The organism is Mucilaginibacter sp. SG564 (assembly GCF_013149275.1).
Lineage (GTDB): Bacteria > Bacteroidota > Bacteroidia > Sphingobacteriales > Sphingobacteriaceae > Mucilaginibacter.
In genome coordinates this window covers 749731-806281 of the sequence record NZ_JABGNA010000001.1, presented here as the reverse complement: position 1 = coordinate 806281, position 56551 = coordinate 749731, and the positions used below count along the sequence as shown (strand labels likewise).

The following is a 56551-nucleotide window of genomic DNA, read 5'->3' as shown; positions in this document are numbered from 1 at the left end:
CATTACAGATCTCATCCAGGAAGCTTTGAGTAAGCAGGGTGATATCATCCTTACGCTCAACCAGCGGCGGCACGTGTATCAATATTACGCTCAGTCGGTGGTAAAGGTCCATCCTGAAATTGCCTGCCTCTATTTCTTTAAGCAGATCCTTGTTAGTAGCCGCAACTACCCGCACATCAACATCTATTTCTTTTTCGCCGCCTACACGAGTGATCTTATTTTCCTGCAAGGCACGTAAAACCTTGGCTTGGGCCGATTGGCTCATATCGCCGATCTCATCCAGGAAAAGCGTACCGCCGCTGGCCGATTCAAATTTACCGATACGCTGTTTAATAGCCGAGGTAAATGAACCCTTCTCGTGACCAAAAAGCTCACTTTCAATCAACTCTGACGGAATAGCCGCGCAATTGACTTCAATAAGAGAAGAGGAGGAACGATTAGATTTTTCATGCAGCCAACGAGCCACCAATTCTTTACCGCTACCATTTGCACCAGTGATCAAAACACGGGCATCGGTAGGGGCTACACGGTCAATAGTTTCTTTTATTTTAACAATAGCCTGGGAGTTACCCAGAATTTCGCGAACTTTTGAAACCTTGCGTTTTAATACCTTGGCTTCAACAACCAGGCTTCCTCGGTCAAGGGCGTTACGTACGGTGATCAGCAGGCGGTTAAGATCTGGTGGTTTTGATATAAAATCAAACGCGCCCTTTTTGCTGGCTTCTATAGCTGTTTCAACTGTGCCATGACCAGATATCATGATAAAAGGCAGATCGGGTTTTATGGCCAAACCCTCGGTAAGTACCTCCATGCCATCCATGCGATTCATTTTGATGTCGCACAGTACCAGGTCGTAATCATTTTTTTCAATCAGTTGCAGTCCGTCAACGCCATTGTCAACGTCTTCAACATCATAATCCTCATATTCCAATATCTCGCGTAGCGTATTGCGGATCGCCCGCTCATCATCAATGATTAAAATTTTAGCCATATCTTTTATTAAATGTAAATCAGGTAGTTTTTTAAGTCCGAAGTCTTAAGCATTAAGTCATCAATTGAAGATTATTTTCGAATAGACATCAGACTTAGAACTCAGTACCTGGGACTTTATTTAGCTTGCTAATATATAAGATTTTGTATAGAAAAATAAACACTTGAGCTTGTAACAAAAATAACCCCTTCCTGTTTGCAGGAAAGGGTTATATAATTCAGCAGCAAATCTGTAAGCCGGGTTCTGTATTGCTTAAAAAGCAATTTCTATCATTTATCTGGCCCTGCCATTGCTGACAGGTTTAAACAACCTACCCATCCCGGAGTAGTGCCCGAAGGCATTGCGGAAGCGAGCAACTCCACTTCCGGGACCTATTTGGTTTTTCAACTCCTGAGGTTTACCATCATTTCCGGTCACCCGGAAACGTCGTGAGCTCTTACCTCACGGTTTCACCCTTACCCAATCCCGATAGCTATCGGGACGTGGCGGTTTGTTTTCTGTTGCACTTGCTGTCGCCGGCTGCCGGCGCCTTCCCGTTAGGAAGCAGGATGCTCTGTGTTGCCCGGACTTTCCTCCGTCCCGATAAATCGGGACAGCGATAGAACGTTTTGCAGGGGTAAAGGTACGGATTTTTTGGGGAAGGGGCGCCCTCTAAATCTACCCCAAAGTAGGAGACTTTAAAAAAATGCCTAAAGCCCTCTCCAAAGGAAAGGACTGGGTGGGGCTTTCTTGTAATCTTTAATTAAACCCCATAAACAATAGTTAAATTTTATTTTTTAATTATTTTTGATGTATACCAAAACCTTTTACACCTATGAAAAAGAATACCTACCGAATTTTACCTCTTTTCTTTTGCCTTAGTTTGGCTTCTTGTGCTACTTATCAGCGGAGCGATCTGTTTTTTGGAAGGGATATCCCCGATGGAGGACAGGTTAGCGAACAACAATGGAAAGCTTTTAGCGACAGTGTGATCAGTCATTTTTTTCCGGAAGGGTATACCGAATGGAACGCCGATGGGCGCTGGAAGGATACCAAAACAAAAGTAACCATAACCGAACCTACTAAAGTGGCTACTTTTTTTGGAAAACCAAGCAAGCAGCGTAATGCCGCGCTGGATAGCATAGCTCAGTTGTACATCAGTAAGTTCAGGCAGCAAAGCGTGCTGAGATCTGACAGTAAAACCAACGTGCAATTTATTAGTAAAACGCAGTAATAAAAAGAGGGGTGTCACCCTGAGCCCCGTCGAAGGGTAGAGCGCAGAGGCCCACCCACCATGCTTCGACGGAGCTCAGCATGGCACCCTTTATTGTCCCGCAGTCGCTCGGCTCCTGCCGACAGGTGTTGAGAAGACATAAATTTATACCGAACGTTGTCATTTCGATGAGCAGAAGCTGAGGCCTGGGCGGGAGGGCGAAGAGAAATCTTGTACGATTTGCTTATCTCAGCGTATAAGATTTTTCGCTGCGCTCAAGAGATAGTTTCTCCTCGTACCTCGTCGAAATGACAACTTTTTCTTCTTCCCAACACCTGTGGGCTCCTGCCGAGCGACTGCTAAGTGATTTACTTACAATTTTTTAAATCAGCCTCAATCTGTTGCAGATTAATCAAACCTGACTTATTACCAAAGGAGTTGGTTATATAGGTTAATACCTTGGCTACCTCAATGGGCGACAGATCGGCTACAGCAGGCATTTCACCTTCAAACTCACGACCAGCTACTGTTAATTTTCCTTTAAGGCCATTTTTTAGATAACAAGCTAATGATGAACGATTAGTTTTCAGAAACACAGAATCGGTAAGTGGTGGGATCAGCGACTGCAAACCTTCGCCTTTTTCGCCATGGCAGTTTTGGCAATGCGCCAAATATATAACGCTGCCGCCAGAGTAATAGCGGCTAAATTCAACCTGATCCTCACTCTGGCACGAGGCCACCACTGCCATAATAAATAATAGGACTATGCCCGTAAAAAATGCTAATTTCATTTAGCGTTAACTTGGTCGGGTTCGGTTTTTAGTGTTTTAATATCGGCAATTAATTTGGTCACCTGTGCGGGATCGGTACCATCATAGGTACCACGAAGGCGTTTTTGCTTATCAACTAAAACAAAGTAACCATCATGTATATATTCGCCCTGTGGTTTTTTTTCCTGTACCGATACCAGGTAATTTTTAGCTATCTGGTAAGTTTCTTCTTTAGTACCGTGTAAAAGCCACCAGGTATTGCCGCTGATGCCCATTTTATCGGCATATTTTTTTAACACTGGCACAGTATCATATTTAGGGTCGATGGTATGGGATATGATCCTGAAATTATCATCGGCCTTAAACTCTTTGTACACGTTGAGCATATTGCGGTGCATTACCGGGCAGATAGAAGGACAGGTGGTAAAAAAGAAATCGGCTACATATATTTTGCCGTCCAAACTTTTATCGCTTATAGTATCGGCATACTGGTTCACAAATTTAAATGCCGGGATGGTTGAATAAGTTGTATCGGTAACCTGCTTGCCATCAACCGTTTTGGTAACCGGTTCACGATTGCCCAAAATAGGAAGTTTAGCAGTATTATTAGTACTACCTTGTTTACAGGCGCTATAAAGCGCGATTACAATAAATGCACAGACGATATTTTTCATTTTTTAGTGGTTGTATTCAGGTATTTATTTGAACTGGTAACGGCCATGTTTATTTGCGAATCAATAATGGTGATCTTCTTTTTTTGATCGGTCAGATAATCGATGATCTCCTGGTGGGATTTACCTTTATTTTCTGCATCAAATTTGTGCATCCAATCGCTCATAGCGTCATCCGCATCATCAACCAGTTTTAAATAAGCTTTGGCTGAGTCGATATTTACTGTAGTTGGTGCATTTTTGATGATACTATCCAGGATCATTTTATTTTTCATCAGCTGCTCGTCGCTGGCCATAACCTTATCATGTGTAGCTATAACGCTATCCAGCAGTAATTTTTCCTGTTTTTTACCGTCTCCGCAACCCCACAAAGCCAAGGCTGTTAAAGTAATCAAACTAAATTTTTTCATAGGACTTTTTCAATGGAAGTATATACTGGCAAATATGGCAAATAAACGGGTTAAATTTTGTTAACTACCGATCTTAAATAATAGGTATAGTCAGTAATAGGTAAACTTTCTGCACCCGCAAATTTCAACTGCTGGCCCACCTGGCCCTGGTATGCGTACCATGATTAATTACGTGTGTTAATATATCCGCCAGTGAATCTTCCCAATTATCACCTCTAAAATTCTGATATTTAATTATTTTGTTAAGATCGGCATCGGTTAGTTGGTTTAAATAGATTATCCATTGGTCATGACATTCCGGAACAAGCTGTACGCACTCTTCAATAGTATAATCAAACCATGCATTAGCATATTTGGGTGGTAAGTTGTGGCAACGATCAAACCAAACCTGCTCGGCTGTTAGCAGGTGTGCAAACAGTTGTAATGCTTTTTGGGGCACTTGCCTGTCAATAATTGCTTTCAGTATCAGATCATTAGCAAAGCGGTTATAATTGAACAGTTTAATAAAGTGTGCTTTCATGAGGAGATAAGTGAATAATAGAACAAGTATCAGGCATAAATGACAAAACTCAAAATAGGTCTTTTATCTATTTTTTCCGATTAACTTTACAACAGAAGATTTGCAAAACTTATTCTTTAAAATAACTACCTGTTTCACAATAATTTACTAACTTTAAGTAAAACGTACTTTTCAATTAACCGCAATTCATCGCGGTTTAATAATATGATAATATAACTGTTACAATTAGGTTATACCTGTAGCTTAACTTTAGTTATATATTAAAAAGCATAGTTATGAAATTCATCACGGTTTTTTCAAGATTGGTAAGCAGTGTTCGTGAATGGATGATCCGCAAAAGCATGAGATCATCTTTTATCCACTAAATTGTCCGTTAAGCTTTTCTTTCATAAAATAATCGCAATTTTGGGCTTTGCTTAGCTCAATTTAATGGAACTAACTGATCTGGATACACCACTCCGCCAACAACTCTTTGGCCCCGACTTTATTTGGGGCGTTTCAACTGCCGCATTTCAGATAGAAGGCTCGCACGATGCCGATGGCAAGGGCGAATCGGTATGGGATGCTTTTACCACAAAAAAAGGCAAGATACTTAATGCCGACCACGCTCGTACCGCCTGCGATTTTTATAATCGGTACGAGGAAGATATCGATCTCATCAAACAGCTCAATATCCCCAACTTCCGGTTTTCGATATCCTGGTCGCGCCTTTTACCCAACGGCACAGGCGAGATAAACCAGGCCGGTATTGATTATTATAACCGGGTTATTGATTATTGCATCAAAAAAGGAGTAGAGCCCTGGGTTACTATTTACCATTGGGATCTGCCACAGATACTGGAACAAAAAGGCGGGTGGACAAATAGGGAGGTTATCAGCTGGTTCAGCGAGTTTACAAACCTGTGCGTCCAAAGCTTTGGCGACCGGGTAAAACACTGGATGGTGATGAATGAACCAGTTGTTTTTACAGGCGCGGGATATTTTTTCGGCATACATGCTCCGGGCCGCAGCGGCATCAGGAATTTTATCCCGGCTATACACCACGTGGTGCTTAGTATTACCGCTGGAGCAAGGATATTACGCCAGTTACTGCCCGAAGCGCAGATAGGCACCACCTTTTCCTGCTCGCAAATTACCCCCGCCAGCGATAAACCAAAGGATGTAGCCGCCGCAGTAAGAGCAGACGCGCTGATCAACCGGTTGTTTATTGAACCTATTTTAGGTATGGGCTATCCTGTTAAGGAATTACCGGTACTGAAGAGTATCCAAAAATATATTCTGCCAGGCGATGAGGATAACATGCATTTTGATTTCGACTTTATAGGCATCCAGAACTATACCCGCGAGGTTGTTAAATATTCGTTTTTTACGCCTTATATCAACGCCAAAATGATAAAGGCAGAAGATCGGAAAGTTGATGAGCTTACCGCTATGCGCTGGGAAGTTTTTCCACCGTCTATCTATCATATGATTAAAAAGTTTGATGCTTACCCCGGTATCAAAAGTATTATCATTACCGAAAACGGCGCCGCTTTCCCGGATATGGTAAATGAAGGTAAAGTAGATGACCCGCAGCGTCTGCGCTATCTGCAAAACTATATACGCCAGGTACTCCAGGCAAAAAATGAAGGCTGCAAAGTAAACGGCTATTTTATCTGGACACTGACCGACAATTTTGAATGGGCCGAAGGCTATCATCCCCGTTTCGGGCTCATCTATGTTGATCATAATACCCAACAACGTATTGTTAAGGAGTCGGGAAAATGGTACGGGGAATTTTTAAAGGAAACTGTCTGAATCAGAATTTTCAGAATAATAACCAGTCAATTCTGTTAATTCCTAAATTCTGAAAATTCTGATTCTGACAATATTTATTTAAACGCATCTTCCCCGGTAATATCCATACCGGTTATCAGCAGGTGAATATCGTGGGTACCTTCGTAAGTGATCACTGATTCCAGGTTCATCATGTGTCTCATGATAGAATACTCACCGGTTATGCCCATGCCACCTAATATCTGGCGGGCTTCGCGGGCTATGTTAATGGCGGTTTCTACGCTGTTACGTTTGGCCATGGATATTTGAGCAGGAGTTGCCCGACCTTCGTTTTTGAGTACCCCCAAACGCCAAACCAATAACTGAGCCTTGGTGATCTCTGTGATCATTTCGGCCAGTTTCTTTTGTTGTAGTTGGAAGCCGGCGATAGGTCGGCCAAATTGCACACGTTCTTTAGAATAGCGCAGGGCTGTATCATAACAATCCATAGCCGCGCCAAGCGCTCCCCAGGCAATACCGTAACGGGCCTGGTTAAGGCAACCCAGCGGACCTTTTAAGCCAGCCACATTTGGTAACACGTTTTCCTTAGGAATTTTCACATGGTCAAAAACCAGCTCGCCTGTAGCTGATGCTCTTAGCGACCATTTATTATGGGTAGTTGGAGTGGTAAACCCTTCCATGCCGCGTTCTACAATCACTCCGCGAACCTTGCCGCTCTCGTCTTTAGCCCAAACAACGGCAATATCAGCGAATGGGGCATTGGAGATCCACATTTTGGCACCATTTAAAATATAGTGATCCCCGGCATCTTTGATATTGGTAGTCATACCGCCCGGATTTGAGCCATGATCAGGTTCTGTAAGACCGAAACAGCCTATCATTTCACCAGATGCCAGTTTGGGCAGATATTTTTTGCGCTGTTCCTCGGAGCCATAAGCATAAATAGGATACATCACTAATGAACCCTGAACAGATGAGGTAGAACGGATACCCGAGTCACCACGTTCAATTTCTTGCATAATAATGCCGTAGGCCATATAATCCAAACCTGCACCACCATATTCAACAGGGATAGTTGGGCCGAAGGCGCCTATCTCGGCAAGGCCTTTTATGAGTTGATTGGGGAACTCGGCTTTTTGGGCGTAATCCTCAATAATGGGGCTTAATTCTTTCTTTACCCAATCGCGCACGGATGAACGGATGAGCTTATGTTCTTCGGTTAACAATTCATCTAATTGATAATAATCAGGCGCTTCGTACAGATCTGTTTTAGCCATAATGTTATAGTTGGTGGGCAAATATAGATGATTTGAGGTGGAGTTGGTGAAGCCTAAATCGCTGTTTTTGAATACCAGAAGCCACTTTATTTCAAAAACTATGTTTAGATTGTTTAAACCTACTTTTTGAAAATTATATTTTTTCAAAAAAAACTTTGAACCAGTCTTTTCTACTAAAATTTAACAGTCCAAAGGCATAAAGAGACTTGCTGAATCAAAAAATCAATTACTTTTGGAGTATGATAAATATAGCCTTGCAGGGTGCAGAGTTTTTTGCCTATCATGGGTTTTATCCCGAGGAGCAAAAAATAGGATGCCGTTTTCTGGTAGATATCGCGGTAGGTTTTGAACCGGCAACCGACCTGAAGGACGGGTTACATAATACGGTTGACTATGAAAAAGTGTATACCATAGCCTGCGAGGAGATGAAGATCCCCAGTAAGCTGATTGAAACGGTAGGGCAGGCGATCACTAATCGTATTCAGAGTAAATACCCCTTTGTTAAGACCATTGAAGTGACGATAAAAAAATTAAATCCCCCGTTGACAGGACGTGTAGCCCAGTCGAGCGTTACGATTAATTATCCACCAACAACATGAATTATAATATCATAACACCACCTGTAATTGATGCCATTACGGCCATTGTTGGTGCCGACGCGGTTATTGTGCAGCATGACGATCTTGAAAAATACAGTCACGATGAAACCGAGGACCTGGTTTATTACCCAGAAGTAGTTGCCAAGCCCCAAACCCCGGAAGAAGTGGCTGCCTTGTTGAAACTATGCAATAAGCACCGCATCCCGGTTACCCCCCGCGGGGCCGGCACAGGTTTAAGTGGCGGCGCATTACCGGTTAAAGGTGGGTTGCTGATAGCGATGGAGCGTTTTAATAAAGTACTGGATATTGATGAGCAAAACCTGCAAGCTACTTTAGAACCAGGTGTAATTACCGAGGAATTTATGAACCAGGTAGCGGCCAAAGGCTTGCTTTATCCGGTTGATCCGGCCAGTAAAGGAAGCTGTTTTATTGGTGGTAACGTATCGCATGGATCGGGTGGGCCGCGGGTAGTTAAGTATGGAACCATACGCGAATATGTATTGAATTTACAGGTAGTATTGGCATCCGGTGAGATCATCTGGACGGGAGCCAACACGCTTAAATATGCCTCGGGTTATAATTTAACTCAGTTGATGATAGGCTCGGAAGGCACCTTAGGTATTGTTACTAAAATTGTGGTTAAACTGATACCCTTACCAACCATTGATGCGCTGATGCTGGCATCGTTTCCAACTAACGAAGCGGCCTGTGCAGCTGTATCAGCTATATTCAGGGCGGGTATTGTGCCATCAGCGCTGGAGTTTATGGAACGCAGGGGAGTAGAGTGGGTAAAAGAATATGACGGTATCGCTTTTGATCTTAAGGATGATGTTCAGGCTTTTTTATTGATAGAAGTTGACGGCAACAATCAAGACGTGATATTTGCCGACTGCGAAAAGATCAACGCCGTTTTAGAGAATTACGACTGTAACGATGTGTTGTTTGCGGACTCATCGGCCCAAAAAGAAGAAATTTGGCGCCTTCGCCGTACCATGGCTGTATCGGTAAAATCAAACTCTATTTATAAAGAAGAAGATACGGTAGTACCCCGGGCCGCATTACCGCAACTCATAAAAGGCATCAAAGAAGTTGGTGCCAAATATGGCTTTGAATCTGTTTGTTATGGCCATGCCGGTGATGGCAACCTGCACGTAAACATCATCAAAGCCAAGATGAGTGATAACGACTGGAATAACAAACTCAAATTTGGCATCCGTGAAATTTTTGAGCTAACCGTATCATTAGGCGGCACACTTTCCGGCGAACATGGCATTGGCCTTGTTCAAAAAGAATTTATGCCAATAAAATACTCCGATGTACATTTCGCTTTATGGAAAGGCATCAAAAAAGTATTCGATCCTAACGGGATACTAAACCCGGGGAAAATATTTTAAAACAAATGTGCAGATAATGAAAACAATGTAAACCGACATTTGCATATTTACATATCTGCACATCTACTAATTCGTATTCAAAATCAGCCTTGGCTCATCATACTCAATCATACTGCGCCGCTCATTAACAGGTATAGATACTGACTTATTAGCGCTATAATCATAGCTAATACAAATGGTTTTGCCGGTAGTTACAATTTCTTCACCATGCTCGGTTATCTTAACCAGTACGTGCATTACATCAAAACTACTATTACCTATACGGACGGTACGTACATAACAGGCTATCTGGTCATTAATGGTGATGGGTTTCAGGTAATTGATCTCTGACCTCCCCAGGATAATACCTGCATGATTCCAATCCCAGTTGATGATCTCTTTCCAGTAATTGCTTCTGGCTATTTCAAAATAGGTTAAATACACCGCGTTGTTTACATGTCCGAAGGCATCTATATCTGAAAAACGGATGGGGATGGCCGTTTTATACTTGTAATCTGAAAGTTTTTCGCTCATTTAGGTCATTTTGTCTGTATAGAATCAATTTAAAGTGACAAGTTGTCGCTTATTTATCGATTTTATCACTTGGTACAACACTTGATTAATAGCTTACGAAGTTAACAAAAACAAAAACTTAAAGGAGACATTAAAAATGACACTTGTAAAATTCAACAACGGATTAAAAAATAACGCGGTAAACCCATTCTTTAATGATGTATTAGATTCTTTATTGAACGACTCATACATCGGTAATAAATTAGTTGCCCGCGTGCCTGCGGTAAACATTGCCGAAACTGAAAACGAATTTCAGATTGACCTGGCAGCACCCGGTTTAAAGAAAGAAGATTTCAAGATCAATCTGGATAAAAATGTATTGACCGTTTCTTCTGAAAAGAAAAGCGAAAGCGTAGAAGAAGGTAAAAAATTCAGCAAACGCGAATATAGCTACAGCTCTTTCAACAGATCGTTCACATTACCAGAAAGCGCCGATCATTCAAAAATCGAAGCTGATTATACCGACGGTGTATTAAAGCTTACCATAACCAAAAAAGAAGAAGCTAAATTTCAATCAAGAGAAATAGCTATCAAATAATAAAAGATTGTTTTCATAAAGTAGTTAGTTTGGTTTTTTAAAGAGGTCGCTCCGCAAGGGGCGGCCTTTTTTATTCTCGGATTACAACCAAAAGCGCTAAAAATAAACTCTTGCTCAATGTCGAATTGCTAAAATTATTAGTATTTTTGATTTAATATGAATGTAGAGCGGATAACAGAGAAGTTGAATATATTGGCGGATGCCGCAAAATATGATGTATCGTGCGCATCAAGTGGTAGTAAACGCAAAAATGAAAACAAAGGACTTGGAAATGCGAGTAACGGTATATGTCACAGCTACACGGAGGATGGGCGATGTGTATCGTTATTGAAAATACTGCTTACCAATCATTGTATTTTTGATTGCGCCTATTGTGTATCCCGTAAAAACAATGATGTTAAACGTGCAGCCTTCACCGTGCAGGAGGTGGTTGACCTCACCATAAATTTTTATAGGCGCAATTACATTGAAGGCTTGTTTTTAAGCTCCGGCATTTTTAAGGATGCCGATTATACTATGGAACGCCTGGTTAGGGTGGCCAAAAAGTTACGCACTGAACACAATTTTAACGGCTATATACATCTCAAATCTATCCCGGGAGCCAGTGATGAATTGATGCGGGAGGCAGGCCTGTACGCTGATAGGTTGAGTGTGAATCTGGAAATGCCTACTGAAAGTGGATTGAAACTGTTAGCTCCGGACAAAAACCGACAGGACATGATCAACCCGATGAATTTTCTAAAAAAAGAGATCATTCAACGGGCCGAAGAAAAAAAGCTCTTTAAAAACGCACCGGCGTTTGCCCCGGCAGGACAAAGTACGCAAGTAATTATTGGTGCCACACCAGAGAACGATCAGCAAATACTTCAATCAGCTGATTATTTTTATCAGAATTTCAATTTAAAACGAGTGTATTATTCCGGCTATGTTCCGGTACTGACCGACAAACGCCTGCCAGCGTTAAATACAGCGGTACCCATGGTGCGCGAAAACCGGCTTTACCAGGCCGATTGGCTGATGAGGTTTTATGGTTTTCATGTAAACGAAATTGTAAATAAAGATCAACCCTTACTTGATCTGGATATTGATCCTAAGCTGGGCTGGGCCATCCGAAATATGCAGATTTTCCCCGTCGATATTAATAAGGCCGATCTGCAATTGATACTACGTGTACCGGGCATCGGAATACAGTCGGCACAAAAAATTGTGAGCGCGCGCAAATTTGCCAGAGTGAGCTGGGAGCAACTTAAAAAAATAGGAGTGGCCATTAATCGCGCCCGGTATTTTATTATTTGTAAAAGCAACGAATTTGAACGCCGCGATTTAACCGGCAATAATATTAAACAATTTATCCTTGCCGAATCAAAAAGCAAGTACATCAAAAACACGCAAACCCAACTTAACTTGTTTTGATCATGTATACATTGGTTTACGATGGCACATTCGAAGGCTTACTCACTGCGGTATTTGAAATATACGAGCGTAAACTATTCCACGTAAAATTAATAAAAGGAGAATGGCGCGCCAGTGCGTTATTTGAAGAGGTATTAGAGATTATCACAGACGAGAACCGTGCTAACAGGGTATTACGAGGGCTACGGAAAAGATTATCAGTTGCTTGTGTACAACGACTTTATATTGCCCACATGGCCGAAATGGAGAATGAAGAAAACGCGATTGTTGGCTTTATTCGCTATGCCTTTGACGCTGATAGAAATATTGAAGAAGATTATGGAAATAAATACGTGATGCGTATTTCAGAGATCATCAAAATGGTTCGTCGTGAAAAACATCGGATGGAGGCGTTTGTGCGCTTCCAAAAACTAAAAGACGAAACATTTTACTCGGCTGTAGAACCCGATTTTAACGTTCTGCCATTGCTGATCAGGCATTTCAAGGACCGATACGCCGATCAGAAGTGGATGATCTATGATATTAAAAGACGGTATGGGATTTATTATGATTTGCACGATACCCAATATATCTCGCTTGATTTTTCAGAAACAAGCAAGCCGACCGATACTATAACGATTGTGAGCCACGATGAACTCATGTATCAGAGCCTTTGGAAAAATTATTTTAGCAGCACAAACATCGTTTCCAGGAAAAATACAAAGCTCCATTTAAGGCATATTCCTAAAAGATATTGGCGCCATTTAACAGAAAAATTTTAGACTTTTTTCATTTTACGCATTTTCTGAAACATAAAAACTATGCATTTCACGAGTTTTTGTGAATAAGCGAATTGTTTATAAGCACGGCTATTTTTCAACTATCCATAAATAATGAATTGAAAAACAAGCTTTAATCAATGTTTATAACTACACTTTCAATGTTAATAACGTGTTAATAAAAAACAAATAAAATCCTTGCAGAATCAGCAGGATGTCCCGATATTGAAATCATCAAGAACGACGTACATTGACAGCCTTTCAGGATTACAGAAGTTGAATCGGGTTAGCCTTCGGGAGAACTAAAGAACAAGGGAAGTGCCTGAGTTACATGAAAAAATGATAAGACGAAAGTTTTTGAAAAAGGATTGTGATTAAAAGAGGTATTGGGGAAATGCAGGAACTTCACGGAGAACCGCAACTGAACCAATGATATTGAAGGAGTCGACAGCTCGAAAGAGCGACGGACAAGATCATATCGGTAATGATGCACAAAACTTGGTGCTACTGGGAAGCTATGGCAGAACAGTGGTCAGGAAACGGGAGCTCAATTCGAAAGAAAAGACTCCCGTTTTCATTTTTACCAGATTTTGCAATTCCTTTCATTTATTTGCTTTCGTAGCAGCAACCGGTAATAACCAATACTAAACTTACTACATTAGCCAATGTGCGGATGTTATGCAAAAAGTTCCAGGGCCCCTCAAACATTGCCCGGTATACCGATAATTCTTTTGGCGATGCGGTCTCAGCATTAAGCCTTGCCAAGGCATCATTCAAGGGCACGTTTCCAAACATAGTAACGCCAAACACACCGATAGCGTAAACCAGAGCAGCAACAACTAACAGGATAAAGCGCGTATTCATTCCCGGGCTATAATTAAGATAAGCACTCAGGGGCAGCAACAATAACGTCCCCATAAAGCTGGCCATAAAAAGCGGATTTATTATTTGCACGTTGATGGAGTTCATAGCAGCGATATATTCGCGATCGGCGAGTTTACCCAGTCCTAAGTTAACAGAGCAGGTATAACCGTAAAACAGACCCGCGATTAAAGCAGTGACTGTTGCTGTGATGATTAAAATCAGGGTTGTCATATTCATCTTGATCATGATTTATTTTCTTAAAGTTTTAATGTATTCAATTACAGAGCTTATCTGGCCCGCAGTCAGTTTTTTTCCCCAGTTGGGCATAAAACCACGGCCATTACTAATGGTGTAGAGCAATTCGTTGTTATCTAATTTACTTAACCGCAAATTCGCAGCACCCCAGCGTCCTCTTGTGCCATCGTTACCATGACATGTAGCACATTTTTTTTCAAACAGGGGCTTGCCGGTTAAGGGGGAATTTTGAGCATAAGCAATTTGATTCCAGCACAGAAGCGCAATGATGATCAATGTGGTAAACCATTGTTTTATTTTGCTATTGTTATTAAAAGTTGATGATTTCATGGCGTTTTATTTTTTGATAAAGTTGCGGCGATATCAAAAAATAAAATAGAACAAAACCGACAAGGGGGGAGTTTTGAGTCTTAATCCCAAGTTTCCAATCAAAATAAATTCGAAATCCAACATCCGAATTCCGAAATACAAAATGGAAACTAAAAACAGATTCCTTAAATTAGTCGGATATGAATAAAGATGGTAAGAACGGGACTATAGGAAGTAATAAAATATTTGTTTTAGATACCTCGGTGATCCTTTACGATCACAACGCATTCCAGAATTTCCAGGAGCATGATGTAGCCATACCTATTCAGGTTTTGGAAGAACTGGATAACAAAAAAAACGGTAACGACACCCGTAATTTTGAAGCCCGAAGCTTTATCCGCCTTATGGATGATCTGTCTCGTAATAAGATGGTAAATGAGTGGATACCATTAAATGGCAAAAGCAAAGGCAGTTTCAAAGTAGCGATGGACATTAAAACCACTGCTATTGATGCTGAAGAAGTTTTTGGCTCCGACAAAACAGACCACCGCATTCTGAATGCGGCCTTAGGCTTGCAGGAAGAGAATCCTGGTAAAAAAGTGGTGCTGGTATCAAAAGATATATGCCTGCGTCTGAAAGCAAAAGCGCTTAATCTGCACGCAGAAGATTATGAAACCGGCAAGATTAAAAACCTGGATGAATTGTATACCGGGCAAACTGATGTAAACAAGGTTACCGAGAAACTGATAACCCAGTTAAACAAGCACGAAAATCTGCCAGCCGAAAGTTTGCATATTACATCGTACACCAATAATCATTTCTATATATTAAAAAGCAAAAATAGCGATGTACCTGGTTTTTATAATACCCAAACCAGGCAGCTGGAAAAAGTTATAGAGCAACCGGTATTTAATATATTACCCCGCAATATTGAGCAGGCCTTTGCCATTCATGCCTTGTTACATCCCGATATTAAACTGGTAACTATCCAGGGCAATGCCGGCACAGGTAAAACTTTACTGGCATTGGCCAGCGCGCTGGAGCAAAGAAAATATTATCGTCAAATTTTTGTTACAAGGCCGATTGTGCCTTTAAGTAATAAGGATATCGGTTTCTTACCCGGTGATATCAAATCAAAGATCGACCCATACATGGCGCCAATCTGGGATAATTTGAAGTTTATCAAAGATCAGTTTGGGGACGATGAAAAGATGCAGGCCAAAATAGATGAACTGGTAACTAACGACAAAATATCCATAGCCCCGCTGGCTTTTATCCGCGGACGTACATTGAGTAAGATATTCTTTATTGTGGATGAAGCCCAGAACCTTACGCCGCATGAGGTAAAAACCATTATATCACGCGCCGGCGAAAACAGCAAATTTGTTTTTACAGGAGATATTTACCAGATAGACACCCCATACCTGGATGCAGAAAGTAACGGATTGTCATACCTGATAGATAAAGCCAAAGGACATCCGCTGTACGCGCATATCACCTTGCAAAAAGGTGAGCGGAGCGAACTGGCCAATCTGGCAAATGAATTGTTGTAATTTTTAGTATCAAGTAGCTAGTATCAAGTATCATGATTTTTGAATTCGTTAAGAAGCAAATGCAGCTGTCGTGATACTTGATACTAGCTACTTGATACTAACTAAAAAGATATGAAAATCTCAAAATACCTCCATTCATGCCTTGTATTTGAGCTCGATGGTTATAAAATTTTATTTGATCCAGGCGATATTTCTTTTATTGAAGGCTTGGTAACACCCGAAATGTTTGCCGATGTTAATACTGTAGTGATTACCCATATCCATCCGGATCATTTTGTAATAGATATTTTACAAAGGATTTTAAATATTTCCGGGGCCAAGGTAGTCACCAATAGTCAGGTTGGTGAGCAATTAAACAGGGTCGGAATAAAATATTTGCTCCTGGAAGAGGGTATTGAGCACTTTGGCCCCTTCAAATTGGAGGCATTTCCGGTACAACATGCCCTGATCATGGATAACCCTTTACCTCAAATGACAGGCTTTGTGATCAACGATAGGGTGCTGCACCCGGTCGATTCCATGGAAGATAATCTGTTGAAATTCAAAGGAATAGAATTGCTAATTATGGTAACCATGGCGCCATTTGCCAGTGAAGTAATGATCTCCGCCTTTGCCGATAAGTTGCATCCCCGCCAGATATTACCCGTTCATGATGGTTATTCCAAAACTTTCTTCATTCAGAAAAGATATGCTGCTTACGTGAAACATTTTGACAAACTGGGCATAAAGTTTAACGAAGTATACCAAATAGGCGATAGCATCAACATCTGATTTGGGATTTGAGATGGTCTATTTCGGAGCTATGAGACTTTAGCGACAATTCAATTATCTTATTATCAAATAATTATAACAAACTCAAAGTGCAAAAAATTGGGCATAAAAAAAGCCCCTACCTTTTACGGTAGAGGCCCTATGGAACCAACCTCCTGCTAAGCTGGCCCACATTAACCTTATCACAATGCTAAGGTGAAGATAAATAATGAAGAAAACATGAACTTCTGTTTTATGCTTGGTGTAAATTTTACATCTTAGCAAAAACAAGATCGCTCACATGCAAAAGCCCGATAGTCTGATATTCGACATGGACGGAACCCTTTGGGATGCCGTTGACACCTACGCCAACTCCTGGAACCTGGTTTTCGAAAAAATGAGCATCCAACGTACCCTCGGCCGTGATGACCTGATGCAGCTGATGGGCATGGAAGGCAAAAAACTAACCAAGGTACTTATGCCCGAGTTTGATGATAACAGGGCACAGAGCATCTATATGGATGTAAATGAAACCCGCAGACAGATACTGCCCACCAGTGGCGGCGTTATGTACGATGGAGTGACCGAGGGTATCAAACAACTGGCCGCCAAATACAAAATCTTTATACTGAGTAATTGCGCTGTAGGGATTATTCCTTTGTTTATCAGCTGGGCTAAAATTGAAAATGACATTACCGATTTTATAGCTTATGGGCAAAATAATATGCCCAAGCATCATAACATGCAGTTGCTGATTGATAAACACCAGCTAAAGCACCCGGTTTATATAGGAGACACTAATGGTGACGCTGAGCAGACACGCATGGCCGGGATACCATTTATATTTGTGAGCTATGGTTTTGGAAAAACAGATGACTATGAATTGAAGTTTGATGATTTTGCATCATTAACAAAATATTATATGAGTTTGTGAGTTTTTAAAGCGTTAGCCAAATTTCTTCTACCCCTAAAGCATACTCCAATGGTAAAACGTGGACTCTCTCTGTTATTATTTTTGCTTATCTCAGATTTATCATTTGCTCAAAAAGTACAACTGGACGCCGAACGCTGGATAACCAAAGATCTGGGCCACCTTTACTTCATCGACAAAAAAGTATATTATAATTTTGTAGGCAATGCCGGCATTAAAGATCATTATGCTATTGTGAACGATACACTGATCCTGTCAGACATCTTCAGAAGCAGTGCCGACAATTTCAAGAAGCAACGGCGGACCGATTTTAAGTTCCTGATTAGACACGCCGACTATAATCGTATATATTTAAAAGCCGTTGAGCCAAATGCTATTGAACTGGCAGGTACCATTACTTACGAATTCTTCAACTTCAAAAACAGTTACGATAAAAACGTAAAATTTGCCAAGGTCTATTTCCTATCATCCACATGTTTTGGCGACTGTCCGCAGCTGGGTATCGAGATATGGCCCAATGGCGATTACCATTTAAAAGCCGGTGAACATGCTGCTCCATACAAAGGTGATTATACCGGCAAACTAAGTCCGAGTCAGCTGGATACATTGAATTATTGGCTTAAGCACAGCGAGCTAAAAAAAATGAACGACTGGCAACAAGGCAACCAAGTAGTCGATGCGCCAAACTATTACTTTGCCATTGACTTTGTTGACAGTAAAAAGAAACTTAGCATCAACACTAACGAACCACCCATGAACATTATCGATCTGATCAATTTCATGCTATCGTCTTACAAAAACTTAAAACTCACACCTGCAGGTAATAATTGATGAGGATCAAGAGATAAGAGTCGGGAGTCAAGATGAGGGCTTTGCTTTTCTTATTAAAATCCGGTCTAAGCTCAATCCAGTGTTATAGCTTTCTTGATTCTCGGTTCTTTATTCTCACCATTGATTATTAGTTTTATTTTGTAGTTTAGATAAAAATATATCTATATGAAAGGCCGTACCAAAGCAATTATTTTAATAGTGATATTAGTATTGATCGCCGGGTTTACTTACCAGCGCTATTTCTTTGTTTTTGGCGAAGGCGCAAAGGCAGGCACCATGAACTACTTTGTAAAAAAGGGGTACCTGTTTAAAACCTATGAGGGCCGACTGATACAAAGCGGCATAAAAACACCACAAAGTGGGGGCAATATCTCCTCAAACGAATTTATGTTTTCTGTTACCGACGAGAAAGTTGCGCAGAAGCTAAGCAGCAGCGCTGGTTCTTACCTCGAATTACATTACAAGGAATATTTGCACGCTTTGCCATGGCGCGGCGTAAGTGTATTTGTTGTGGATAGTATTATTTCAGAAAAACCAGTAGTTGGTCAATAAATAAACGGATCAGTCCCGTTTATTTATCAGGCATTCACCTCCGCGTCGCGTAATGCTTTGATGGTGTCATGGGCAACCCTTAAACTTTCCAGTTGCTTTTTAAGGATGAACACGACTTGTTGATCTTCCCATATCAGCTCTTTATCATCCAGTGCCGCCCGGTATGCTTTTTTGGCAATATCTTCGGTACGTTCACAATCACTTAATATACTACGCCTGTCTTTGCTTGAAAAAGCGGACTTAACATCTATCCAGGTATTATTTAGTTTCCCGGATAGGGTAGTACCATCGGTAGGGTCGCCTCCCAATACTTGGATATAATCTCGCAACTCGGAAACATTGCTTTTACTTTGATCCATGTATTCTTTAAAGAGCAAGTTTAATCCTGTTTCTTTAGTACTTTCATTAGCTTTTTCATAACCCGCGATGCGATCATTATTTATTTTAATCAGATCGTTAAGAGCCGATATCTGATGCTGTATATGTTGTAAAACCCCCATGATTATTATATTTATAACTAATAAACATGGCAAATGAATTAATGTTTTTTTAATTGAGGTAAATATACCTGTTTCAGTATCTGGTGGTATTCAAATTTAGAGTAAGGTTTTTTTGCTGGTAAAAACCAATAGTATCAAATTGCGTTAAAGAAGCTATCATAAATATAAGTGATTAAAACAATTTGAGCCCAATAAGCATTTATTAACCATTTGATATGAAAACGCGCGACAATTTTGGGCTTCAGTTGATCAACACTTGAAAAAACATTTGTTTAAGATGACTAAATCACATAAAAAACAGCAAACCATTTTTAAAACATTGCCCAAAACACCAACGGGCATTAACGGACTTGATGAAATAACAGACGGTGGTTTACCCGCTGGCCGGCCTACGCTTATTTGCGGAGAAGCCGGCTGCGGTAAAACATTGATGTCGCTTGAATTTATAGTTCGCGGGGTTACACTCTTTAATGAACCTGGGGTTTTTATGGCTTTCGAAGAAAAAACCGACGAATTAGCTATGAACGTAGCCTCCCTGGGTTTTGATCTGTACAAACTACAGGAAGAGAAAAAAGTAAAACTCGACCATGTACATATCGATCGCAGCGAGATAGAAGAAACCGGCGAATATGACCTGGAAGGTTTGTTCATCAGATTAGGACATGCCATTGACAGCATTGGCGCCAAAAGGGTAGTATTGGATACGCTGGAGAATCTTTTTTCGGGCCTCAACAACCAGACTATTCTGCGTGCCGAGTTGCGCAGGCTTTTTACTTTTCTTAAAAACAAAGGAGTTACCGCTATTATAACTGGCGAAAAAGGGGACGGAGGAGCCCTCACAAGACAGGGTCTGGAGGAGTACGTATCGGATTGCGTTATTCTGCTTGACCACCGGGTTATCAACCAGATTTCAACCCGCCGACTTCGTGTTGTAAAATACAGAGGCTCGCAACATGGAACCAACGAATACCCTTTTTTAATTGACGAAGATGGTATTTCTTTGCTGCCAGTGACTTCTTTAGGGCTCGAAAAAGCGGTCTCATCAAAAAGGGTGTCATCGGGTATTCCGGCACTGGATTATATGCTCGGAGGACAAGGCTTTTTTAGAGGAAGCAGCATCCTGGTTTCCGGAACTGCCGGAACCGGTAAAACCAGTATCGGCGCGTATTTTGCTGCCGAAACCTGTAAACAGAAAAAGAAATGCCTCTATTTTGCTTTTGAAGAATCGCCCAACCAGATCATCCGCAACATGCGGTCTATCAGCATCGATCTACAGCAATATGTTGATAACGGTTTGTTACGATTTCATGCGTCAAGACCAACCTTATATGGGTTGGAGATGCACCTGGTGGCCATTTATAAACTGATCAAGCAATTTCAACCGGCTACGGTAATATTAGATCCGATAACCAATCTGATCACCGTAGGATCTGTAAGTGAAGTAAAATCAATGCTTGTAAGGCTTATAGATTTTTTACAGAACGAACAAATCACGGTAATGTTCACAGCTTTATCGCTCAACACCATTGTAAATGAGCAAACCGACGAAGGCGTATCATCGTTAGTGGATACCTGGATGCTGGTACGGGATATTGAGCATAATGGCGAGCGTAATCGCGGTTTATACATCATGAAATCGCGCGGTATGAAACACTCCAATCAGGTACGCGAATTTATCATCACCGATAAGGGGCTTGATCTGGTTGATGTTTACCTGGGGCCCGATGGCGTATTAACAGGATCGGCAAGGGAAGCACAGCAACTAAAGGAAAAAACCGGTGTTGCGCTGCGTGATTTCGCCGTATCACGCAAAGACAAGGAAATTATACGCAAACGTAAAACGCTGGAAGCTAAAATATCCAGTTTACAAGCCGAGTTCGAATCGGTAGAAGAAGAGCTGAACAGGATATATTACGAAGACGAGTTAAAACAACAAATAATGAACAAAAATCGGGAAGAGATAACAAAAATGCGGAGGGGGATAAAAGAAGAAAGCCCGGTAAAGAAGAAAAAGTAATGGAAACTGAAGTAATAAATTATGAATTAAGGTTATATATTGCGGGCAAAACAGCAAAATCTGTTAGTGCTTTAGCTAATCTTAAAAAATACTGTGAAGAACATTTAAAAGGTCAGTATTCGATTGAAGTGATCGATCTTTTAGTAAAACCCCAATTGGCCGAGGGCGACCAGATTTTTGCCATACCAACATTGGTACGCAAAGTACCGGAGCCTATCCGCAAAATAATCGGGGATCTGTCAAACGAAGAAAAAGTATTGGTGGGTTTAGATATACGCCCCCGTAAACTATAAAAAATGACCGAAAAGGATCAATCATCTTTATCTGAGGATAATTATTTTAATGAGCAGAAACAAGAGGTTTATCATTTACGCTTGTTCGTAACGGGTGCATCGCCAAATTCAGCGCGAGCTATAACCAACCTCAAAGATATTTGCGAAACCCATTTAAAAGGCAATTACGACCTGGAGATAGTAGATGTTTATCAGCAACCTTTAACTGTGGAACACGAACAGATTATCGCTTTACCCATGCTCATTAAAAAGGCGCCGGGTATAGAGCGCCGTCTTATTGGTGATATGTCAAATACAGGTAAAGTATTAAAGGGTCTTGGTTTACAAACAGAAAATTAATGGAACTGGCTAAATACACATATGAAGAGTTGCTGCAGCAAAACGAGGAACTTCGGATACAGCTGGAGGAGGCCAATGATACCATTGACGCCATTCGCAACGGGCAGGTTGACGCGCTTATTGTAAAAGATGCCGATGGCCATCAGCTATACACCTTAAAAACAGCCGACCAAACCTATCGTGTTTTTATTGAAAAGATGAATGAAGGCGCTGTTACGCTGAACAAGGATAATACCATTTTGTATAGCAACTCGCGGTTTGCCGCCATGATGGGTCTGCCGCTGGAAAAAGTGATCGGACTGAATTTTGCGGTTTTTATTCCGGAAATATCTGTTGATAAGTTTAACGATCTGATGGACAAAGGCTGGGAAGAAGATTGTAAAGGCGAGATATTATTGGCCAATAAGCTGGGAAAACTAACCCCGTGCCAGCTTTCCTGCACTACGCTTGATTTGGACGAAGGTACAGCCCTAAGCTTGATCTTAACAGACCTTACCAGTCAGAAAGAAATAGAATGGGAATTAAAAATAAAAAACGAACAATTGCTGGCCGCCCAAAATGCTGCTGTAAAGCTTAACAATGAGCTGGAGGATACGGTTAGGGCCCGTACAAATGATCTGCTAATAAGCAGAGAGCATTTTAAATTACTTGCCAACAATATCCCTCAAATGACCTGGACAAACCTGCCAGGTGGTGAGGTTGATTTTTACAACCAACAATGGTATAATTATACAGGCAGCCGCTATGCCGAAAGCGTAGGATGGGGGTGGCAGCATATGATACATCCTGATGATTTGCCCAATACCTTAGATAAATATATTGAGGCTTTAAAAACCGGTAACACATTTGAGGTTGAAAATCGGTATAAACGCTGGGATAACACTTACCGCTGGCACCTGAACCGGGCCGTACCTTTAAGAGACGACAGCGGCGCGATTATTTTTTGGGTGGGTACAGCTACCGACATCGAAGATCAGAAGCGGGAAATGGATCGTAAGGACGAATTTATTGGCGTAGCCAGTCATGAGCTCAAAACACCCTTAACCAGTCTAAAGGGCTATCTGCAGCTGATAAGCTCTTATAAGAAAGAGGAGCTGCCGCCTGTAGTAAAACAATATATAGGTAAAGCAAGTGTGGCTGTAAATAAATTGCAGCACCTAATCAATGATTTGCTTGATGTAAGTAAGATACAGGCTGGCCGCTTGGAATATGCTATGGGTGAAGTAAATTTATCTGAGCTGATGATGCAGGTGGTTGAAAATTCAAAGCATATCTACCCATCACATGAATTAGAAGTTCAGCTGCAGCCCAACATCTTCATCACGGGCAATGCCGAACGCCTGGAGCAGGTTTTAATGAATTTTATCAATAACGCTGTAAAATACTCCCTGGCCGATAAAAGGATCATCCTGAAAACCATTGTAAAAAATAATTTGGTACGCGTGTCTGTAACTGATTTTGGTATAGGCTTATCGGCAGAGCAGATAGATCGCATATTTGAACGCTTTTACCGGGTTGAAGACAAACGTCACATCACCAGCGGTCTGGGTATGGGGCTTTATATCAGCGACGAGATTATTAGTAATCATCTGGGTAAAATTGGGGTCGACAGCGAATTAGGTAATGGGGCCACTTTTTATTTTGAATTACCTGTGATTGCTTGACAGATCATTCTTAAATTATTTTGAACGAAAATTGCAGGTAAGCCAAATACTTCTGATATTGGGCAAACGGGCTCTGTCAGATAGTCCATCTTTATACAATAAACCTCAAAATTATGCCTGATACAGATAATGGCCATGTATCTTTTAATAAAAGTGCAAATGGTATAGCTACTATTAGCTTTTATCACCCTGCCCAAAATTCGCTCCCCGCAAATCTTTTAAATGATCTTGCCGAATGCATTAATCAGGCAGGTAACGATCCCGAGGTACGGGTTATTATCTTAAAAAGTGGCGGCGATCGTACTTTCTGTGCCGGTGCCAGTTTTGATGAGTTACTGCAAATAAAAGATAAAGAAGCAGGCGCATTGTTTTTTTCTGGTTTTGCCAAAGTGATCAATGCTTGTCGTAAATCATCTAAAATAATTGTTGCCCGGGTTCAGGGAAAAGCGGTTGGCGGGGGGGTGGGCCTTGCTGCTGCTGCCGATTATTGCCTGGCATCCGGCTTTGCTTCCATCAAATTAAGCGAGTTGGCCATAGGTATCGGGCCGTTTGTAATATCGCCTGCGGTAACCCGTAAAGTTGGCTTGTCTGGGTTTTCGCAATTAACCATAAGGGCATCTGATTTTCAATCGGCTCAATGGGCCCGCGATCACGGGCTATATCATGAAGTGTATGAAGATATCCCCTCGCTTGACTCAGCCGTAGACGAACTTACTAAAAAACTGGCCTCCTATAACCCGGATGCTCTCGCGGAACTTAAAAAGATACTATGGGAAGGCACAGAAAATTGGGACGAATTATTAACCCAGCGTGCCGCTATTAGTGGCGAACTGGTACTTTCAGACTTTACTCAACAAGCCCTGCAACGCTTTTTGAGTGGCAATAGATAACTAACATGCACACCAAAAAAAAGAGCCTGAATTATATCGGGCTCTTTTTTTATTACCAGCATCTGTAATGGCGATGTACACGGTAGTAAACCGGGCGGGCATAATAACGGCCTGGATAATAATATGGACGACCATAGTAAACCCTGCGCGCATAACCATAATATACCGGGCGATCATAATAACCATATGCCGGATAATTAGCGGCAACTACCACCCTTGAACGTGGATAATGGCCAAATGAAGCACCTATAGATATACTTTGAGCTTTTACAAACTGAACTGAAAACAGCAATGCAAAAACTACGACCGAAAATTTGATGGCTTTCATAAATCAAAAATTAAGTTAACATGGTAGTTATTTATGTTTATAGACTATAAATATCACTTGAGGTTTAGTATATTTTTTTTATTTTTAAGGCATGTATTACTTTTTATTTGCCCTGCTGTTTTTGGTCATTGTTTTGGGTTTTTCATTGATCAGCTCTTACTATGGCAGATTACGTGCCGATGAAAAGAAACTTGATAAAATAAAAAGCAAATGGGGTAAGCCTATAAATACCAGGCGCAACTTTGATTTGATTAAAACCTACCTAAATGCCGATAAAAGCTGGGACAGATTACCCGATGTTACCGCCGAAGACATCGATCTGAAAAGTATTTTTAACTATATCGACAGAACAAGCTCCAAGCCAGGTAAGCAATATTTATATAAAAAACTGCATTTTCCCGAAACAAACCTTGAAAAATTATTAGCACTTGACGCTAAGGTTGAGTCCATTAATAAAGATAAACCCAACCGGGAGCTGATTGAACTACAATTATCAAAACTCAACAATACCTACGCGTATTATATTGCCGATCTGTTTTTAAGAACCCATGAATCGATCTTTGTACCGATCATGAATTTTTATATCAGGTTTGTGCCGCTGGTGATCATCGCGCTTATCGTATCGCTGATTGTTTATCCTAATCCCATTAGCATTTTGTTGTTATTGTTTTTTGTAGGTTATAATGTGGTTTTGCATTATGCCAATAAGAAAAAAATAAGTTCCTACACCAATTCGTTGCCCCAGTTGCTTATTATGCACAATGTAGCGGTATGGCTGGTAAAACATGCCGGTCTGGAGGATAATGAAGCTGTGAAAACCAGTTTGAAAAATTTACAGGGGCTAAAACGCTCTTTAAGCATCATCAATCTGGAAAGTAAACTGATAAACGGGGGCGGGGATTTGAGCTATGCTGTTTTTCAACTCATTAAAACCTTGTTTTTGTTAGAGCCACGCATTTATGCCAGCTCTATAAAACATATTGAAAGATACCGGGAAGATATTGAACTGGTTTATCAGTATGTAGCCGAAATTGATATGCTGGTAGCTATCCAATCGGTAAGGGATGGTTTACCTTATTACAATAAGCCCCAGTTTATTGATACCGATGCGCAAATGAATATTACCGATCTGTATCATCCGCTGATTGATAAATGCGTTACCAATTCATTATATACACGTGCCGATAAGGGGGCATTGATAACAGGCTCAAACATGTCGGGCAAAACAACTTTTATTAAGGCGATTGCCGTTAACACCTTATTGGCCCAAACCCTGTTCACCAGCTGTACCAAAGAGTATAAAGCTCCCTTTTTAAAAATACAGACCAGCATTAAAACTACGGATAGCATAGAGGAGCAAAAGAGCTATTTCCAGGCACAGGCACAATCGATATTAACTATCATGAGCCGCAGCAACGAAATTGAACAGGTAAAAAGCCTGGTTATTATTGATGAGATATTCAGAGGTACTAATACCATTGAACGTATAGCTGCCGCTAAATCGGTATTGTCCTATATCACAGCCAATCAGAATTTTGTTTTCGTATCAACACATGATCTTGAGCTGGCCGAGTTGCTTGATGAGGATTTTGCTATTTATTCGTTTGAGGATTCCAAATCAGGCGCCGTTCTGGTGTTTGACTATAAGCTTAAAGAAGGCCTACTCAAAAGCCGCAACGGTATAGCCATATTGGAATCCATGGGCTATCCGGATTCTGTAATCGAAGACGCTAATATTGTGAGTGAGCGTATGATGCTAAAATATATGGAGTAAGCTACATGCTATTCACCTTCATATAACCGCAGTTTATTTTTCAGACTTTGCAAATCATCCTGCATTTTTTCCATCCGGTGCAATAAATAGCTGATGGCTTCTATACCCTCTACATTGATATCCAACTGATATAGATTGATCAGCTTTTCGAGTTTTCTCAATTCCGCTCCGGGTATATGAATAGTTTCATCAATTACAGTAACCTTAACTAAATCAGCCTTATATAAGGATTCTATAAAGGCATACTCTATGTTATGGTATAAACAAAAATCATTTATTGATATTAAATCCGCTGTTTTCATCTTCTTTAAATTTTATATCATGATTTGGAGAGCTCCTCAAACAATTGTTTTTGCCGCTCGGTGAGGTTTACCGGTATCTGGATATCATAGGTAAGGTACAGATCGCCAAACTCATTCTCTTTCTTGTAAACAGGCATACCTTTACCTTTTAGTTTTACCTTGGTGCCGTTTTGGGTTTCGGGCTTTACTTTTACTTTAACCTTCCCGGTTAAGGTTTCCGCTGTAATTTCTCCGCCAAGTACAGCAGTATAAAGATCCAATTTAACTGTGGCGTATAAATTGCGTCCATCACGCTTAAAGCGGACATCATCTGGTATCGAAAATTTGATATAGAGATCTCCTGCAGGGCCATTATTTACACCTGCGCCCCCATGGCCTGTTATTTTAATGGTTTGTCCGTTCTCGATACCGGCAGGTATATTAATGCGTATGCTTTTGCCGTTAACGGTTAAGGTTCTTTTATGAGTTTCCGCAATATCCTGAAGAGTTAGTTGCAGTTCGGCATTCAAATCTTTTCCACGATATTTTGTTTGCCTGCTGCCGCCACCGCCAAACATCGACTTGAAAAAATCAGAAAAATCGCCACCGCCGAAACTTTCATCATCAGTAAAACCGCCGAAAGCACTGCCGCCATAGCTACCGCGCCCGCTTTGTTGTTGTCGGGCTTGTTGTTCATAAGCTTCGCCATGCTGCCAATTTTCGCCGTATTTATCATACTTTTTACGTTTTTCCAGATCGCTCAATACTTCGTTCGCCTCATTAAGCTCCTGGAATTTTTTGTGCGCCTCGGCATCATTCGGGTTAAGATCAGGGTGATACTTACGGGCAAGTTTGCGATAAGCATTTTTGATATCCTTATCGGTAGCGGTTTTGGTCAAACCCAGTGTTTTATAGTAATCAATAAAAGCCATATCAAGCGTAGAATGTAGTATGTATAATAAACCCTTAAATATACGGCTTAGTTTTAGACAGTGCATTTTTCATGCTGTATTCTGACGATAGCCTGATTTTACAACTACCGCGTTAAGCACAATTTTTATACTTTTACGCCTACGCCCCCATCAGGCAACAAACATCATTATGGAAAACAAAGTATTTAATCAGTTTGCAGATATCGAAACCAAGGAAATGATTCCGGGCTATTTATCAAAGATCATTCATACCCCGGGAAATACTATCAATTTTTTGGAGGTTAAGGCAGGCGCGGTATCGCCAATGCACCAGCATATCAATCATCAGTGTGCTTTTGTGATTGAAGGGCAGTTTGAATTAACCGTTGATGGTGTATCTCAAATACTGGATACTGGCACCTATGCCATTATCCCTCCAAATGTGATTCATGGCGGCAGGGCTATTACCGATTGCAAGCTGATCGATATATTCGACCCGGTTCGTGAAGATTTTAAATATTAGTAACTTTTATTAATCGGCATAGTCAAAAAGACAATGACGGCTAATAAAAGTAAAAGATTCTTGTTTGATGTAATGATGATCATCGTATTGGTCATCTTTCCACATCTGGGCTTGATGCCTATGTATGCTTTTGCTATTCTGTTATTGCTATTGATAGGCGGTTATTTAAGGTTATATAAAGAGGGATTTAGCGATATTGGTTTCAGATTCAGAGATATCAGTTTCCGATCTTTTTGGCTCGGTGGATCAATAGGTTTAGGGTTTGCCATGCTTATGTATTGGCTGTTAGGCCCCCTGTTAACCTGGCTGGGATTTGCGCCGGCAAACGTTTCTGATTTTTATTACATCAGGCATAATGCTATCCAGTTATTCGTACTACTTGCGATAGCCAGCTTCCTGGTGATCCCATTTGAAGAGATCGTTTATCGAGGCTTTATTTTTACCCGCATAAGAGCGATGACGGATGATAGTAAATATAGTTTTGCAATCAGCGGCTTAATTACCAGTATCATATTTACCCTTTACCATTACCAGGAGGGAGCGGGTGCTATGATCAGCATATTTATAGGGGCTAATTTTGTTATCTGGCTTTATAAAATAGTTAAAGGCAATCTTTGGTACCTGATATTCTTTCACATTGTATACGATATCTTTATGCTAACCGCCATTTATTTAGGATACATGTAGCCATATTTCCTTTTTACAGCGCTAAATATTAAGTTTGCCCTCCCAATAAATAAAAAATAGATATGTCCATCACTAAGGCCACACTTGCCGACGTTCCCGAATTAAATGTATTAGTAAACAGAGCCTATCGCGGTGAAGAGTCAAAAAAGGGCTGGACCTCGGAGGCCGATATGCTCGATGGTATACGGATAGATGAAACCATGCTGAAAGAATATTTCAGTAATGAGGCTATCACCATACTAAAATACACGGATGATAACGGTGTGATCACTGGCTGCGTTTACCTGGAAGTGAAAGGGCCAAAACTATACCTGGGCATGTTTAGCGTATCGCCAGTATTGCAGGGTAAAGGAGTAGGGCGTGCCTTACTGCAAGAAGCCGAGATATTAGCCAAACAATTCAATTGCCATACCATCACCATGACGGTGATCAGCACCCGCGCAGAGCTTATTAGCTGGTATGAGCGCAGAGGTTATGTCTTTACCGGCGAGATACAACCCTTTCATGACCATGGTCGCTTTGGCAGCCCTAAACAGCACATAGAACTCATCGTAATGGAAAAAGCAATAGTTTAATTGCTACTGCTCATCAGTTCCTGGAAAAGATCATAATATTGGCCAACATGCAATCCATCAACCAGGGCATGATGTACGTGCAACGATACCGGCATGCTTTTTTTGCCATTCTCCTCGGTCATTTTTCCGAATGATATTTTAGGGCAACTATCCGGGAACGAAAAACTGCGGGCATGTGATAAACTGGTAAAATTTATCCAGGGCATGGCCGAATAGTGTACAATATCATCATCGAGCTTTGGGGCGAAAAGGGTAGTGGTAGTTTGCACCCGTTCAATCTCTTTTTTTGCGCCTGTTATAAATGCATCAAGGGCGGGATGAAAATCGATATATGCAAAACCAAAAGTACCATTGGACCTTCCAATAGTTGGCCCGGCATTTATGCGATCATAAATAAACACATCATCTCCATAAATACGGTATCTGAACGGGTCCAGTTCATTGATGGCTGTTAACGATTTATGCAGGTAATACAGAAAAAAGGATACACCATTATCTTTTGCATAGCCGTAAGCCTGTGTACAGTCGATATTGACTACGACGCCATAAAATGGCTCCTCAAAAGTTTTAAAAAAATTAAAATGTTCTTTGCGTGCCCAGGTATCAATATTTAATTTATGCTTCATGCCAATATATACGGCAGAATATCACGGAGTGTATCAGCCTGTTTAAAATTATCGTGGGTTAAATTGGTTTCTATATGCTCATGCGCCCAGGTGGTATGAAAGGGCACATGAATGGCATGACCGCCGATGTTGAGCACCGGCATCACATCTGATTTTAGGGAATTGCCCACCATCAAAAACTCTTGGGGCTTAATATCCAAATGTTTAATAAGCTTGATATAATCCTCATCCTGCTTATCAGACATAATCTCGATGTGGTGGAAATAGTGCGACAATCCCGACTTTTTGAGTTTCCGTTCCTGATCGAGCAGATCACCTTTGGTAGCCACTACCAGGCGGTAATGCTTTTTTAAGGTTGCCAGCACATCTTCTACACCATCCAATAGTTCAATAGGCTCATTAAGCATGCCTTTGCCATATTCCATAATCAGTTCAATGGCATCAAGACCTATTTTTTTGTCGGATATTTTTAGCGCGGCCTCAATCATGCTTAGGATATACCCTTTTATACCATAACCATAAAGCGCTAAATTGGCTATCTCGATCTTGAAAAGCTCGTTAGAAACTGTATGTTGCGGCAAAAAGTCCTCCAGCAGACTGCAGAACTTCTCTTCGGTTTTTAAGAAATAGGGCTCATTTACCCAAAGGGTATCATCGGCGTCAAAAGCTATAACCTTTAGTTTCATATGCTTTTATAAACAAGACTGCAATAATAATCATACGGCGTTTATTTCCTGCCGATTTGTGGTAACCTTTTTTTGAAAATAATGTCTCCATAGATGCAACCTAATTTTAAAAGCGACGTCCTATACAACACATGGTCAAAATTATATTCGATTAAAATGGAAGAAGTACTGCCACCCTTAAAAGAATTTATTGTTGATTACTGCAACCGCTATAAGCTGAATCATGTTGATCCGGGAAGCCTGAACCTGGATACCAGCCTTGATCTGGACCTGGATATTTTTGATATCGAGATAGATCTTTTCCTGGCCGATTTTGCCGATCAGTTTAAGGTTGACCAATCCAAATTTACCTGGTACAAATATGGCTATCCCAAAGGCTCAACCCGGGTACGTATGATCAAAATCGTGTTTGGCTACAGCAGCACCTGGGCCAAACAACTGGCGCTGTATTGTTATAAACCTAAGTTTAAGATCAGCAATTTACAAGATGCTGTAAAAACGGGAAGACTATTATAAGATTTGGGAATTCGGAATTTCGATTTTTCGTTATCGGTTCATTTTAAAGGTACTCAAGAAGGCTACGCCGTTTCGGATTTAAAAAGACACATCAACTCAGTTCCAAAATCCTGACAATCTTTTAATCCCATGAATCAAGGTTTAAAACAAACTTAAGACTTATCTATCGATAACTCCTGTATGACGGCGTTTTACAAAATTGCGGATATCAAGTACGATACCGGCAAAGAAATAAAATATCAGCGGGAAACCCACCGCTAAGAAAGAAGAGTAGATAAAAAACAAACGGATCTTTGAGATAGAAACGTTAAACTTTTCGCCAAGATAGGTGCATACACCAAAGGAGTACCGTTCAAAAAAAGTAAGGATTCTCTGTATCATGTCAGGCAAGTTTTAATATTTTGTTACCAACGCCACATTGCAGGCATTTCTTATAATTACAATAATTATTTTTCAACTCCAGCAGCGCCTGCGACTCAAAAGCATTGTTAATTTTCAGCCCTAAGTTAACAAAATCTTCGGTAATATTATTTTGTTCGGCCGGTAAATTTTCCAACAACTTTAAGCTTCTGCTAATATAGTACTGTTGCTGGTGCTGTTTCCCGTAACTAAACAAAAATAAAGCCAAAGTGTTTATTAATAATATGTCGATAGAGGCCGCACCCAGATTTTTAGCTATCGGTTTTGATTGTACATCAAACCGATAATGATCGTCCCAATAATCATTTACCTTAATATCGGTAAACAGGGCACGTAAAGCACTGATATCTTTTATCTCCAGGATCTTGGAGAACAGGTGATTCGATTGCACAATCAGCGCAGCGAACTGGGCCAGCCTGATAGTAGGAAAATTTTGAGGCCGTAACCGCATAAACTTCCACAAATGGTTTTCAATAGGTTTTAGATTATACTTTTTCCGCAGAAAATCATATTCCTTTTTTAATTTCAAAGGATATTCATCCTGAAGCTCCGCTTCCAGAAAGCCGGCTTGCCCAAATATCAGGGCTTCTATTTGCATGGGGTTATTCTTATGCTTGGCCAGCGTAAGTTGCGGTAACGATTTGGCCAGTAACTCAAAGGGCAGGGCATTGGTTTTAAAGCCAAAGTTTGCCGCTAAAAACTGGTAAAAAGTCTCTTCCCAATCATTATGATTGAGATTGAGGGAATCTGTTACCGCAGTGGAGCGTTTCTCCAACCGCTCTACCAGCACCCGGGTAAGCCAGTTGTTCATAATGAGCCCATCAATACCGGCAATGCTTTTTTCGCAGGGGATGATACGCTGATCGCCAAAGATCATTTGGTGATAACGGTTGTACAACTCGTCGGGTATCCGATCTTTAAGTTGTAATGTAGGCACTTTGCGACCATTTGATAAGATAAGAGGCGCATCATCGCGGTAAACCACATGGAGTATCACATTATCATAAGCGCTATCAGTAGTGTGGCCGTGCTTTTGCCAATCAGACGAGGATAGATGCACCTCCACATTTCCGGCCCAAACCGTTTCGCCTATTTTTACACGGGCATTATGAAAATCAGGCCCCGAATCTGTATTGGCCATTCCGGCCGAAAGGATCTCCAGGTTTTCGCCATCTTCCGTTTTCAGATCAGTACGATCAAACAGCCTGAATTTCCATATATAGTGTAAAAAATCTTCGGTAAAAAGCATCAAACAAGATAGTTATTCTGACTGTTGGTTTGATGTGATTTTTTGAATTTTGTTACGAGATTAAAGGATTGTCATGATTTTGGATGAGATCAATCAATTTCTCTTACATTTATGATCAGATATACCGACCAAACCCAATGAAAGAAGAAACCAAGGACACATCATCGATCAACCCAGCCAAATCCATCCCCAAAACCACTACCGGACGCATTAAATCCATAGTAGGGGGCTCGTTAGGTAATTTGGTAGAATGGTATGATTGGTATGTATACACCGCATTTTCCCTGTATTTTTCCGACGCTTTTTTTCCTTCAGATAATCAAACCGTACAACTTTTAAATTCGGCCGGCATTTTTGCCATCGGCTTTTTGATGCGCCCGATAGGCGGTTGGCTCATGGGTACTTTTGCCGACAGATATGGTCGTAAAACAGCTTTAACGGCTTCCGTATTATTGATGAGCGTAGGCTCATTAATCATCACCATAACACCCGGCTTCCGCTCTATTGGAGTGTTTGCGCCTATACTGTTGGTGCTGGCACGTATTGTACAGGGTATAAGCGTAGGCGGCGAATATGGTACCAGCGCAACTTATCTGAGCGAGATGGCAGGCAAAAAACACCGGGGATTTTATTCGAGCTTTCAATACGTAACGTTGATTATGGGGCAGTTGATGGCTTTAGGCGTGCTGGTTTTACTACAGCGTGTTTTTTTAAGCGAACAGCAACTGCATGACTGGGGCTGGCGTATTCCCTTTGGTATCGGCGCTTTTTTGGCGGTGATTACCATGTATTTGCGGCGCAGTCTGCAAGAATCTGCATCATTTACTAACGAAAGTAGTAAATCAAAATCTACTCAGGGTACTTTAAAAGCTTTGGCCAAACACCCCAAAGCAGTATTCACAGTAATTGGTTTAACGGCAGGGGGCACGCTCGCTTTTTATACGTTTACTACGTACATGCAAAAATTCCTGGTAAATACATCGGGCTTCAGCAAAAGCAGCGCTACCCTGGTATCAACCCTTACCCTGGCTGTATTTATGCTGCTGCAGCCTGTATTTGGCTTGTTATCTGATAAAATAGGCCGTAAACCCCTGCTCATTGGGTTTGGGGTATTGGGCACGCTTACCACAGTACCTATCCTCACGCTTTTAAGCGAAACTAAAGATGTTTGGATAGCCTTCGCGCTGATATTAGCAGCCCTGATCATTGTAAGCGGTTACACCTCCATCAATGCGGTAGTTAAAGCCGAACTTTTCCCCGCAAACGTGCGTGCCCTTGGCGTAGGCTTTCCTTACGCCATAGCGGTTTCCATATTTGGCGGCTCTGCCGAATACATTGCCCTGCTGTTTAAAAATGAACATCATCAACAATGGTTTTACTGGTATGTAACTGTCTGCATAGCCCTGTCACTTATTTTATACACTACCATGAATGATACGCGCAAACATTCTAAAATAGAAGACGAGTAATTTAGTTTTTATTTAGTATCAAGTAGTTAGTATCAAGTATCAAGATTTTTGAAGTTGTTATAAAAATAAATGCAGCTGACTTGATACTTGATACTAACTACTTGATACTAATATACTGGCCAAAAAGTATTAATTTTGCCCGCTTACCATCATAGGATATGCCTACATATATGGCCGATAACAATAATCTATTTCAACAGGCAGTAGCTTTACTGCAGCAGCTGATATTCATACAATCGTTTAGTAAAGAGGAAGACCGCACCGCCGATCTCATCAATGAATTTTTACAGCAACGCGGTGTACAAACACATCGTAAAATGAATAATATATGGGCCTGGAATAAGCATTTTGATGCCGCTAAGCCTACCATTTTACTCAACTCGCATCACGATACCGTAAAACCCAACTCAGGCTATACCCGCGACCCTTATGACGCCAAAATTGAAGATGGAAAGCTTTACGGATTGGGCAGCAATGATGCCGGCGGTTGCCTGGTATCGCTCATAGCGGTGTTTCTTTACTTTCATGATAAAGAAAACTTAAAATATAACTTCTGCCTGGCTACCACTGCCGAAGAAGAAATCTCTGGCGTGAATGGCTTGGAGCTCATCATACCTGAATTAGGCAAGCTTGATTTTGGTATAGTAGGCGAGCCAACACTAATGCAATTGGCTATTGCCGAGCGCGGCTTAATGGTATTGGATTGCGTGGCTCACGGCCGTGCAGGTCACGCCGCACGTGAAGAAGGGGATAATGCTATTTATAAAGCCTTAACAGACATTGAATGGTTCCGGAGCTTTACTTTTCCGAAAGAATCAGAAGTATTTGGGCCGATAAAAATGTCGGTTACCATTATCAATGCGGGCTCACAACATAACGTGGTACCCGCCAGTTGTACCTTTACAGTTGATGTAAGGGTTACCGATGCTTACCGTAATGAAGAAGTATTGGAGATCATTCGTCAGCACGTCAACTGCGATGTTAATCCGCGTTCTATCCGCTTAAAACCATCGTCTATACCCAAAGAACACCCGATTGTGCAGGCTGGTATTGCTTTAGGTCGTACCACTTATGGTTCACCAACCACTTCAGATCAATCGCTGCTGGATATCCCTTCTATAAAAGTAGGTCCTGGTGATTCGGCACGTTCGCATACCGCCGACGAGTTTGTTTATGTAGACGAGATCAGAGAAGGTATCAATCTGTATATAAAAATGCTGGAGAGTATTAATTAACGATGTGCAGTTATGCGGATTTCAGATGTGCAGATGATTTTGAAATTAATCACTAAAATCACCTGCACATTTTTATACCCTCACATTTTGTTTTTTATCTGCACATCTGAAATCCGCACATTTGCACATCGGCACTGGGCTCTACATCTCTCCCAAAAACGCCACCAATGCAATAGCAACACCCAGTAACACGGCGATCATTTTACGAAGATTAAAGCGATGGTCGGCGCTTGATTCAAAGAGGATAGTGGTAGAAATATGTAAAAATATACCAATAACCACACCCATAATACGGTTAAAGTAATGTTGTAAATTGCCAATATTGCCATTACTGAGGGCAGTACTGAAAAGATATCCCGCAGGTGCCATCACCGCGAATAGCGCCACAAATAATATAGTACTCTGTTTACTCTGCTTATTGGTTATTAAAACCGTAGCCAGCGCAAAAGCAGCCGGTATGTGGTGCAGCGCGATACCGTAAACCAACTGATCCTGGTTGCCCTGGGCCAGTGGCATGCCTTCTAAAAAGGCATGCAGGCAAAGACTGATCATAATTCCCACCGGAAATACCATATGATCATGCTTCGGTTTATGCATATGGCCATGTTCAATGCCATCAGAAAACTGTTCCAGGATGATCTGGAACAGAAAGCCGGCAAGTATAAAAACACCCACCCAATTATCATTACCATGATAAGCATCGGGTATTAAATGCAGCACAGTAATACCAAACAGGTAAGCGCCGCTGAATGATAGTACCAGTTTAAGGGTTTTATGATTATCGCCCTTAAAGAAAAACACAGAGGTACCACCAAAAAAGGCACAAAAGAATAGCAAACAAATTTTCCAGACAGCCATTAAAAAGCAGGTTGTAGTTTTTTAAACAGTAAAGCAAACAGGCCACCCACCAGCGAGCCGTAAATAGCGCCACAGATAACATCAACGGGGAAGTGCACACCTACATACACCTGGGCAAAACTGATCAGCCCAGCCCAAAGTATGGCCCAGAGCCATATCCAGCGCCATTTTCTGAAAAATACCAGGCTCAGGAATATGGCCATGGCAAAGTGATCGGTAGCATGGGTAGACGGGAAGCTATAACCCGTTCCGCAGGGTACCCGACTGATGTCGGTTTGCGAAACGATAGGATCACGGCAGGGGCGAAGCCGTTTTACATTATACTTGATGATACTGGCGCTGCTAAAATCGGCAAAGCCGGCGGTTATGGCCAGCAAAACGATAATGATAACCCCCGTTTTTTTATAACGATAAATACAAAAAACTATGATGAACAGATATAACGGAATCCAAAATTTAGGATTACGCAGCAAAGGCATGATCCAGTCAAAAAAGGGGTTTGCCAGATCGTGATTAATAAAGTAGAATAAATGCCGGTCGAGTTGTAATAGATGTTCAGGCATTGCCGTTTTAATATAATGGATAAAAGCCGCACGGATATGAAGCCGCAATCAGGCAACAAAGTTATCAATAACTTTAAAACAACATGGATGCCGTATGGTTAATGCTGATAAATAAACGGATAATTTACAATCGAACTACATAATGTAGCTTTGTTGCATTTGCAAATGCATTTTTAAAGCTGGTTTATCACAAACGTTTGCGTGAAAAAAGTGGCTTATAAATTAAGTTCAGCCTGTAAATTGCGCTTGTTTATACACCGCTTATCATTTAAATATTTTTACTTTTGCCATTCAAAACCAAATAATTTTGACACTCATAAAATCTATTTCAGGGATCCGCGGCACCATAGGCGGTGCTGTTGGCGATGGTTTAACACCATTGGATATTGTTAAATTCACATCGGCCTATGGTGCATGGGCCGTAAAAAAATCAGGTATCAAAAAAATTGTTGTTGGGCGTGATGCACGTTTATCGGGCGCTATGGTTAACAACCTGGTTATCGGTACGCTGCAAGGGCTGGGTATCGATGTGATCGACCTGGGCTTGTCCACAACGCCTACGGTTGAAGTTGCAGTTACGGGCGAAAAAGCTGCAGGGGGCATTATTCTTACTGCGAGCCACAACCCTAAACAATGGAACGCCCTTAAACTATTGAACGCAAAAGGCGAGTTTATTAGCGATGCCGATGGTAAAGAAGTACTGGAAATGGCCGAAAACAGCGATTTTGATTATGCCGATGTGAACGACCTGGGCAAGGTAACCCATGACGATAGCTGGATGCAAAAACATATCGATCTGATACTGGCCTTACCGCTGGTTGATGTTGCAGCAATCAAAAAAGCTAATTTTAGTGTAGTGATCGACTGTGTGAACTCAACAGGTGGTATTTATGTACCTGCACTGCTGAAAGCCCTTGGTGTAGATATCGTGCACGAACTCTATTGCGAACCAGATGGCAATTTTCCGCATAACCCGGAACCGCTGCCAGAAAACCTGGTAGCCTTATCAAAAGAAGTAACCGCCAAAAGGGCGCATTTGGGCATTGCTGTTGACCCGGATGTTGACCGTCTTTGCTTTGTTTGCGAAGATGGCAATATGTTTGGCGAAGAGTATACCCTGGTTGCCGTTGCCGATTACGTGCTGCAAAACAATAAGGGCAATACAGTATCCAACCTGTCATCAACCCGTGCCCTGCGTGATGTTACCGAAAAAGAGGGCGGCGAATATCATGCTGCCGCAGTAGGCGAGGTAAACGTGGTTAACAAAATGAAAGAGGTAAATGCCGTTATTGGCGGTGAAGGTAATGGTGGCGTAATTTATCCTGAATTACATTATGGTCGTGATGCTTTAGTGGGTATCGCCCTGTTTTTAACCCATTTGGCTAAGTATGGCAAATCAATTTCTCAGTTGCGTATGTCATATCCAGGTTATTTTATTTCTAAAAACAAAATAACCCTGACACCCGAAATGGACATAGACGCCCTTTTAAGCAAGGTGGAGCAAAAATATAGCAAACAACCGCATAGCACCATTGACGGCCTGAAGATAGAATTTGACAAAGAATGGGTACATTTGCGAAGGTCAAATACCGAGCCTATCATCAGAATATACTCTGAAGGTAATTCAGAAACGGTAGCAAACGGCCTGGCAAATAAAATAATTGCCGATATAAAAGAGATATTAAATTAAGTAGTGAGTGGTGAGTTGAGAATGGTGAGTAGTAGCTTCAAATGCTTCATATTTCCATTTCAATCACTAATTCACTAACTCAATAATTCAATAATTACAAAAGAGAGATGCGTGTTTACTTTGATAACGCGGCCACCACACCGCTTGATCCGGAGGTTTTAAAAGAAATGTACAAAGTGATGGAGAACCACTATGGTAACCCTTCATCTATCCATGCGCACGGTCGCGAAGCACGCACGTTGATTGAGCGGGCCCGCAAAACCATCGCCGGGTTGCTTCATACTTCACCTGCCGAGATATTTTTTACATCAAGCGGTACCGAGGCCGATAACACCGCCATCCGCTGTGGTATTGTTGATCATAATATTACTCATGCCATCACCAGTCATATTGAGCACCATGCGGTATTGCATACTCTGGAAGCAATGGAAAAGTCGGGCATCATCAAACTAAGCTTTGTTGATGTAGACAACAAGGGCAATATTGATTATAATCACCTGGAAACGTTACTGAAAAACAATGAACGCAGTTTTGTATCTATCATGCATGCCAATAACGAAATTGGTACCCTGTCTGATATGATCCGAATCGGCGATCTGTGCGAAGCATACAACGCCATTTATCATTGTGATACCGTACAAACCATGGGCCACTATGAGCACGACCTGAGCAAGCTGAAGGCACACTTTTTAGTTTGTGCTGGCCATAAACTGCATGGGCCAAAAGGTGTTGGCTTTTTACACGTGAATCACCGTATTAAAATAAAACCCTTTATTTACGGCGGCGCCCAGGAACGTAACATGCGTGGCGGTACCGAAAATATTTACGGCATTGTTGGTCTGGCTAAAGCGCTTGAGCTGGCCTATTCTGAAATGGAGCAGCACCGCAATCATATACAGGATCTGAAAACCTATATGATGGGTAAACTGACCGACCAGATCCCCGGCATCAGCTTTAACGGCGAAACCGATCCGGAGAAAAGTTTGTATACTGTGCTTAACGTGGCTTTCCCCGAAATGGAAATGGGGGATATGCTATTGTTTAACCTGGATATTGCCGGTATTTCGGCCTCAGGTGGCAGTGCCTGCAGCTCGGGTACTGATATTGGTTCGCATGTACTTACGGCTATTAACGCAAGCTCATCAAGACCATCTGTAAGGTTCTCCTTCTCCAAATATAGCACCAAAGAAGAAGTTGATTACGTTGTGGCCAAAGTTCGTGAACTTTGCCCGGTGAACGTTTAATTTCAAAAGATAATTCGTTTTCAAGGCCCGTCATTTTGTTAATGACGGGCTTTTTTGTTATAAATACTTACGCTCGTTTATATCTCTCATCTATATTTATTAAGAAAGTAATTTTCTTATTTCGACAAAATAAAAACAATTCAGCAATCCATTTGGTTTATTAATTAACTATCAAATTGGAAAACCTATGATGAGCAATAAAGAAGAAGCCTGGGATTCCCAGGATAATAATCGTAACGATTTAGACCATACCAACAATGCTTCATTTCGTCAAAACGAAGATGCCTTTAACAACAATGAATTAGATGATGACGAGTTGAAAGAGGATGAGGATGCTTATACTAATGATCTGAAACCCACGTTTAATCAACAAGACCTGAATGATGAGGACGACGAATACGAGCGTCCTGACGAAGTGCCAGAAGAAGATGATGACGAAATACCGGACGAAGGCCAAACAAAAAAAGAAGGTTCCGGATATCATAGTCAGCAGGAAGTTGATCAGCCACAACGCGGTGCTGATACCTCATACAGTGAGAAAAACGACGTAACACCGCCAAATAAAAAAGAGTTCCCATCCGAAGGTCCTGCCAAAACAGATTTTGTAAGCCGTCCGCATGGCCGTACAACCGGTCGTATGATAGGTCACGAGCCAGGCACGGAAGGTATTTAATTACCACTTTGATTATTTATTGGATAGGAGGATAAGACCATGAACAACTATTTAAACCCCGATTCCGGTCGGGATAATAACAAAGGAACAGGAACCAATTATCAGAACATGTACGCAAGCCCAGTACAAAATGAAAGATACATTGAAAAATATGGACCTCACAGAGGTGATTTCAAGGTGCTGCGCAGAGATGGCAGCTTGCCCATGCTTCCCGATCAGCATGTAGAAGGTGGGGGAGCTAATGCCGGTGCAACAACTAAATAAGCTACCGGTTTGATATACAAACAAGAAAGGCTGTTCAAAATGAACAGCCTTTCTTGTTTGTATATATTTTAATCCACTTTGTCATCCTGAGTGTAGCGAAGTATCTATTCGCAGATATGTCTATTGGATAACAGCTTCTTCGCTACGCTCAGAATGACAAATCTTAAGTATTGTATTAATTCGCCATCATTTTAATGAACGATGCCAGTTTTTCTTTCATTTCCCTGCGATCAACTATAAAGTCAAGGAAACCATGTTCCTGAACAAATTCCGCGGTTTGGAAACCTTTCGGCAAGTCCTTTTTGATGGTTTCTTTAATAACCCTTGGGCCCGCAAAACCTATCAGTGCACCTGGCTCAGCAATATTGATGTCGCCAAGCATAGCGTATGATGCGGTAACACCACCTGTTGTAGGATCGGTCAATAATGAAATGTAAGGAATTTTAGCCTGTGATAGTAAAGCCAGTTTTGCCGATGTTTTAGCCATCTGCATTAATGAGAAGGCTGCTTCCATCATCCTTGCGCCGCCCGATTTGGATATCATCAGGAACGGAACTTTATTAGCGATGCAATAATCAATAGAGCGGGCTATTTTTTCGCCTACTACCGACCCCATAGAACCACCGATGAAATTAAAATCCATACAGGCGATAACCAGGTCCTGCCCATCAATTTTACCTGCTCCTGCGCGTATTGCGTCTTTTAATCCTGTTTTCTTTTGGGTTTCAGCCAGTCTGTCGGTATATTTCTTGGTATCTTCAAAATGCAGCGGATCGCCTGAAGTCAGATCAGGAAACAGCTCCGTGAATTCGTTATTATCAAATAATACTGCAAAATATTCTTTTGAACCTATACGCAGGTGGTAGCCACAATAGTGACAAACATATTGATTTTCAACCTGCTCAGAATAATGCAGGGGTTTCTTACAATTAGGGCATTTATTCCAGATCCCATCGGGGGCTTCTTTCTTTTCCTCAGTAGTCGTAATTATCCCTTTCAACTCTCGTTTAAACCATGCCATATCTATGTCGAGCTCTTTCAATTGACTACAAAGAAACGAAAAATATTATAACAAGTAGTAAGTAATCCATGTTCACTTTTATTTGTTAAACTATTTTTTTTCAAACAAAGTGTATAAAATACAGTAAGCGAGCAGCTAAACGGTTAAATCGCAACAAATAATCAGATACTTATACTAAAACCAAGAAATTTTATAACTTCGAGGCCCAAATAAAAGCTCATGGATTTAAAAAATTATAAAGGTGTTCTGCACGGCGATCAGGTGCAGGAACTATTTGAGGTTGCTAAAAAGCATCAGTTTGCTTTGCCTGCGGTAAACGTTATTGGTACCAACACCATTAACGCGGTTATGGAAACTGCCAAACAGGTAAACTCTCCGGTAATTATCCAACTATCAAATGGCGGCGCACAATTTTACGCCGGTAAATCATTAGATAATTCAAAGCTTCAGGCCTGCATTTTAGGTGCTGTATCGGCTGCTAAACACGTTCACTTACTGGCTGAGCATTACGGTGTAGCGGTTATACTTCATACCGATCATGCTGCCATGAAGTTTTTACCATGGATTGATGGTTTGTTGGATCATGGTGAAAAATTCTTTGCCGAAACTGGTAAACCGCTTTTCTCATCACACATGCTTGATCTTTCGGAAGAGCCTATCGAAGAAAACATCGAGATCTCGGCAAAATACCTGGCCCGTATGGCTAAATTAGGTATGACCCTGGAAATTGAATTGGGCGTTACCGGTGGCGAGGAAGACGGCGTTGACAACTCTGATGTTGACAGCTCACGTTTATATACCCAGCCAGAAGAGGTTTCTTACTCATATGAGCATTTATCAAAAGTAAGCCCGCGCTTTACCGTAGCTGCTGCCTTTGGTAACGTACATGGGGTTTACAAACCAGGCAACGTGAAATTACAGCCGGTTATCCTGCATAACTCTCAGGAGTATGTTAAACAAAAATTTGGTTTAACCGATGCCAAACCTATCAATTTTGTGTTCCACGGTGGTTCTGGTTCAAGCCAGGAAGAGATCCGCGAAGCTATCTCTTACGGCGCCATCAAAATGAATATTGATACCGATATGCAATGGGCGTACTGGGAAGGTATTAAAGATTACTACAAATCAAAAGAAGGATATCTGCAAAGCCAGATCGGTAACCCCGAAGGCGAAGATTCTCCAAACAAAAAATATTACGACCCACGCGTATGGTTACGCAAAGGCGAAGAAAGTTTTGTTAAACGTTTAGCTGCTGCTTTTGAAGACCTTAACTGTGTTGATGTAAATAGCAAATTATAATATTATAAGAGAGGCAAGATATTAAGAGTCAAGAGCCAAGAAAAAAAGTCGATAAATAAAGTCGTTTTAAGTTCATATTGATTCCTGACTCTTATTATCCTTGCTCTTAATCCATAATATTCATCAAAAACTAACAAAGCGCTGTTACATTTGTTGTAATGGCGCTTTGTTGGTTATAAGCGTTTCCCAAAACCTGATAAATTACGTATATGGCAGAGATCGCTAAGAAAAAGAAGAATTTATTTGAACGTTTTGCCAACTGGGCTACCATTGCCACGGGCAGCTCGGGGGCTTTTTTAACAGCCATTGCTGTTATTGTTGTATGGGGTATTACCGGCCCTATATTTCATTATTCTGATACCTGGCAGCTTATCATCAATACGGGAACCACTATTGTTACCTTTTTGATGGTTTTCCTGATCCAGAAATCTCAGAATAAAGATTCAAAAGCCATACACTTAAAACTGAACGAATTGCTGGCCTCGCACCAGGGCGCCAGTAACCGGATGGTGGATATTGAGGATCTGAACGAAAAAGAGCTTGACCAGTTGCATAAATTTTATGTGCAGTTATCTATATTGGCCGAAAAGGAAGATGACCTTACCTGTACCCACTCTATTGATGCTGCCGAAGAGAATCACAACGCCAAACTAACTGTACTTAAAACCAAACCACATTATAATGCCCACAAACTTAAAAGTAAGAAAAGTAATTGAGCAAGCCGATCTTGATAAAGTTTTTGCCGTAAGGCGCGAAGTTTTTGTAGTTGAACAAAACTGCCCTCCCGAGCTGGAATGGGAGTTTGAAGATGAATCGACCCATTTCCTGGCAACAATTGATGGCGAACCTGCAGGCGCCTGCCGCTGGCGCAAAACAGATAAAGGCTATAAACTGGAACGCTTTGCTGTATTGAAAAAATTCCGCGGTCATGGCATAGGGCAGGCCCTGGTACAAACCGTTCTGGACGATTTGCCTGCCGATGCTACGTATGTTTATATGCATGCGCAAACACAGGCCGTATCCCTATATGAGCGGTTTAATTTTGAAAAAATAGGTCCGGAGTTTGAGGAGGCCGGTATATGGCATTATAAAATGATCAGGAAATAAAAGATATTAACCGTGCAACCAATTTACCTTCGGTTTCGTCTTGCCTTTATTAAATATCATTTTATAACCGTCTTATGATCAATCATTGCCTGCCGCTATCCAAAGTATTTAAATTACTGTTTATCTGTTTTATTTGTTTTGCCGCTTTCAATAGTCTGGCGCAGGATAAAACAAAAACCATCGGTAATAAATTACGATCAGGAACAACCAATAACTCCTTCAATGTTGTGCAGGGGGCGCAGGTGGGGATTAGGATGAATGCCGGACATAAGCCGGTTGAGTTACTAAAACTGAGTTTTCACGTAGACAATTTGGGTAAGGATACTATTCCATTTAAAGTGAACGTATATGCCATGGGCGATAAATTGCCCGAGAGCGATAATTTGATTAAAGAAGAAATAAAGGGAGTAATTGTAAGAGAAAAAGCTCCCAATGAACCCTTAAGGGATAACCAACTGATCACCGTTGATCTGGCACCGTACAAGGTAGAAGTAAAAGGGGATATATTGGTTGCCGTTGAATTCTTAAAAACACAGCCCCGTAAAGAACTTGGTTTTTCATGTGGCGTACTCAACGGCGGCACTTATCGCAAAAATGGCCCAACCGAAGAATGGAAAAAAATACCCATTGTTGGCGCCGATTTTAATGTGCTGGTGAAGAAGTTGAAATGATATTATTTCAATAGTTTGTCATTCTGAGCGTAGCGAAGAGTCTGTTAACTGATCATGCATATTCGACAATAGATCCTTCGCTACGCTCAGGATGACAAAAAAGCAGAGCCCTAACTATATAACTCCTGCTCCTCGGTATAATACGTTTTCCTGGTACCTTCCTTCACAATAATCTTCTCGCCTTTGGGGCTGTGGGTCTTTTTTGAATTGTGGATATGCATAAAGTCCCTTACCTCGCCATTGATAATATCCGGATTAGCCTTCAGGATAGCCTTTTCGGCATCTGTAAGTACGGTATGGATAGATCTAACCAGCTCCTTTATCTTATGCTCCGGGATTTTATTACTGATAGACATGGGTGATATGCCAGCATGCCACAGGATCTCATCGGCGTAGGCATTACCAATACCGCGAATGATCTTTTGATCGAGCAGTACGGTTTTGATGTTGGTTTTTGTTTTTTGAAGACGGGCGGTCAGATAGTCAACACCGCCGTCTTTTGCCAGGGCATCAGGCGCTTCCTTATCATCAGGATTTAAGGTAGGGTTGGCTATTCCCTGAAAATCGGTCAATGCCAATCCCGATCCATCTGTAAAATGTAATTCGATAATCGGATATTTATTCCCGTTTTTTTCTTCGAACAGAAACAGTTTACCGTGTAGCATCAAGTGCAGGCCCAGGATATCGCCCTTTGAAAATTTAAGGTAAAGCTCCTTGCCCTCACGGTAAACCTTATCCAGCTTTTGCCCTTCGAGTGTACCTTGTAGTTCCTGGTGACTTACATTCAATTTTTTGGCATTGATAACAGCCACATGTTTAAGCGTTTTTCCGGCTAATTTTTTATCGAGATTATAACTAAATGCTTGCAGATCGGGTAATTCAGGCATGATAATGAAATTTTAAAACAGAGATCAAATATAACAGGATAACAGTGTTTCTGCATCTTGGTTTTGCGCCTTAATTTTCGTATATTTGGATATAATAACAGCCCGGTTTTCTCATAAAAAGGAAAATCGGGCTGTTTATTTTAAGAGAAAAAGGCTTAAAAACCGGCTCATTTTCATATAGTTATTTGACAGTCAATTGCTTGATACTTTTTAAAATTTAAAACACACTTCAAAATCAGCCTGAAATTTGTTAAAAAGTGTTAAAATCGATATTTTTTGATCTTTTTTAATCCATTTTAGCCCGTTTTTGAATCGAAAAGTGTTAAAATTTGAGGTTTAAAAAGTTTTTGACGTAACCCGGAGGTTACTGATCTCGCCTCAGAAAAGAAATTTCCGGTACTTGGCTTCGGCGGCTTCAAGTGCTTTTGTCTGCGTTTTATTTACCCGCCCAAACAGGTTAAGGTCGACTGTAACTTCATTCTTTTTGAGACTACGCTTCCAGGTACCAACCAATTGGTTGTTGACAATAATTGAGGGATCAAAAACAACATGCCCTGCCTGCTCTACATATTCGGGAGCAATTAAGGCGCTTCGGTCTTTGTACGAGGTGGCAAATTCATCATAGGCTGGCAATAAAAAGGTGGTATTTTTTTTCGGCAACAATGCATCGGGACTATCTGGTATCCAGTAGGTTTTGCCGTCAATCACCTCGTTTACCAATTGTTCTTTTACATTTTCAAGACCAATACCAGCGTCGGTAATGGTCAACCCCGACCAGTTGGCAAAATCATGTACAGTAGCAGGGCCACGAGTATTAAAATAAGCTGCGGCAAGCTTGGTTAAGGCTTCTTCATGAGTCAAAGCCGGAGAGGCTGGGGCGAGGTCATCCAGCAGGGCATATGAAAATTGCTTCCCGATACGGGCTCCGCTACAAATAACCTGGTCGAGTTCGGCACGCATCAGTATGATAGTAAATTTGATATCATCAGTAGCGATGCCCGACCGTTTAAACAGCTCCAAAACCTGGGGTCTGCTCAATTGTTTATTTCCTTGCAAGGCCTTTGCCAAAAGTTCGTTTGTCTTATTAAATGAGGTATCTGTAAAACCAAACTTTTTATAAAAGGAGGCATTGATGGCATGAATACGAGGTGCGGTAAGCGTTAACAACCAACGGATATCCTGTGGGAGCACAAAATGCCAGGTTGGTCTCAGCAAATGAGTGCGCAGTATTTTTCCCTGGTTTATAGCGTTTTCAATATCTTGCTCTTTAGCGTTCTGCATCCGTAACCCAATGGCCCATTTAGCACTTGCGTAATCCTGAGCCTGCATAGCCACCATATATTTTACCACATCCTCGGGCTTAGTGAATACGGGGTTATTAATTTTCTGGTTATATATTCGCAGGCTGGCCAGGTGATTATCTTTCATATATAGGCTTGATGTTAAATGATAAAGATAAAATTAATAGCCATAAATGACAGCTGCTTGTCTGCAGTAAAAAGCTTCTTAGTATTCAACTGGAATACTTAATTTTAATACGAAATAATGAATAAAATAAAACCGGGATATTTTGCAGGTGGTTTAGTTATTGGTATTGTGATCGGTTTAATTTTGCACAGTTTACCTGTGGGTATAGCCATTGGAATGATATTGGGTGTGCTAATTACTTTCAGAAAAGCCAGAGAAAACCGCCTTGATTAGGAAATACTTTGTAACAAGATAATAGCAAAAGAGGATTCAACATTATGTTTACGATTACTTAATTATAGGGTAACATGAAGGGGGTTAATTCGCAGCGTATGAAAAAAACGCTTTACCTTGTATTATCATTAGTATTATCAGGTGTGGCTGCAATGGCACAAAATGCCGGCCCAATAAACCCAACAGGGAATTTTAAAATGGCAGCCCCTCAACCATTTTTATTCTCCGTTAACACTCTGACAGGCAGTTCCCCATACTGGAGTCTAAATTATTCCGGCAGTTATGGTGAACGCACCTTAACTCCATTTGGCTACGACGGTGTTGATCAGCAACTGGCTGTTAAGGGCTATCTGGGCAACCAGTTTACATTATATGCCAATGCAGCTTTAGGTTTTGCGCGGGATGGCGGTACAACCAGTGCACAACAAGCTGAACTAATGCATGACTTTATCGGCGGCAAACAACTATTTGGCCCCCGTATTGGCCTTAGCTTAGGTGGTAGCCGTGATTGGACAAATGTTAAATCTATTTTTAGCCGCGTCACGGCCTCGTTTGATGCTGCATCCTGGCGATTTGCAGGAAACCTCCGATTTGAAAAGGCTTTTGATAAGTCAAGGGACGGAATCGACCTGATAACGAGTCTTGGTTTTCATCACCGTATTATTGGTAATTTCTATGCTGGGGCAGAAGCTGTGGGTGAAGATCTGGAAGGTTTTTGGGAAGCAGATGAAGCGGAAGGTGGGGCCAAGTTGTTAATTGGACCATCTGTCAATTATATTCCGTCGGGTTCAAGATTTGGGTTCTCTATTTGTGGTGGCCCCATTATTTACGCTACTCATAGCAATGTAGTACCATCAGAAGCAGTAAGGGATCTCTCGACATTGTCGCAAAATGGGTATACAATAAGGGCCCAGGTATCATTTAATTTGCATTAATACTTACTTAAACTACCATGTTTAATTCAATAATTAAAAAAATAAGCTTTGCTTCGCTATTAAGCATACTCATTAGCATATCTGTAATTGCGCAGATACCTGGCAAAGTAAAAGGAACCTCACAGGTGTTACTCCCTAATGGGTGGAAATTAAGCCCTGCCGGCCGATCATTAACATTAGGCGATCTGCCCTTAAATATGCAATTGAGCGCATCCGGTAAGCTGCTGGCTGTAACCAATAATGGTCAAAGCACACAATCGTTACAACTTATTGATCCCAAAACCGAAAAATTGCTTGATGAAAAGGTTCTGGGCAAATCGTGGTATGGACTGGCATTTAGCCGCGACGAAAAACATCTGTATGCATCTGGCGGTAATGATAACTGGATATTGGATTTTCACTTGCATGATAATAAGTTAAACACGGCAGATACTATAAAATTAGGCACACCATGGCCCAAAAATAAAATATGCCCGACAGGCATTGTGGTTAACAAAAGCAATACCAAGCTGTATACAGTAACTAAAGAGGATAGTACCCTTTATATTATTGATCCACAAGCTAAACAGATCATTAATAAGGTACAACTACCCGCTATAGCTTATAGCTGTGTATTATCTCCGGATGAAACAAAATTATACATTTCGCTTTGGGGCGGCAGGGCCGTTGCTGTAGTAAACACAACCTCGCAAACTATTGAAAACAAAATAACCGCTGGCGACCATCCTAACGAACTACTTTTGAATAAAAAAGGGACCTGCCTGTTTGTTGCAAACGCCAATGACAATACGGTGTCTATCATCAATACCATTAGTAATAAAGTAATTGAAACTGTCGCTACCACATTGTACCCAACCCGGTTAACGGGTTCTACAACTAATGGATTGGCGCTTAGTGCCAATGAGAAAACATTATATATCGCTAATGCCGATAACAATTGTCTTGCTGTTTTTGACCTATCCAAACCCGGATACAGCAAGAGCCAGGGTTTTATCCCAGTGGGCTGGTATCCTACTAACGTAAAAACGTTAGGTAGTAAAATATTGGTAACTAATGGTAAAGGATTAAGCTCAATGGCCAATCCGCAAGGTCCTCAACCCATTTCAAAGGCTGATAATAGTGGCTATCAAACCGGCAGTACCGCTAATAGTCGGTTACAATATATCGCCGGTTTATTCAAAGGTTCATTATCATTTATTGATGCGCCTAAACCCGAACAATTGAAACAATACACCCGCCAGGTTTATGCAAATACACCGTTTACTGATAAAAGAACCGCAACCGCCGATGGCGAAACCGGTAACCCTGTTCCACGTAAATTAGGTGAAAAATCGCCAATAAAACATGTCTTTTATATAATTAAAGAGAACCGTACCTATGATCAGGTTTTAGGAGATATGCAAGGTGGCAATGGAGATACATCTTTAACCTTATTTGGCAAACACGTAACGCCCAACCACCACGCTTTAGCCAGCGAGTTTGTATTGCTTGATAATTTTTATGTTGATGCCGAAGTAAGTGCCGATGGGCACAACTGGAGCATGGCCGCGTATGCTACAGATGTAATTGAAAAAACCTGGCCAACCAGCTATGGCAATCGTGGTGGCAGCACCAGTTTTGAAGGTGGCAGGCCGGTTACTTATCCACGCGATGGCTTTATTTGGGATTATTGTAAGAGGGCTGGTATAACCTATCGTAGTTACGGCGAGTTCAGCGATGATGGAAAAGCTAATATTAAAACGCTTCAGGGGCACATCTGCCCGCAGTCGCCTGGCTTTAATCTCGATATAAAAGACCAGGTTAGGGTTGATGCCTGGCAACATGACTTTGATTCCCTGCTTACTATCAATGCAGTGCCCCAGTTTAATACTATTCGTATTTCCAATGACCATACCAGCGGACAGAAGAAAGGTAAAATATCGCCGGTTGCTGCGGTTGCTGATAACGACCTGGCGATAGGCCGGTTTATCGAACATCTGTCGCAAAGCCCGATCTGGAAGGAATCTGTTGTATTTATACTGGAGGATGATGCTCAAAATGGCCCTGATCACGTTGATGCTCACCGATCGCCGGCATTTGTAATTGGACCTTATGTAAAACGTAACGCAGTTGTACATACGATGTACTCAACTTCCGGTTTTCTGCGAACTATGGAATTGATACTTGGCTTACCACCGATGAGTCAGTATGATGCCGGGGCAATGCCTTTATATGAATGTTTTACCAGCAAGGTTGATGTAACACCCTATAAATTAAAGCCGGCCGAAGTCGATCTGGAAAGGCGTAATATAGCTGATAATGAAAGCAGCAAGCGTTCAGAATTATTCAATTTTGCTAAGGAGGATGCTGTACCAGACCTGGATTTGAATGAGGTGGTTTGGAAATCTGTAAAAGGAGAACATTCTGCTATGCCTGCACCGAAAAGAAGCGCTTTTGTACTGTTGGAACAAAAAAAGAAAGACGATGATGATTAAAAAGCGCTCTGGTTTTAATCATTAAATATCAATTATCGTTTAATAACAATTGACTACCTCACTCATGAATTTTAAGAAATATTTATTCCTATTATTAAGCTTCATTGCTTTTTACTCTTATGGTCAGTCGGCAAATCAAAACTATAAGCTGATAGGTGATAATATTATACAGACTAAGAACTATTATCTGCTCACTTTATTTCAAAATAACGCGGCAGCTAAACAATTGTTAGCTAACGACCCGGAGCTGACAAAATTAACTCAGACCAGGTTGGATAACATTAAATCATCACTCACAACCTGCAAAGATCCTCTGTGTTTTACGCAGACCCTGAAATTTAGTGATGATGAGATCAAAGCCATCAGCGAAAGATTGATCAATTTATATAAAACAGGTAATGCACTCGATAACCTGGTAAAACAACATTTAATACCATCCGGTACTTACCAGCAATTTGGTAGTCTATCGCCGGTTCAAATGCTGGTAAGTGCATGGGAGCAGGATGCCAAAGCGGTTAATTATACTATTGAGGTTTATGCAGAGGGCCGCAAGCCAAATTACCCGGCGATTGACTCTATCAGCTTTAATGTAAAAAACCGTGGATATCTTAACCTGGTATATGATGCTTCGGCAACTATATGGGACGAAAGCAAAAATGAAAAGTTGTTTTTTGTCCCATCCTTGAATTACGCTCTACATTGCCTGGAGATAAACGAAAGAGACGACGCTGCAAACGATGAGCCGATGATCTCCGGGATCAATAAAAACGCTTATGTACGGATTAAAACCATCAATTGGGCCAAGTATAAATATACCATGATCCTGATACCGGGGGCAGGTCCCGACGTTCCGGGAGTGGCTTTAAGTGCAGAAGGAATGCTTCGGTGCCGGGTAGCGGCGTTAAGATATTTTGAAGGTTTAGCACCATTCATCATGACCTCCGGAGGTAAGGTTCACCCGTATAAAACCAAATACTGCGAGTCGGATGAAATGAAGAAGTATATGGTAGAAAAATTGCACGTACCGGAAAATGCCATATTTGTTGACCCACATGCACGGCACACCACTACCAATATGCGTAATTGCGCTCGTATTATATTCCGTTACGGGATGCCGTTCAGCAAACCTTGTATTACTTCAACAGATAAATCACAAAGCTATTTTATAGAAAATATGGCCGGGCGTTGTGAAAAGGAGCTGGGATATGTACCCTATAAATTGGGCAAACGCTTATCGGCCACCGAGCAGGAGTTTTACCCAACTATTGAATCTCTGAGAATTGATAATGATGAACCCCTTGATCCATAGAAGATCGAGCTATCAGGCGCAACTATTTTCAAATTCTGCAAAACAATGATCATGAAGAAATTACTGTTTATTTCAATAGCTATATTGTGCTTAGGGCTAACCGCATTTTTTAATAAAACAGTTGATATGACGGTTACCCGTGCCTTAACCATCGATTCATTAGGCGCCTGCCAGGGTATTTCATATCAGCATGGAAGAATATTTTTATATGGTGACCGGGAGGTTGGAATGATCCGTGAATTTAGACTGGTAGGGGATAGCCTCACCTACATGAATAAAGAATATAAGCTAACCACAAACGGGCAGGATGTAATAAACCATCCTACCGGTATAGCTTATAACGGTACCGGGCCCACTTTTATGGGCAACTCCATCCGTCTGAATAAAGATGGCACCAAATGGAAAGCTGTTATTTATTGCATTAACTGGGATGGCCTCTTAAAAACAGGTACTTTGGATGGTAACCTGATCAACACCATTGATGATGATGCCTGTATTCAGGGTACGAGACCGGAATATGTAAAATACAATAATAAATGGTATGTAGCTACCGCAGATTATGGTAATAATGGCAACGAAGTTAGATTGTATGATCCAGAAGCCCTAAAAAAGGCCTCCAGAACCAGCGAAAAAGGCGTACTATATAAAAAATTTACCTGCACCGCCTGGGTTCAGAACTTGCATTGGATAGCTTCAAAAAATATACTTGTCCTTATTCAAAATCAAAAGGAAGGAAGGATGTGGCGTTTTACATACATAGATCTGAAAAAATCTATAGAAACAGGAACGCAACAGGTGATCAGAGAGATAAATATTGATGGGAAACAGGATGAACTGGAAGGTTTTTCCTTTTTAGGTGACACCCAAAAAGGAATAGCCGTATCCTCATCCCGCAAAAATAACGTAACGTTTACAAATACCTCCTGGTAGTAGCGTTCAATAACATATTAGTTTGTTAATACCTGCTTTATAATCCGACTATAAACACTCATTAAATTTGTAGCGTTCATTCGGGGCTAATCAATGATATACATCAATTTATCAGAGCAGTTGCTGCTAACTCAATGTTGTGAGGGCGATACTGCTGCTTTTCAGGAACTTTATTGCCGTTATAAAGAATTTGTTTTCAATGTAGTTTACGCGAGGCTTACCAGCAAAGAAGACGCAAGAGATGTAACACAAGATATATTCATAATGCTATGGACAAACCGGAAGCAATTAGGTAACATCAATGACTTTAAATTATATCTATATGTCATTAGTCGTAATCAGGTAGTTTCAGCCTATCGAAAAAAAAACACCAGGATCAAAGGTGAAAACTATCTGATTGGAAAAATTGAACAAATGACTCATTCTGCCGAAGAGCATCGCCTTGCCCGTGAACTTACAGATAAAATAGATCAATTGGTAGTGCAACTACCTGAAACCATGCGTTCTTGTTATAATCTGAGTAAAAACGAAGGCAAAAAAAATGGCGAGATTGCTAATATCCTAAATATATCAGAAAAAACCGTTCGCAATAATGTGTCAGAAGCCTTGAAACGTCTTCGGTTAAATTTACGAAATAACCATCCCGAGCTTTTGATGCTCATCATTACGCTTAGTCTGCTCTTTGTTTTTTTTCGATTCTAAATATAACGCAGGAAAGGTAACAAATTGTTAACCTTTTCTTAAAGGACAAACTACCCTTATGCACGAGCTGTATAAAAAGCACCTTGTACGTGGACAATAGGGTAAAAAAATTATTCGAAAAATATCAATCAGGTCAAGCAAATGACCAGGAACGTAAAATAGTTGAAGACTGGTTTGCCAGTTTTGAAAAAACACCTATTGAAAAATTAAATACCAAGGAGGATCTCGAGCTTCTCTCACACATGGATGAGAAAATAAATAGCGTTCTTCTAAATCATCCTCGCAATTTATTTGATCGCAGATGGCTATATGCTGCCGCCGCTCTGATCCTGATCCCGATTGGCATTTGGTGGTTAAAATACTATCAGACTGAGTCTAAACAAAATGTAACAGTTACTTATACTACCGTTGTGGTATCCAAAGGGGCAAAAAAGAAATTCTCGTTGCCAGACGGCAGTATGGTTAGTCTTAACTCTGATTCCCGGATCCTTATACCATCCAATTTTGGTATTAAAACCAGGGAGATTTTTCTTGCAGGTGAAGCTTTTTTCTCCATAACACATAATGAGGCTAAGCCTTTTACTATCCACTCTGGCAAATTACTTATCACTGATCTGGGTACCGAGTTTGACGTGAAGGCCTATCCAGAGGATCATAAAATAAGAGTAGCCGTTAAAAGCGGTAAAGTAAAGGTGGAGAAAAACAATGCGGACAGTAAACCCGAAACATTCGCTGATGCAATTACGCATAACCAACAGCTAATGTTTGAAGAACAAACAAACATACATACCCTTAGCCGTGTCGAAACATCCGATTTAATTAGCTGGCAACAGAACAAGTTAAGTTTTCAAAGTGCTTCGATGGATGAAATTGCCTCAACCCTCGAAAGATGGTATAATGTAACCATAAAACTTAATGGCGAAAAAACGAGACGGTTATACACCGTTAGCTTTAATAATGAGCCCCTTGACCATGTGTTAAACGTACTTAACCGCCTCACAGGTTTACACTACCAAATCAAAAATAAGATTGTATTAATTAATTTAAAAAAACTGTAAAAGCATGGAATAATAGCGAGCTTATTAAAACAGGGAATGCTTCACCAACCCCTGTTGAATCAGACATTAAAGTAGTGTCTGCCTTTAAAACGACCTTACAATCATTAAAAATTCTTTTAAAATGCAAAATTTTTATCGAATCAGTCCCCCAGTTCATTTAATAAAAAGGCTTAAGTCTGCCATGCTTTACCCTTTAATTGCAATCATATTTATGTTACAATTAACCGGTCCAGCCTTTGCAGCCGATGGACAAACCATTAACAATACCCGTATATCAATTACTGCTGATAACATTACACTTAAGGAAGCCTTTACCCTAATTGAACAAAAAACGGATTTCGTTATCGGGTATGATAACACTGTTGATATTAAAAAACACATATCACTTCATGTAAGTGACCAAAGTATAAGCGAGGTATTAAAAAAGCTGTTAAAAAACTATAAAGGAACCATTAGCCAGGTAGATGATCACCATGTGGTGATTAGGGTAGAAAAAGCTCAGCTGGATCCTAAGTCTCCATTAAAAACAGAACAGCCCCCCGTTAAGATATCCGGAACCGTAGTTGACGAAAAAGGCTTAGCCTTACCAGGTGTAAGTATTTATGAAAAAAAATCACACAAAGGAACGGCAACAGATATCAACGGTAAATTCACCATTACTGTTGAACCCGGAACCACATTGGTTTTTGCTTTTGTAGGCTACACCAACCAGGAAATTGTTGTTGGCGAACACACGGAGATAACCGTTAAGCTATTGCCATCAACAAACATACTGAACGAAGTTGTGGCTATCGGTTATCAAACGGTACGCAAAAGCGATTTTACGGGAGCTATAGCCAGTGTTAAATCAGAAGAGCTGAATTTAACCGCTCCGACAGTTGGTCAGGCCTTAGTAGGTAAAGTTGCGGGTGTACAGGTATCGCAAGTTAGCGGTTCGCCCTACTCCACTACCAAAATTAACGTACGTGGCGTTGGTTCATTCCTTGCAAGTTCAGATCCGCTTTATGTAATTGACGGTTATGCTGCAGGTAACGATCTATTTATCAACCCGGATGATATAGAATCAATTGATGTATTGAAAGACGCTGCGTCGGCTGCTATTTACGGTTCAAGGGCTGCGGGTGGTGTAGTACTTATTACAACCAAACACGGTTCTAAAGAAAACAGCAAAGGCAAATTTGAATATGACGTTCAGGTTGGAGTTAACGGATTGGCTAAAAAAGTTGATTTGTTAAATTCAGATCAATTTGCGCAGCTGGTAATCGACGGTCGTAAC

62 protein-coding genes and 1 other RNA gene (2 of these 63 running past the window's edge) are annotated in these 56551 nt (G+C 41.0%); 40 read left to right on the top strand and 23 right to left on the bottom strand.

Annotated features, from left to right (window positions below; all coding sequences use genetic code 11):
• Window positions 1–991, bottom strand: the 5' portion of a protein-coding gene (locus FHW89_RS03040; protein ID WP_172333519.1) for a sigma-54 dependent transcriptional regulator. The gene continues 389 nt to the left of window position 1, outside the view; 991 of the gene's 1380 nt are visible here — the first part of the coding sequence; the start codon lies at window positions 989–991; the stop codon falls past the left edge of the window.
• 216 nt (window positions 992–1207) lie between these two features.
• Window positions 1208–1606: RNase P RNA component class A (gene rnpB, locus FHW89_RS03035), an RNA gene on the bottom strand.
• A gap of 199 nt (window positions 1607–1805) precedes the next feature.
• Here rnpB and FHW89_RS03030 point away from each other — a divergent pair.
• A complete protein-coding gene (locus FHW89_RS03030) occupies window positions 1806–2204 on the top strand; it encodes a DUF3574 domain-containing protein (RefSeq protein ID WP_172333518.1) in 399 nt (132 codons plus the stop codon).
• A 347-nt stretch (window positions 2205–2551) separates the two neighbouring features.
• On the opposite strand, the gene FHW89_RS03025 is transcribed toward FHW89_RS03030, so the two are convergent.
• The 4 genes from FHW89_RS03025 to FHW89_RS03010 all read right to left on the bottom strand — a co-directional run bounded on the left by FHW89_RS03025 (window position 2552) and on the right by FHW89_RS03010 (window position 4554).
• Window positions 2552–2974: a cytochrome c gene (locus FHW89_RS03025; protein WP_172333517.1), complete on the bottom strand. Its 423-nt coding sequence runs from the start codon at window positions 2972–2974 to the stop codon at window positions 2552–2554.
• On the bottom strand, window positions 2971–3627 hold the full coding sequence (locus tag FHW89_RS03020; RefSeq protein WP_172333516.1) for an SCO family protein: 657 nt from the start codon (window positions 3625–3627) through the stop codon (window positions 2971–2973). The genes FHW89_RS03025 and FHW89_RS03020 overlap by 4 nt, the downstream gene beginning before the upstream one ends.
• Complete coding sequence (locus FHW89_RS03015) at window positions 3624–4034, bottom strand: hypothetical protein (RefSeq protein WP_172333515.1); 411 nt, start codon at window positions 4032–4034, stop codon at window positions 3624–3626. Before FHW89_RS03015 ends, FHW89_RS03020 begins: the two co-directional genes overlap by 4 nt.
• A 124-nt stretch (window positions 4035–4158) precedes the next feature.
• The gene (locus FHW89_RS03010; RefSeq protein WP_172333514.1) at window positions 4159–4554 is read right to left on the bottom strand and encodes a DinB family protein; all 396 of its coding nucleotides are present in this window, start codon (window positions 4552–4554) and stop codon (window positions 4159–4161) included.
• 429 nt (window positions 4555–4983) lie between these two features.
• Here FHW89_RS03010 and FHW89_RS03005 point away from each other — a divergent pair, with 429 nt between their 5' ends.
• Window positions 4984–6351 (top strand): GH1 family beta-glucosidase, encoded by a 1368-nt coding sequence (locus FHW89_RS03005; protein ID WP_172333513.1) that lies wholly within the window; start codon window positions 4984–4986, stop codon window positions 6349–6351.
• A gap of 74 nt (window positions 6352–6425) precedes the next feature.
• Here the strand turns inward: FHW89_RS03005 and FHW89_RS03000 are convergent, their stop codons facing one another.
• Window positions 6426–7607 carry an acyl-CoA dehydrogenase family protein gene (locus FHW89_RS03000; protein ID WP_172333512.1) on the bottom strand — a complete coding sequence of 394 codons (1182 nt, stop codon included), beginning with the start codon at window positions 7605–7607 and terminating at the stop codon, window positions 6426–6428.
• A gap of 239 nt (window positions 7608–7846) precedes the next feature.
• On the opposite strand from FHW89_RS03000, the gene folB reads away from it, so the two are divergent.
• Both folB and FHW89_RS02990 read left to right on the top strand, forming a co-directional pair.
• Window positions 7847–8206 carry a dihydroneopterin aldolase gene (gene folB, locus FHW89_RS02995; RefSeq protein WP_172333511.1) on the top strand — a complete coding sequence of 120 codons (360 nt, stop codon included), beginning with the start codon at window positions 7847–7849 and terminating at the stop codon, window positions 8204–8206.
• Window positions 8203–9600, top strand: a complete 1398-nt coding sequence (locus tag FHW89_RS02990; RefSeq protein WP_172333510.1) for an FAD-binding oxidoreductase — start codon at window positions 8203–8205, stop codon at window positions 9598–9600. The genes folB and FHW89_RS02990 overlap by 4 nt, the downstream gene beginning before the upstream one ends.
• A gap of 66 nt (window positions 9601–9666) precedes the next feature.
• Here the strand turns inward: FHW89_RS02990 and FHW89_RS02985 are convergent, their stop codons facing one another.
• Window positions 9667–10113, bottom strand: a complete 447-nt coding sequence (locus FHW89_RS02985) for a thioesterase family protein (protein ID WP_172333509.1) — start codon at window positions 10111–10113, stop codon at window positions 9667–9669.
• A 136-nt stretch (window positions 10114–10249) separates the two neighbouring features.
• On the opposite strand from FHW89_RS02985, the gene FHW89_RS02980 reads away from it, so the two are divergent.
• The 3 genes from FHW89_RS02980 (at window position 10250) to FHW89_RS02970 (ending at window position 12864) form a co-directional block, all read left to right on the top strand.
• Window positions 10250–10690, top strand: coding sequence for an Hsp20/alpha crystallin family protein (locus tag FHW89_RS02980; RefSeq protein ID WP_172333508.1), 441 nt, complete (start codon window positions 10250–10252; stop codon window positions 10688–10690).
• 156 nt (window positions 10691–10846) lie between these two features.
• Entirely contained in the window at window positions 10847–12103 is a 1257-nt protein-coding gene (locus FHW89_RS02975; protein ID WP_172333507.1) for a putative DNA modification/repair radical SAM protein, read from the top strand.
• Between the two features lie 2 nt (window positions 12104–12105).
• Window positions 12106–12864, top strand: coding sequence for a TIGR03915 family putative DNA repair protein (locus tag FHW89_RS02970; protein ID WP_172333506.1), 759 nt, complete (start codon window positions 12106–12108; stop codon window positions 12862–12864).
• Window positions 12865–13467: 603 nt separating this feature from the next.
• Here FHW89_RS02970 and FHW89_RS02965 read toward each other — a convergent pair.
• Window positions 13468–13971: a DUF1772 domain-containing protein gene (locus FHW89_RS02965; RefSeq protein WP_216650453.1), complete on the bottom strand. Its 504-nt coding sequence runs from the start codon at window positions 13969–13971 to the stop codon at window positions 13468–13470.
• Between the two features lie 3 nt (window positions 13972–13974).
• Window positions 13975–14310, bottom strand: a complete 336-nt coding sequence (locus FHW89_RS02960) for a cytochrome c (RefSeq protein ID WP_172333505.1) — start codon at window positions 14308–14310, stop codon at window positions 13975–13977.
• Window positions 14311–14489: 179 nt separating this feature from the next.
• Between FHW89_RS02960 and FHW89_RS02955 the strand changes: the two genes are divergently transcribed.
• The 5 genes from FHW89_RS02955 to FHW89_RS02935 all read left to right on the top strand — a co-directional run bounded on the left by FHW89_RS02955 (window position 14490) and on the right by FHW89_RS02935 (window position 18906).
• Window positions 14490–15842, top strand: a complete 1353-nt coding sequence (locus FHW89_RS02955; protein WP_172333504.1) for a PhoH family protein — start codon at window positions 14490–14492, stop codon at window positions 15840–15842.
• A gap of 111 nt (window positions 15843–15953) precedes the next feature.
• On the top strand, window positions 15954–16613 hold the full coding sequence (locus tag FHW89_RS02950; protein WP_172333503.1) for an MBL fold metallo-hydrolase: 660 nt from the start codon (window positions 15954–15956) through the stop codon (window positions 16611–16613).
• Window positions 16614–16893: 280 nt separating this feature from the next.
• On the top strand, window positions 16894–17526 hold the full coding sequence (locus FHW89_RS02945; RefSeq protein WP_172333502.1) for an HAD family hydrolase: 633 nt from the start codon (window positions 16894–16896) through the stop codon (window positions 17524–17526).
• Window positions 17527–17574: 48 nt separating this feature from the next.
• Window positions 17575–18354 (top strand): DUF6438 domain-containing protein, encoded by a 780-nt coding sequence (locus tag FHW89_RS02940; protein WP_172333501.1) that lies wholly within the window; start codon window positions 17575–17577, stop codon window positions 18352–18354.
• Between the two features lie 165 nt (window positions 18355–18519).
• Window positions 18520–18906 (top strand): hypothetical protein, encoded by a 387-nt coding sequence (locus FHW89_RS02935; protein WP_172333500.1) that lies wholly within the window; start codon window positions 18520–18522, stop codon window positions 18904–18906.
• A 26-nt stretch (window positions 18907–18932) separates the two neighbouring features.
• Here the strand turns inward: FHW89_RS02935 and FHW89_RS02930 are convergent, their stop codons facing one another.
• Entirely contained in the window at window positions 18933–19406 is a 474-nt protein-coding gene (locus tag FHW89_RS02930; protein ID WP_172333499.1) for a PA2169 family four-helix-bundle protein, read from the bottom strand.
• A gap of 277 nt (window positions 19407–19683) precedes the next feature.
• Here FHW89_RS02930 and kaiC point away from each other — a divergent pair, with 277 nt between their 5' ends.
• The 5 genes from kaiC to FHW89_RS02905 all read left to right on the top strand — a co-directional run bounded on the left by kaiC (window position 19684) and on the right by FHW89_RS02905 (window position 24609).
• A complete protein-coding gene (gene kaiC, locus FHW89_RS02925; protein ID WP_172333498.1) occupies window positions 19684–21423 on the top strand; it encodes a circadian clock protein KaiC in 1740 nt (579 codons plus the stop codon).
• Window positions 21423–21716 (top strand): circadian clock KaiB family protein, encoded by a 294-nt coding sequence (locus FHW89_RS02920; protein WP_172333497.1) that lies wholly within the window; start codon window positions 21423–21425, stop codon window positions 21714–21716. Before kaiC ends, FHW89_RS02920 begins: the two co-directional genes overlap by 1 nt.
• A 3-nt stretch (window positions 21717–21719) precedes the next feature.
• On the top strand, window positions 21720–22055 hold the full coding sequence (locus tag FHW89_RS02915; protein ID WP_172333496.1) for a circadian clock KaiB family protein: 336 nt from the start codon (window positions 21720–21722) through the stop codon (window positions 22053–22055).
• On the top strand, window positions 22055–23719 hold the full coding sequence (locus FHW89_RS02910) for an ATP-binding protein (protein ID WP_172333495.1): 1665 nt from the start codon (window positions 22055–22057) through the stop codon (window positions 23717–23719). Before FHW89_RS02915 ends, FHW89_RS02910 begins: the two co-directional genes overlap by 1 nt.
• A 113-nt stretch (window positions 23720–23832) precedes the next feature.
• On the top strand, window positions 23833–24609 hold the full coding sequence (locus FHW89_RS02905) for an enoyl-CoA hydratase/isomerase family protein (RefSeq protein ID WP_172333494.1): 777 nt from the start codon (window positions 23833–23835) through the stop codon (window positions 24607–24609).
• Window positions 24610–24661: 52 nt separating this feature from the next.
• On the opposite strand, the gene FHW89_RS02900 is transcribed toward FHW89_RS02905, so the two are convergent.
• Window positions 24662–24937, bottom strand: a complete 276-nt coding sequence (locus tag FHW89_RS02900) for a hypothetical protein (protein ID WP_172333493.1) — start codon at window positions 24935–24937, stop codon at window positions 24662–24664.
• A gap of 91 nt (window positions 24938–25028) precedes the next feature.
• Here FHW89_RS02900 and FHW89_RS02895 point away from each other — a divergent pair, with 91 nt between their 5' ends.
• Window positions 25029–26711 carry a hypothetical protein gene (locus FHW89_RS02895; protein ID WP_172333492.1) on the top strand — a complete coding sequence of 561 codons (1683 nt, stop codon included), beginning with the start codon at window positions 25029–25031 and terminating at the stop codon, window positions 26709–26711.
• 8 nt (window positions 26712–26719) lie between these two features.
• Here the strand turns inward: FHW89_RS02895 and FHW89_RS02890 are convergent, their stop codons facing one another.
• Together FHW89_RS02890 and FHW89_RS02885 are read right to left on the bottom strand one after the other, a co-directional pair.
• On the bottom strand, window positions 26720–27013 hold the full coding sequence (locus FHW89_RS02890; RefSeq protein ID WP_172333491.1) for a chaperone modulator CbpM: 294 nt from the start codon (window positions 27011–27013) through the stop codon (window positions 26720–26722).
• A 17-nt stretch (window positions 27014–27030) separates the two neighbouring features.
• Entirely contained in the window at window positions 27031–27924 is an 894-nt protein-coding gene (locus tag FHW89_RS02885) for a DnaJ C-terminal domain-containing protein (protein ID WP_172333812.1), read from the bottom strand.
• A 169-nt stretch (window positions 27925–28093) separates the two neighbouring features.
• Here FHW89_RS02885 and FHW89_RS02880 point away from each other — a divergent pair, with 169 nt between their 5' ends.
• The 3 genes from FHW89_RS02880 to FHW89_RS02870 all read left to right on the top strand — a co-directional run bounded on the left by FHW89_RS02880 (window position 28094) and on the right by FHW89_RS02870 (window position 29688).
• Window positions 28094–28426, top strand: coding sequence for a cupin domain-containing protein (locus FHW89_RS02880; protein ID WP_172333490.1), 333 nt, complete (start codon window positions 28094–28096; stop codon window positions 28424–28426).
• A gap of 33 nt (window positions 28427–28459) precedes the next feature.
• Window positions 28460–29113 carry a CPBP family intramembrane glutamic endopeptidase gene (locus tag FHW89_RS02875; protein WP_172333489.1) on the top strand — a complete coding sequence of 218 codons (654 nt, stop codon included), beginning with the start codon at window positions 28460–28462 and terminating at the stop codon, window positions 29111–29113.
• Between the two features lie 62 nt (window positions 29114–29175).
• Window positions 29176–29688, top strand: coding sequence for a GNAT family N-acetyltransferase (locus tag FHW89_RS02870; protein ID WP_172333488.1), 513 nt, complete (start codon window positions 29176–29178; stop codon window positions 29686–29688).
• Here the strand turns inward: FHW89_RS02870 and FHW89_RS02865 are convergent.
• Together FHW89_RS02865 and FHW89_RS02860 are read right to left on the bottom strand one after the other, a co-directional pair.
• On the bottom strand, window positions 29685–30314 hold the full coding sequence (locus FHW89_RS02865) for a chloramphenicol acetyltransferase (RefSeq protein WP_172333487.1): 630 nt from the start codon (window positions 30312–30314) through the stop codon (window positions 29685–29687). The genes FHW89_RS02870 and FHW89_RS02865 overlap by 4 nt on opposite strands.
• Window positions 30311–31000: an HAD family hydrolase gene (locus FHW89_RS02860; RefSeq protein WP_172333486.1), complete on the bottom strand. Its 690-nt coding sequence runs from the start codon at window positions 30998–31000 to the stop codon at window positions 30311–30313. The genes FHW89_RS02865 and FHW89_RS02860 overlap by 4 nt, the downstream gene beginning before the upstream one ends.
• A 156-nt stretch (window positions 31001–31156) precedes the next feature.
• Between FHW89_RS02860 and FHW89_RS02855 the strand changes: the two genes are divergently transcribed.
• Complete coding sequence (locus tag FHW89_RS02855) at window positions 31157–31516, top strand: DUF1493 family protein (protein ID WP_172333485.1); 360 nt, start codon at window positions 31157–31159, stop codon at window positions 31514–31516.
• 159 nt (window positions 31517–31675) lie between these two features.
• On the opposite strand, the gene FHW89_RS02850 is transcribed toward FHW89_RS02855, so the two are convergent.
• Window positions 31676–31897 carry a PspC domain-containing protein gene (locus FHW89_RS02850; RefSeq protein ID WP_172333484.1) on the bottom strand — a complete coding sequence of 74 codons (222 nt, stop codon included), beginning with the start codon at window positions 31895–31897 and terminating at the stop codon, window positions 31676–31678.
• Between the two features lies 1 nt (window position 31898).
• Window positions 31899–33185 (bottom strand): DUF2851 family protein, encoded by a 1287-nt coding sequence (locus FHW89_RS02845; protein WP_172333483.1) that lies wholly within the window; start codon window positions 33183–33185, stop codon window positions 31899–31901.
• A 137-nt stretch (window positions 33186–33322) separates the two neighbouring features.
• On the opposite strand from FHW89_RS02845, the gene FHW89_RS02840 reads away from it, so the two are divergent.
• Both FHW89_RS02840 and FHW89_RS02835 read left to right on the top strand, forming a co-directional pair.
• Window positions 33323–34654: an MFS transporter gene (locus FHW89_RS02840; RefSeq protein ID WP_172333482.1), complete on the top strand. Its 1332-nt coding sequence runs from the start codon at window positions 33323–33325 to the stop codon at window positions 34652–34654.
• A gap of 158 nt (window positions 34655–34812) precedes the next feature.
• Window positions 34813–35889, top strand: coding sequence for a M20 family metallo-hydrolase (locus FHW89_RS02835; protein WP_371742418.1), 1077 nt, complete (start codon window positions 34813–34815; stop codon window positions 35887–35889).
• 141 nt (window positions 35890–36030) lie between these two features.
• Here FHW89_RS02835 and FHW89_RS02830 read toward each other — a convergent pair whose 3' ends face one another.
• Window positions 36031–36747, bottom strand: coding sequence for a ZIP family metal transporter (locus FHW89_RS02830; protein WP_172333481.1), 717 nt, complete (start codon window positions 36745–36747; stop codon window positions 36031–36033).
• Window positions 36747–37310 (bottom strand): phosphatase PAP2 family protein, encoded by a 564-nt coding sequence (locus FHW89_RS02825; protein WP_172333480.1) that lies wholly within the window; start codon window positions 37308–37310, stop codon window positions 36747–36749. The genes FHW89_RS02830 and FHW89_RS02825 overlap by 1 nt, the downstream gene beginning before the upstream one ends.
• Window positions 37311–37617: 307 nt before the next feature.
• Between FHW89_RS02825 and glmM the strand changes: the two genes are divergently transcribed.
• The 4 genes from glmM (at window position 37618) to FHW89_RS02805 (ending at window position 41181) form a co-directional block, all read left to right on the top strand.
• Window positions 37618–39000: a phosphoglucosamine mutase gene (gene glmM, locus FHW89_RS02820; RefSeq protein ID WP_172333479.1), complete on the top strand. Its 1383-nt coding sequence runs from the start codon at window positions 37618–37620 to the stop codon at window positions 38998–39000.
• Window positions 39001–39107: 107 nt separating this feature from the next.
• On the top strand, window positions 39108–40244 hold the full coding sequence (locus FHW89_RS02815; RefSeq protein ID WP_172333478.1) for a cysteine desulfurase family protein: 1137 nt from the start codon (window positions 39108–39110) through the stop codon (window positions 40242–40244).
• A 187-nt stretch (window positions 40245–40431) separates the two neighbouring features.
• Window positions 40432–40917 (top strand): hypothetical protein, encoded by a 486-nt coding sequence (locus FHW89_RS02810; protein WP_172333477.1) that lies wholly within the window; start codon window positions 40432–40434, stop codon window positions 40915–40917.
• A gap of 39 nt (window positions 40918–40956) precedes the next feature.
• On the top strand, window positions 40957–41181 hold the full coding sequence (locus FHW89_RS02805; protein WP_172333476.1) for a hypothetical protein: 225 nt from the start codon (window positions 40957–40959) through the stop codon (window positions 41179–41181).
• Window positions 41182–41356: 175 nt separating this feature from the next.
• Here the strand turns inward: FHW89_RS02805 and accD are convergent, their stop codons facing one another.
• Window positions 41357–42202, bottom strand: a complete 846-nt coding sequence (accD, locus tag FHW89_RS02800; RefSeq protein ID WP_172333475.1) for an acetyl-CoA carboxylase, carboxyltransferase subunit beta — start codon at window positions 42200–42202, stop codon at window positions 41357–41359.
• Between the two features lie 219 nt (window positions 42203–42421).
• Here accD and fbaA point away from each other — a divergent pair, with 219 nt between their 5' ends.
• From fbaA to FHW89_RS02780, 4 genes are all read left to right on the top strand, one after another.
• Window positions 42422–43501: a class II fructose-bisphosphate aldolase gene (gene fbaA / locus FHW89_RS02795; RefSeq protein ID WP_172333474.1), complete on the top strand. Its 1080-nt coding sequence runs from the start codon at window positions 42422–42424 to the stop codon at window positions 43499–43501.
• Window positions 43502–43710: 209 nt separating this feature from the next.
• Window positions 43711–44217 (top strand): low affinity iron permease family protein, encoded by a 507-nt coding sequence (locus FHW89_RS02790; RefSeq protein WP_172333473.1) that lies wholly within the window; start codon window positions 43711–43713, stop codon window positions 44215–44217.
• A complete protein-coding gene (locus tag FHW89_RS02785; RefSeq protein WP_172333472.1) occupies window positions 44183–44608 on the top strand; it encodes a GNAT family N-acetyltransferase in 426 nt (141 codons plus the stop codon). Before FHW89_RS02790 ends, FHW89_RS02785 begins: the two co-directional genes overlap by 35 nt.
• A 74-nt stretch (window positions 44609–44682) precedes the next feature.
• On the top strand, window positions 44683–45279 hold the full coding sequence (locus tag FHW89_RS02780) for a hypothetical protein (RefSeq protein WP_172333471.1): 597 nt from the start codon (window positions 44683–44685) through the stop codon (window positions 45277–45279).
• A 110-nt stretch (window positions 45280–45389) separates the two neighbouring features.
• Here FHW89_RS02780 and FHW89_RS02775 read toward each other — a convergent pair whose 3' ends face one another.
• Window positions 45390–46166 (bottom strand): DNA-formamidopyrimidine glycosylase family protein, encoded by a 777-nt coding sequence (locus FHW89_RS02775; RefSeq protein ID WP_172333470.1) that lies wholly within the window; start codon window positions 46164–46166, stop codon window positions 45390–45392.
• Window positions 46167–46544: 378 nt separating this feature from the next.
• Window positions 46545–47594, bottom strand: a complete 1050-nt coding sequence (locus FHW89_RS02770) for a winged helix DNA-binding domain-containing protein (protein ID WP_172333469.1) — start codon at window positions 47592–47594, stop codon at window positions 46545–46547.
• 117 nt (window positions 47595–47711) lie between these two features.
• Here FHW89_RS02770 and FHW89_RS02765 point away from each other — a divergent pair, with 117 nt between their 5' ends.
• The 8 genes from FHW89_RS02765 to FHW89_RS02730 form a co-directional block, all read left to right on the top strand.
• Window positions 47712–47867 carry a hypothetical protein gene (locus FHW89_RS02765; protein ID WP_172333468.1) on the top strand — a complete coding sequence of 52 codons (156 nt, stop codon included), beginning with the start codon at window positions 47712–47714 and terminating at the stop codon, window positions 47865–47867.
• Window positions 47868–47965: 98 nt separating this feature from the next.
• Window positions 47966–48802 (top strand): hypothetical protein, encoded by an 837-nt coding sequence (locus tag FHW89_RS02760; RefSeq protein WP_172333467.1) that lies wholly within the window; start codon window positions 47966–47968, stop codon window positions 48800–48802.
• 17 nt (window positions 48803–48819) lie between these two features.
• Window positions 48820–51276, top strand: coding sequence for a bifunctional YncE family protein/alkaline phosphatase family protein (locus FHW89_RS02755; protein WP_172333466.1), 2457 nt, complete (start codon window positions 48820–48822; stop codon window positions 51274–51276).
• Between the two features lie 64 nt (window positions 51277–51340).
• Window positions 51341–52585 carry a YdcF family protein gene (locus FHW89_RS02750; RefSeq protein ID WP_172333465.1) on the top strand — a complete coding sequence of 415 codons (1245 nt, stop codon included), beginning with the start codon at window positions 51341–51343 and terminating at the stop codon, window positions 52583–52585.
• A 51-nt stretch (window positions 52586–52636) separates the two neighbouring features.
• The gene (locus FHW89_RS02745; protein WP_172333464.1) at window positions 52637–53515 is read left to right on the top strand and encodes a hypothetical protein; all 879 of its coding nucleotides are present in this window, start codon (window positions 52637–52639) and stop codon (window positions 53513–53515) included.
• A 93-nt stretch (window positions 53516–53608) separates the two neighbouring features.
• On the top strand, window positions 53609–54217 hold the full coding sequence (locus FHW89_RS02740) for an RNA polymerase sigma factor (protein WP_172333463.1): 609 nt from the start codon (window positions 53609–53611) through the stop codon (window positions 54215–54217).
• 89 nt (window positions 54218–54306) lie between these two features.
• A complete protein-coding gene (locus FHW89_RS28775) occupies window positions 54307–55275 on the top strand; it encodes a FecR family protein (protein WP_172333462.1) in 969 nt (322 codons plus the stop codon).
• Between the two features lie 211 nt (window positions 55276–55486).
• A protein-coding gene (locus FHW89_RS02730; RefSeq protein WP_253952144.1) for a TonB-dependent receptor crosses the window boundary here: on the top strand, window positions 55487–56551 show its start. It continues 2520 nt past the right edge of the window; only the first 1065 of its 3585 coding nucleotides appear in the window; the start codon lies at window positions 55487–55489; its stop codon lies beyond the right edge, outside the window.

Bases quoted from the DNA above. Each gene is read 5' to 3' on its own strand.
- FHW89_RS03030 (WP_172333518.1), top strand. From the start codon at position 1,806: ATGAAAAAGAATACCTACCGAATTTTACCTCTTTTCTTTTGCCTTAGT.
- FHW89_RS03025 (WP_172333517.1), bottom strand. From the start codon at position 2,974: ATGAAATTAGCATTTTTTACGGGCATAGTCCTATTATTTATTATGGCA.
- FHW89_RS03020 (WP_172333516.1), bottom strand. From the start codon at position 3,627: ATGAAAAATATCGTCTGTGCATTTATTGTAATCGCGCTTTATAGCGCC.
- FHW89_RS03015 (WP_172333515.1), bottom strand. From the start codon at position 4,034: ATGAAAAAATTTAGTTTGATTACTTTAACAGCCTTGGCTTTGTGGGGT.
- FHW89_RS03010 (WP_172333514.1), bottom strand. From the start codon at position 4,554: ATGAAAGCACACTTTATTAAACTGTTCAATTATAACCGCTTTGCTAAT.
- FHW89_RS03005 (WP_172333513.1), top strand. From the start codon at position 4,984: ATGGAACTAACTGATCTGGATACACCACTCCGCCAACAACTCTTTGGC.
- FHW89_RS03000 (WP_172333512.1), bottom strand. From the start codon at position 7,607: ATGGCTAAAACAGATCTGTACGAAGCGCCTGATTATTATCAATTAGAT.
- folB (WP_172333511.1), top strand. From the start codon at position 7,847: ATGATAAATATAGCCTTGCAGGGTGCAGAGTTTTTTGCCTATCATGGG.
- FHW89_RS02990 (WP_172333510.1), top strand. From the start codon at position 8,203: ATGAATTATAATATCATAACACCACCTGTAATTGATGCCATTACGGCC.
- FHW89_RS02985 (WP_172333509.1), bottom strand. From the start codon at position 10,113: ATGAGCGAAAAACTTTCAGATTACAAGTATAAAACGGCCATCCCCATC.
- FHW89_RS02980 (WP_172333508.1), top strand. From the start codon at position 10,250: ATGACACTTGTAAAATTCAACAACGGATTAAAAAATAACGCGGTAAAC.
- FHW89_RS02975 (WP_172333507.1), top strand. From the start codon at position 10,847: ATGAATGTAGAGCGGATAACAGAGAAGTTGAATATATTGGCGGATGCC.
- FHW89_RS02970 (WP_172333506.1), top strand. From the start codon at position 12,106: ATGTATACATTGGTTTACGATGGCACATTCGAAGGCTTACTCACTGCG.
- FHW89_RS02965 (WP_216650453.1), bottom strand. From the start codon at position 13,971: ATGATCAAGATGAATATGACAACCCTGATTTTAATCATCACAGCAACA.
- FHW89_RS02960 (WP_172333505.1), bottom strand. From the start codon at position 14,310: ATGAAATCATCAACTTTTAATAACAATAGCAAAATAAAACAATGGTTT.
- FHW89_RS02955 (WP_172333504.1), top strand. From the start codon at position 14,490: ATGAATAAAGATGGTAAGAACGGGACTATAGGAAGTAATAAAATATTT.
- FHW89_RS02950 (WP_172333503.1), top strand. From the start codon at position 15,954: ATGAAAATCTCAAAATACCTCCATTCATGCCTTGTATTTGAGCTCGAT.
- FHW89_RS02945 (WP_172333502.1), top strand. From the start codon at position 16,894: ATGCAAAAGCCCGATAGTCTGATATTCGACATGGACGGAACCCTTTGG.
- FHW89_RS02940 (WP_172333501.1), top strand. From the start codon at position 17,575: ATGGTAAAACGTGGACTCTCTCTGTTATTATTTTTGCTTATCTCAGAT.
- FHW89_RS02935 (WP_172333500.1), top strand. From the start codon at position 18,520: ATGAAAGGCCGTACCAAAGCAATTATTTTAATAGTGATATTAGTATTG.
- FHW89_RS02930 (WP_172333499.1), bottom strand. From the start codon at position 19,406: ATGGGGGTTTTACAACATATACAGCATCAGATATCGGCTCTTAACGAT.
- kaiC (WP_172333498.1), top strand. From the start codon at position 19,684: ATGACTAAATCACATAAAAAACAGCAAACCATTTTTAAAACATTGCCC.
- FHW89_RS02920 (WP_172333497.1), top strand. From the start codon at position 21,423: ATGGAAACTGAAGTAATAAATTATGAATTAAGGTTATATATTGCGGGC.
- FHW89_RS02915 (WP_172333496.1), top strand. From the start codon at position 21,720: ATGACCGAAAAGGATCAATCATCTTTATCTGAGGATAATTATTTTAAT.
- FHW89_RS02910 (WP_172333495.1), top strand. From the start codon at position 22,055: ATGGAACTGGCTAAATACACATATGAAGAGTTGCTGCAGCAAAACGAG.
- FHW89_RS02905 (WP_172333494.1), top strand. From the start codon at position 23,833: ATGCCTGATACAGATAATGGCCATGTATCTTTTAATAAAAGTGCAAAT.
- FHW89_RS02900 (WP_172333493.1), bottom strand. From the start codon at position 24,937: ATGAAAGCCATCAAATTTTCGGTCGTAGTTTTTGCATTGCTGTTTTCA.
- FHW89_RS02895 (WP_172333492.1), top strand. From the start codon at position 25,029: ATGTATTACTTTTTATTTGCCCTGCTGTTTTTGGTCATTGTTTTGGGT.
- FHW89_RS02890 (WP_172333491.1), bottom strand. From the start codon at position 27,013: ATGAAAACAGCGGATTTAATATCAATAAATGATTTTTGTTTATACCAT.
- FHW89_RS02885 (WP_172333812.1), bottom strand. From the start codon at position 27,924: ATGGCTTTTATTGATTACTATAAAACACTGGGTTTGACCAAAACCGCT.
- FHW89_RS02880 (WP_172333490.1), top strand. From the start codon at position 28,094: ATGGAAAACAAAGTATTTAATCAGTTTGCAGATATCGAAACCAAGGAA.
- FHW89_RS02875 (WP_172333489.1), top strand. From the start codon at position 28,460: ATGACGGCTAATAAAAGTAAAAGATTCTTGTTTGATGTAATGATGATC.
- FHW89_RS02870 (WP_172333488.1), top strand. From the start codon at position 29,176: ATGTCCATCACTAAGGCCACACTTGCCGACGTTCCCGAATTAAATGTA.
- FHW89_RS02865 (WP_172333487.1), bottom strand. From the start codon at position 30,314: ATGAAGCATAAATTAAATATTGATACCTGGGCACGCAAAGAACATTTT.
- FHW89_RS02860 (WP_172333486.1), bottom strand. From the start codon at position 31,000: ATGAAACTAAAGGTTATAGCTTTTGACGCCGATGATACCCTTTGGGTA.
- FHW89_RS02855 (WP_172333485.1), top strand. From the start codon at position 31,157: ATGGAAGAAGTACTGCCACCCTTAAAAGAATTTATTGTTGATTACTGC.
- FHW89_RS02850 (WP_172333484.1), bottom strand. From the start codon at position 31,897: ATGATACAGAGAATCCTTACTTTTTTTGAACGGTACTCCTTTGGTGTA.
- FHW89_RS02845 (WP_172333483.1), bottom strand. From the start codon at position 33,185: ATGCTTTTTACCGAAGATTTTTTACACTATATATGGAAATTCAGGCTG.
- FHW89_RS02840 (WP_172333482.1), top strand. From the start codon at position 33,323: ATGAAAGAAGAAACCAAGGACACATCATCGATCAACCCAGCCAAATCC.
- FHW89_RS02835 (WP_371742418.1), top strand. From the start codon at position 34,813: ATGCCTACATATATGGCCGATAACAATAATCTATTTCAACAGGCAGTA.
- FHW89_RS02830 (WP_172333481.1), bottom strand. From the start codon at position 36,747: ATGGCTGTCTGGAAAATTTGTTTGCTATTCTTTTGTGCCTTTTTTGGT.
- FHW89_RS02825 (WP_172333480.1), bottom strand. From the start codon at position 37,310: ATGCCTGAACATCTATTACAACTCGACCGGCATTTATTCTACTTTATT.
- FHW89_RS02815 (WP_172333478.1), top strand. From the start codon at position 39,108: ATGCGTGTTTACTTTGATAACGCGGCCACCACACCGCTTGATCCGGAG.
- FHW89_RS02810 (WP_172333477.1), top strand. From the start codon at position 40,432: ATGATGAGCAATAAAGAAGAAGCCTGGGATTCCCAGGATAATAATCGT.
- FHW89_RS02805 (WP_172333476.1), top strand. From the start codon at position 40,957: ATGAACAACTATTTAAACCCCGATTCCGGTCGGGATAATAACAAAGGA.
- accD (WP_172333475.1), bottom strand. From the start codon at position 42,202: ATGGCATGGTTTAAACGAGAGTTGAAAGGGATAATTACGACTACTGAG.
- fbaA (WP_172333474.1), top strand. From the start codon at position 42,422: ATGGATTTAAAAAATTATAAAGGTGTTCTGCACGGCGATCAGGTGCAG.
- FHW89_RS02790 (WP_172333473.1), top strand. From the start codon at position 43,711: ATGGCAGAGATCGCTAAGAAAAAGAAGAATTTATTTGAACGTTTTGCC.
- FHW89_RS02785 (WP_172333472.1), top strand. From the start codon at position 44,183: ATGCCCACAAACTTAAAAGTAAGAAAAGTAATTGAGCAAGCCGATCTT.
- FHW89_RS02780 (WP_172333471.1), top strand. From the start codon at position 44,683: ATGATCAATCATTGCCTGCCGCTATCCAAAGTATTTAAATTACTGTTT.
- FHW89_RS02775 (WP_172333470.1), bottom strand. From the start codon at position 46,166: ATGCCTGAATTACCCGATCTGCAAGCATTTAGTTATAATCTCGATAAA.
- FHW89_RS02770 (WP_172333469.1), bottom strand. From the start codon at position 47,594: ATGAAAGATAATCACCTGGCCAGCCTGCGAATATATAACCAGAAAATT.
- FHW89_RS02765 (WP_172333468.1), top strand. From the start codon at position 47,712: ATGAATAAAATAAAACCGGGATATTTTGCAGGTGGTTTAGTTATTGGT.
- FHW89_RS02760 (WP_172333467.1), top strand. From the start codon at position 47,966: ATGAAAAAAACGCTTTACCTTGTATTATCATTAGTATTATCAGGTGTG.
- FHW89_RS02755 (WP_172333466.1), top strand. From the start codon at position 48,820: ATGTTTAATTCAATAATTAAAAAAATAAGCTTTGCTTCGCTATTAAGC.
- FHW89_RS02750 (WP_172333465.1), top strand. From the start codon at position 51,341: ATGAATTTTAAGAAATATTTATTCCTATTATTAAGCTTCATTGCTTTT.
- FHW89_RS02745 (WP_172333464.1), top strand. From the start codon at position 52,637: ATGAAGAAATTACTGTTTATTTCAATAGCTATATTGTGCTTAGGGCTA.
- FHW89_RS02740 (WP_172333463.1), top strand. From the start codon at position 53,609: ATGATATACATCAATTTATCAGAGCAGTTGCTGCTAACTCAATGTTGT.